The sequence below is a fragment of the Cognataquiflexum aquatile genome (genome assembly GCF_003316845.1).
Lineage (GTDB): Bacteria > Bacteroidota > Bacteroidia > Cytophagales > Cyclobacteriaceae > Cognataquiflexum > Cognataquiflexum aquatile.
Genome location: NZ_QMIK01000004.1, coordinates 346030 through 403700 on the forward strand (window position 1 = coordinate 346030; position 57671 = coordinate 403700).

A 57671-nucleotide genomic window follows, 5' to 3' on the forward strand; every position below is an offset into this window, starting at 1 on the left:
CAAGCAGGACATTGAAATTGCCGGTTTTTTTGCGGCGACGCTTGCTTGGGGCCAACGAAAAACCATCATCAGCAAATGCCTGCAATTGTTGGAGATGATGGATAATGCTCCCTACCAATTCATGTTGCACCATTCCGAATCTGATTTGAAACCGTTCTTGAATTTCAAACACCGAACTTTCAATGATCTGGATACGCTTTATTTTATTCAGTTTTTCTCCACGTTTTACAGGGAGCATCAATCTTTAGAAAGTGCATTTGTTATTGGTTGGAATGAGGAGGAAGACATCATGGCCGTACTCCTGAAAAATTTTCACCACTATTTTTTTCAATTCCCCTTTGCTCCAAACAGAACCAAAAAGCATGTCGCCACTCCTGACCGAAATTCTGCCTGTAAGCGGTTGAATATGTTTTTGAGGTGGATGGTGAGAAAAGATGACAAAGGAGTGGATTTCGGTATTTGGGAGACCATTAAGCCCTATCAGCTGATTTGTCCCTGTGACTTGCATGTGGACAGGGTTGCGAGAAAATTGGGACTGATTACCAGAAAGCAGACAGATTGGGGTACTGCTATGGAATTGACCCAAAGACTACGGGAATTTGACCCTGCAGATCCTGTCAAATATGACTTTGCTTTGTTTGGGTTAGGAGTTGAGGAGAAGTTTTAAATCACTTCTCCTAACAGACATCCTTATTTCGGCCATTCTGACGGATTTTTTCGCCACTCTACAAGGGATGCCAGGGTATAATCGTCAATGAAATCATCCGCAAGCGCCTGTGGAAGCATGGAGGAATAATCACTCAGACAAATCAATTTGACACCGGCTTCTTCAAAATTTTGATTGGCAATCTCAAATCCGTAAGTGAAAATAGCTACCATTCCCAACACTTCGAAACCTGATGCCCTGAGGTCTGCCACTGCCTTCAGGGAACTTCCTCCGGTGGAAACCAAATCTTCAATAACTACGACTTTTTGGCCGGGGGTGACTTTTCCCTCGATCATATTTTCCATGCCGTGTCCTTTGGCTTTGGATCTGACATATAAAAAAGGCAATTCCATCTGATCAGCGATAAGTGCCCCTTGGGGAATGCCCGCGGTAGCAACTCCGGCTATTGCTTCCACATCATGGAAGTTATTTTGGATGGCCTCAATGAGTTTCTTTTTGATGAATTTTCTAACCTTGGGATAGGATAAGGAAAGTCTGTTGTCACAATAGATTGGGGATTTCCAGCCTGATGCCCAAGTAAATGGATTGTTGGGCTGAAGCCTGATCGCCTCAATTTCCAAAAGCTTTGCAGCCACCTCAGAGGCAGTTTTTTTGTCGAATATTTCCATGGTCTAAAATTAAGGTATAAAATCCAAGCGGGGATTGTGCAGGCTTAAAAATTTTATGCATTTTTGACCATCTTACTATCAAAACCACGGAATAGAATTTTCATCCAATGAAGATTTTTATCAACGACAAACCTCTTGAGCTCTTTACGCCCGAGGAACTGCCGAAAGACAGAACTTTTGAAGTGGTCTATGACCATCCCGTAGATATTCCGGCGACCGGTGAATTTCATGATGATGTCCTGATCATCGAGCCTTCAAAGGATGTGATCATCAAATTACTCTATTTGCTAAGGACCCGAAAGCTTAAAAACCTTGACTCCGTAAGTATTGTTTGCAAAGAAAAAGCTGACCTTAAATCCTTTATTAAAAGTAGGTTTACTGTCATCAAAGCAGCCGGTGGTATTGTGGTCAAAGATGAAAAGGTACTTTTTATATACAGGTTGGGAAAATGGGATTTACCTAAAGGTAAATTTGATAAGGGAGAAACGCCCGCCCAATGTGCATTAAGGGAAGTGGAGGAGGAGTGTGGTATCAAAGTCAAAATTGGACCAAAAATCACCAATACTTGGCATACTTATACCCAAGACAGAAAAAGTATCCTCAAAAAGACATATTGGTATGTCATGGAAAGCACCAATGATGCCGGGATGAAGCCACAAAAGGAAGAAGGAATCGTGGATATCAGGTGGATGGGGCATCAGGAAGCCAAAATAGCCTTGGTCAATTCCTATCCTTCTATGCGGTATTTATACAAGCAATTTTTAAAAATTATCCCTAAAATTCACAATTGATACGGCAGGTATTCTGATACATCACCGTTGTACCGGTGTACTTCACGGATGATGGTCGAACTCACCGCCGCATACTTTGATGAAGTAATCAGAAAAACCGTCTCCAAATCAGGATTGAGGTTACGGTTCATTTGGCTGATGGTATTTTCATATTCGAAATCAATAATATTCCTCAACCCCCTTACTAAAAAATTTGCTCCCTGTGTTTTTGCAAGAGAAGAGGTCAATTCATTATATACCAAAACTTTGACCCTGTCATCCCCAAGATAAAGGTTGCTGATTTTTTCAACCATCATTTCAATTTCGAAATACCGGTTTTTTTTGGCTGAATTATATCCAATAGCTACTATCACTTCATCAAAAAGTTTTAGACTTCGAAGCACGATGTCATGATGGCCTTTGGTAAAAGGATCAAAAGAACCGGGAAACAGCGCAATTTTTTTCATCTTGATTATTTTTAGGGAAGTACCCAAAAGGATTCAAATATCTCTGGTTTTTGAAATACCTCAGTACCTTCCTGATATTGAATGTTCGAAAAAGGAATGGAAATTCTGAAATTTTTAAAATAAAGATTTCCCCATTCTTCTTCGACTCGGTAAAAAGAAGTATCGCCAAATACTGAAACCCGGCAAAACATCCTATTGAAATTGAGTTGATGGACTACGCCAAGGGTATATTTCAAAAAATCTTCTTTATTGTCTATTTCAAATTTATTGAACAGCGTCAATTCCTGATTGGTAAATGCGACCAAATAGAAAAACCCCCTTTGAATCAAAATTATGACCTCTTGGTTGAGCAGGTTAAATTTTTCTTTCAATACGAATGAAAGGAAAGAAGAAGCCCCATGGTGGAAAGTGATGTCAGATTTATCTTCAGACAATAAATCAGCAAGTTCTTTCCGTATGCTGCCCACAAGGTGCAGGTTGTTACTAGCTAAAGTTGTATCGAAAACATGCATGTTTTCTTTTGGTTTCTCTGCAAAAAACAGAAAAATCGGAGACAACGGACTTTCAAACAACATGCCCGGAACCAATGAAAATGGGGAAACATGGTTGAAAACCCGGGTTGGGATATCGAGTTTCAGAAGTTTTTCATCCTTAAGTTTGAAAGCCAACAATCTTGGGCTTTCATAGGATTGGCTGTAAATGGCTAAGATTTTCCCGTTTTGGTCTTTTGCATAATAAAAATAAAAACCATCAAATAAGAAAAGCGATAAATTTGACACCGCCTGGATGTCAAATTTATCGCATTGAATTTTTTGTAGGGTATTATTTTCTGTCTGGCTAGCCAAAATTACTCCCAGTTACCTGAAGTAGAAGAATCGGTTCTTGATCCAACCCTAAGAGCTTTCTCTTTGTTGTTTAGTCTTCTTTTAGGATTTATCGGATCTGGATCTCTGATTTCGAATACCGGAATCTCTCTTTGGGTTCTTTCAACTTTGTCAGCAAAAAACTCAAACTGCTTGCCACCTGAACCTGGGACAACGTGCATGTTGTCAAGATTGAAATTCGGATATTTTCTTTCGTTAAACAGGGAATCAATCACATTGACTGAACCGAGTGTATCGTATTGTACTGAAATCTCTTCTTTACCATATTCAAGGAGTTTGGTAGTTTCTGTTCTTTGAACTAACCAAATTTTACCTTCTTGGATAAATTTCTTTAAATCATTCCAATTGCCGGCATAAACTCCGTTGGTAGCAAGATATGCACCTTGGGCATCTCTAAGCATTTGAAGTTTTTCGATAATCCTAGCCTCTGTAGCTATGATTAATTTTTCCTGCTGCATTACATCGTCCACACTCTTGTAAAGAAAATACCCTAAGGTAAATGCGGAAATAAGGAAGACAATCGATAAAATTCTTGTTAGTGTCATTTTTTGGATTGATTAGAACTTTTAATTTGGTTGATGGTAAATAATCAAGATGCTATTTTATAGAATTATTTTCAAAATTAAAATAACCTTTCCATAATCTCGCATCATTCACGGATTTTATTCCCCAAAAAAGGCGGTGTTTCTCCTCATTTTTGATGGATGACAATATATCGATGTCGAGAAACTGTATTTCGGTGATCAGCTGTTTGTCATTAGGCAATTCTGGATCCTGTCCCATGGTCATATTCCCTCCAATTTGCCTTACTTCAAAGTAAAGCTCAACAGCATGAAGGGGCGGATTCAAATATTCATAATTGCAGAGGAATTTTTCTACCTCAATTTCTAATCCTGTCTCTTCCATGAACTCACGCTTGAGGTTTTCTGAACTTGAGCTTCCGTATTTCATTCTCCCACCGGGCACATTCCAAAAGTATTTGCCGTTTCCCATGTTGTGCTTGATCATGAGGATTTTTTCATCCTGAATCAAAACCCCATTTACTCTTGTCCTCAGCCTTCCCCCGAATTTCTCATGAAGTTCCTTTTCCGAAATTGTCATATTAGCCTTAGCTTCGTCAAGATGATTGGTAAAGATAGTCAAGACAGCTTAAAGCCTTCCGCCTTATTGAAAAGAAATTTCCCTTTTGAACCTACTTCGGGACAAATGGATTTTTTTTTGCACATGGATGGATTTTTAACCCGAAAATCAACGGGAAGCAAGGCTTTTTTGCTCAGGGGTTATGCCGGTACCGGCAAGACATCCCTTATATCTGCCTTGGTCAAAACCCTTCCCAAGGTCAAATTCAAATCCCTTTTGCTGGCACCGACAGGACGTGCAGCAAAAGTCATGGGCAATTATAGCAATAAAGCTGCTTTTACCATCCATAAAATCATTTATAAGCCAAAAGGCGAAGCAGGGGATTTGGGTCAGGGTTTCGTGCTTCAAAAGAACTATTTCAAAGACACTTTATTCATAGTCGATGAAGCTTCGATGCTTTCTGATGATACTACATCTGGTAGAAGTTTACTTAAGGATTTGATCCAGTTTGTATTTCAAGAGTCGACCAACCAACTCATCTTGGTGGGTGATATGGCCCAATTGCCTCCTGTCGGGAGTTCATCCAGTCCGGGATTGGACAAAAATTATTTGATTCGGAATTTCAGGTTGGAGGTAGATGGCGTAGAATTGAAGGAAGTGATGAGGCAGCAGTTGGCTTCAGGCATTTTGTACAATGCCACACAACTGAGACAAACACTTACCAAAGAAACCCCAACTGTGGAGATGGTGACTTCCGGGTTTCGGGACTTTTTTAGAATGACAGGGGAAAGACTGGAAGATGGGCTGCGCTATGCCTATGAAAAATATGGTATCGAAAATACCACCATCATCACAAGATCAAATAAGTCCGCTGTCCAATACAACCAATACATAAGAAGAACAATCCACTTCTTCGAAGATGAGATCTCGGCAGGAGATATGCTGATGGTTGTCAAAAACAATTATGTATATATGGCCGAGTCAGAGAAAGTAAACTTTCTTGCAAACGGTGATTTTGCGGAAGTAATCAAGATCAGGTCATTTAAAGAAATGTATGGTCTGAGATTTGCAACCTTGGAACTCAGGCTGATCGACTATCCCGATGAACCTTATTTCGAAGCAAAAGTAATCTTGGATACACTCTACAGTCCTTTTCCGGCATTGAGTCCGGAACAATACAAGGATCTATACCGACAAGTATCGGAAGATTATGCCGATGTGGCAAACAAGACTGAAAGAATGGAATTGATAAAAAAAGATTCTTATCTTTCGGCTTTACAGGTCAAGTTTGCGTATGCATTGACGTGTCATAAAGCTCAGGGTGGACAATGGGACGCCGTATTTGTAGATCAGGGATACCTGACTGACGAAATGGTAAATCAAGATTATATCCGATGGCTTTATACCGCAATGACCAGGGCAAAGAAAGAACTCTTTATGGTGAACTTTCATCCCAAATTTTACCTTAAAGGAAATGATTTAGAAGTTTAACACCTAAATACAATTAAAAATGAAAAAAACCCTTTTATTCGTGGTAGCTGTCCTGATGGCATTTACCGTTTACTCGCAAGATCAAAAAGGACCGGTAATCGAGTTCCAAGTGAAAGAAAGAGACTTTGGCACCATTACCCAAGGTGAAAAAGTAGAACACGTTTTTACTTTCAAAAACACAGGTGATTCACCGCTCAAAATCCAAAATGTGGCAGTCACTTGTGGCTGTACTGCTCCCAATTGGCCAAAGGATGCAATCGCTCCGGGTGCAACAGGAGAGTTGAAAGTAGTGTATAACTCTGCAGGCAAAATGGGCACCCAAAACCCAATTATCCGCATCTACTCCAACGCTTCCGAACCAATTGAAAAAGTATCTTTGAAAGTCAATGTGGTGCCGAAAGGACAATAAATTGTACTGAGCTTAAAAAATCAAAGCCGATAGTATTTATTTCCTATCGGCTTTTTTATGTCAAATGGTCAATCCACTTTCAACAGAATCAATAACTCCTTTTCTTCTTGGTCCTTCAAAACAAGCCGTCTGTTTTCGAAGGTAAACTTTTTGACTTTTTGTAAAGCTTGGGTTACGGTCCTTTCCAATGTCATATCCATCTGTGGACAGGCCATCATTGTACTCATCAAATTTCCGAATTCAATTTCTGTTTCTGTCAGTTTTGTGATAGGACCTCTAAAGGTATTGCATCCCGAGAATCCGAAAACTCCTCTTTCTGCAGCATTGAATTCAACGGTCAATGATTTTCCCATCCCGACAGGATTTTCAATTTCGCCTACCTTTTCTATTTTGAAAATATCCGTGATGCGGAGGGTTCTGTCCTGTTGCTCGGAAATTACCTCTACCAAGGTGTATCTGAGGCTTGAAGCATCAGCCGGAATATGAGGAGGGAGTTGCTCCACATTGACTTTGATACGGTAAATGTTTCCGGGTTTGTAATCAAATCCTTCGATATTTCTGAAAAAATTCAACCATTTTCCTTCCTCGATTTCTTCACCTTCCTGGATCTGAAGGCAAGTCATCGGACCAACTCCCTGATAGGGAAGTTTGGTGCTGTTTATCCAAAATACTTTTTCTTCCATATTCTGGTTTTCAGATAATTTGGTTGATTTGCAGGAATACATTGTAATAAGAAATATTCCAAAAGAGAAGATCAGAAGACGTTTCATTTTTATGCTATTTGGTTTGTTCTTGATCCAAGACGAAGGTTACCACTCTTTTGATTGGAGATTTTACCCTTCAGAAAGTTAAAAAGTCCTAAATACGATTTTCTTTAGAAGGTCATATCAGTGATAATCACTTTTGCCAGTTTCTCCGCCCAGGATTTGTAAACCAAAGCACTTGGATGGAGTTTGTCTTCGACAACCATTTCAGGCAATGCGCCGATTTTCCTATACTCTTCCGTGATATCGATGTAATACACGCCCAATTCTTTGGAAATTCGTTCCTTGGCCATATTGTAAGCATCAATTTCCTTGGCTACTTTTTCCCTGTCTGTACCCCTGTCAGTTGCAAAAGGAGTAACTCCCCAATCGGGAATGGAAATAACCACGACATGCTTTGGGTTTCCTTTTGCAAATCGAATGGCTTTGGTCAGCATTTTCCTGAATTCAGTCTCGTAATCAGAGACCGGCCGCCCTCTGTATTGGTTGTTGACTCCAATCAAAAGCGTGACCAAATCATAGGTTTTTCCTTGAATCCCTGCTGATTCAATACCTTGATCCAATTCGTCGGTCGTCCACCCTGTTTTTGCTATGATGGTTGTTTTTTCAAAAATCAGACCTTTTGATTTCAGGATTTCTACAGCTTGGTTTGGGTATCTTCCTGATTCTTCGACTCCCTCACCGATTGTATAGGAATCCCCCAAAGCCAGATAGGTGTATGTTTTTTCTTCCATTATGTCTGTTTTTTCTTTTTCTATGCAGCCTAGATAAAGGCCTGAAATCATCAAAATGATGAGTGCGACTGGTTTCATGTAAAGATTATTTAGATTTAAAAATACCTTCAGTCAAGGTAAATGTCCCTGCATCAGCATCCATTTCTACATTTGCGCCGCAGGGAACAATAAACTGCTTGGCAACATGCCCGATCATCGCACCCCGGTAGGAAGGGATATTCAGCGGAAGAATGTAATCATCCATGATATCATCCAAAGTCAATGAGCCATATCCGCCGCCGGGATTGCAATCCGTACATTGCCCAAAAATAAATCCTTTGATCTTGGCCAATGTCCCGTTGAGTTTTAATGTGCTAAACATCCTGTCGATTTTGTAAGGATCTTCTCCGATATCTTCAACAAAGAGGATAGCATCTTTGAAATCAGGATAATAAGGTGTCCCGGACAAGGAACTCAACACCGTCAGGTTTCCTCCCAAGATCTTTCCTGAAGCTTTTCCACCGATTAAAGTCTGAATCCTGTTTTGCTTTACTATCAAATCATCTCCTTTGATTTGTTCATTTTGGAATACAGGCAATGTTTTGTCAAAGAACAGTTTTTGAAATTGGCTTACATTGAAATTGTTCCAGCTTCCGGTACCGTTAGGTCCGTGGAAAGTGACCAAACCTGTCTGTGAATGGATGGCACAATGTAAAGCGGTTATATCTGAATAACCCAAAATCGGTTTTGGGTTCTTTTTGATCACTTCATAATCGATCAGATCAAGAATCCTCGCAGCGCCTGAACCTCCCCGAATGCATATGACGGCTTTGACTTCCGGATCGGCAAACATTCCGTTGAGGTCATCCGCGCGCTCCTGATCTGAACCTGCAAGGTGTCCTCTCCGGTTTTTGAGGTTTTCACCCAGTTTGACCTGAAGACCCAAAGCTTCCAAAGACTCTTTTGCAAATTCAAACTGAATACGCTCTGAGGTAGCCGCAGAAGGACTGACCAAACCAACCATATCACCTTTTTCAAAAGGATTTGGAAAAAGTTTCTTTTTTGGGTCTTCTGATTTGGGTAGGAATGAAACAAGAGGTAAAGTACCGACACCAAGGAGGGCTGATTTTATAAAGTGACGTTTGTTCATTTATATTTCAATAGTTAATGGCTTATTTAATCACAAAAAAATAAAAAGGATTTGGACTTTTATTGAGGGAGTTGATTCAATTTTTCCAATTCTTCAATATCGAGTTGGTCTTTAGGTCTGTTTACTGCCTTTTTTGATGCAATTAAGTTATTGTAATCGAGGAAGAAAACAGGTATTTCTTCTACCATTACCACCGTAGCCAATTTCCAAAGTTCGTCAAATGGTATGTTTTCCAAACCTTTGACCTCTGTCATAATATCCAATCGCATTCCAGAATCCAAACTAAAATCCGTCCATCCAGGTACAAATTGTAAGATTTCAATTTGTTTAAAATCACCAATTCCGGCATCCTTCAAAGCTTTTCTTAGGTTATTTCGGTTTTCAACTGAATCCTTGATGTAAATATCAATGTCCCCTGTGTTGCGGTTGAATCCATAGATATTTACAGCGAATCCGCCTATTGTCAAGTACTTGACTTGGTTAATGTGGAATTGTCTCCAGATATCAACTATTTGACTGATCATTGTTTTTTATTTTTGTCCCATTTTTGACCAGGAAGGAAATCTCTAATATTGCCATCAAACGCTCAAGCCGTTCCAAATAGGAAAGTGACTTCACTTCTGCAATCCTTTTGGCTTCCTTTTCTTCAGGATTGGAGTAATTGAGCTTGCCGGATTCTTGATTTTTCATTTTGAAAACATTTGAGACCAAATCTCTTTATTCTAAGCTAAGGAATAGTGGCTTTTTTTCCAAGATAAGGTAAACCCTTGATCAGAAATGGATGGTGCCTATTTCAGAAATTCTCCTTGATGTACAGCATCACTTTTTCCATTTCCCTTCTCACTTCGGGTGCTTTGTTGAGGTAGTTGTTATTCATAAAGGCAAATGCATAAACCTTTCCCGAGTCAACTTTGATATAGCCCACAAGGCCGTGGTTGTTGGCCACGGTACCTGTTTTTGCAAAGATGTAAGGAGTTCGTGCTTTGTAATTGTTTTTTAAAGTGCCGCTGATGCCACCTTGCGGGAGGAGTTGCATTACTTGATTCCGGGGTATCTCTTTTTCTATTTTGACCAAAAGGGAAACCATCGACCGCGGCGTAATCAGGTTATGCCGGGAAAGTCCCGATCCATCTACCCATTTTGGTCTGTCAGCAAGATCCGACAAATAAGTTTTTTGAATGTATTCAATGATTCTCTCCGAATTGAGTTCCAAAAACTGTTTGTCAGACATCATCAAGAGCAGCTGCTCGGCAATGAAATTGTCACTTTCCTGAAGCATTTCTATCCAAAGCGGTTCAAGGGCTCCTCCATAAAAAACCTGATGATCCATTGGGAGACTTTCATCCACAACAGTGATGTTTTTTTTCAATTCTTCCCCAGCTAAAAGTGAGAATGTCTTAGCCGAAGTGATAAAAGGGATTTCAGACTTGGTTTCTGTATAGGTGTCGGGATTGAAATAAAAGGCATTCTCATGCAATTGCCTTTCTACGCCTTTGTTTGTTTTGTCCGGGTTGACGGAGATTTTCCCAAAAGAAGGGATATTGGCTTTGGGAACCTTCTTTTGGTTGGTGAAAGTGACAAAATTTCCATAGATGGGAAATGGGGATTTTTCGGCAGAATAGGAATAATAATAATCGTCCCATTGCCAACCGTAGCCAAAAGCTTCGTCTTTCCAGTTTTTGTCAGAGAATTGGATGGTTTCATATTTTTGAAGGGATCCATCGATATCAGGTTGTGGTAGTTTACTGTATTTCCATCCCGGATAGCCTGTTCCCCAAATGGTAATTTGCTTTCCGTTTTCTACATAGCGGAATGCAGGTAGGCTGTCATTCAGCATCATGATGCTTCCATAAAAAGTCAGGAGTTTTGTGGTGGAAGCCGGGATGAAATTCATGTGGCTGTTTTTTTCAAAAATGACCCTTTGGCTGTCCGGTTCAAAAAGAATGAATCCTGTCAGGTGGTTGCCAAAAAATGATTTCTCATTGAGAAGACTATCCAAGCCTGCATATTTAGCCCTGAAATCAGCTTCCTGTCCCCAAAGAGGGGAGAGGAAGAATAATGCGAGGAATAAGGGGAGGATGGTTTTTTTAATATCCATTGAAATCAGATTCCTTGTTTTTTTCCTGCCCAAAACAAAAACAACCAACCCACAATAAACGCAACTCCGCCCAAAGGCGTAATGGCTCCAATCCAAGTGATACCGGTCAGTGAAAGGACATACAGCGAACCTGAAAAAATTAGGATTCCTATTAGAAAGGACCACATGGCTTTCACTAATATTTTTCTTTCTGGTTGAAAATGATACCAAACAGCTACTGCCAACATGGCCAAGGTATGGTAAAAATGATATTTGACGGCCGTTTCAAAGGTATCCGACCTTCCATTGGATTCCAAAATCGGCTCCAAACCATGTGCCCCAAAAGCACCTACTCCCACTGCCGTCGCGCCAACAATCGCCGCTATCTGAATAAAATTAACTTTCATAATCTATTTGTATTCTCTTTCGCCAAAAATGGCAGTTCCGATCCTGACCATGGTACTCCCTTCTTCCTGCGCAATGATGTAATCCCCACTCATTCCCATAGAAATCTCTCTCAGGTCAAAGTTTGACGTAAGTTTTTTGGTTTTTAATTTATCGAAGATAGATTTCAAATTTCTGAATTCCTCCCTTACAGTATTCTCGTTGTCGGTAAAAGTTGCCATGCCCATCAAACCCACAATTTTCACATGGGAAAGAGATTTTACGGCTTCACTTTGGACAAGTTCCTCCAATTCCTTTTCGTCGAGACCAAATTTACTTTCTTCTTTGGCGATGTAAACCTGTAGTAAACAATTGATAACCCTTCCTGCTTTTTCGGCTTGTTTGTTGATTTCTGTTAGGAGCTTCAGAGAATCCACGCCATGGATCAGGTATATGAAGGGTGCGATATACTTTACTTTGTTGGTCTGTAGGTGTCCGATAAAATGCCACCGGATATCCTTTGGAAGCGCAGCCTGTTTTTCTTCCAATTCCTGTACTTTGTTTTCGCCAAAATCCCTGACCCCAAGTTCATAGGCTTCGAGGATGGTATCTGCCGGATGGGTCTTACTGACAGCCACCAATAGACAGTGGGGATTTACAAATGTATTTTTTAATGATAGGAGGTTTTCTTTGATACCCATTCTGTAAATTTGGCAAAATCAACGCAAACAAAGATATGGCGATATTGGGTACATTGCTAAAAAAAGGTATCAGATTAAGGGATTCTTTGGTTCAGGAATACAGTTCTCCATTGGACCTTCAAAAAGGGGAACTCAAAAAACTACTGATCAAAGCAAAGGATACTGAATTTGCCAAAAAGTATAATTTTGACCTGATTTTAAAGGAGTTCAAGAAAGGGGAACATGATTTTTATACAGCATTTACCAAACAGATTCCCATATACAATTACAATACGATCTACAGTGAATGGTGGTATAGGCTCAAAGGTGGAGAAGAAGACATCACATGGCCGGGAGCAATCCGGCATTTTGCATTGACTTCAGGGACCTCGGGTGCCGCTTCGAAATATATTCCCATTACCAAGGATATGGTAAAAGCCATCCGAAAAACCGGAGTCCGTCAGATTTTGACCTTATCCAAATATGACCTTCCTGACAAATTATTTACCAAAGGGATTTTGATGCTGGGGGGAAGTACAGATTTGGAATTCAATGGGACGTATTTTTCGGGGGACTTAAGCGGAATCACCACCGGAAGATTGCCGATATGGTTTCAGCGGTTCTATAAGCCGGGGAAAAAAATCTCCAAAAACAAAAACTGGGGAGAAAAGCTGGACCAAATTGTAGAAAAAGCCCCGGATTGGGATATTGGCATCATCGTCGGCGTTCCGGCTTGGCTTCAGATTTTATTGGAAAAAATCATTGAGCGGTATAACCTCAAAACCATCCATGACCTGTGGCCAAATCTTCAGATTTTTGTCCATGGTGGGGTTTCCTTTGAGCCTTACAAGCAGGGTTTTGAACGATTACTTGAAAAGCCTCTGATTTACATGGAAACCTACCTGGCATCGGAGGGATTTTTGGCATTTCAGGCGATACCGGACAGTAGGTCCATGCGGCTTGTTCTAAACAATGGGATTTTTCATGAATTCATCCCTTTCAATGAAGAGAACTTTGACAGTGAGGGCGAAATTCTTCCCCATGCCAAAACGCTTAAAATTGACGAAATAGAAGAAGAAACAGATTATGCCCTGCTCATCAGTACCTGTGCCGGGGCATGGCGGTACCTGATTGGGGACGTTATCCGGTTTACTTCCAAAGAAGAAAGTGAGATTTATATCACAGGCAGGACCAAGCATTTTTTGAGCCTTTGTGGCGAGCACCTTTCTATGGACAATATGAACAAAGCCGTGGAATTGGTTTCTGAAGAAATGAACCTCAATATCAGGGAATTTACCGTTCTCGGTTTGCCTCATGGGTCCTTGTTTATGCACCATTGGTTTGTCGGTTCTGATGACGAAGTGGATCATGCCGCACTGCTAAGTCAGATTGATGAGAAACTGAAGCAACTCAACGACGATTATGTCGTGGAGCGGAAGCACGCCCTGAAAGAAGTGAAGCTGACGGTGCTGTCTCCTTCTGTTTTTTACGATTGGCTCAGATCCAAAGGAAAAGAAGGAGGACAGAACAAATTTCCGAGGGTATTGAAAGGGGAGAAGGCGGAGCAGTGGCTCGGATTCTTAAAAGAAAACGGCATAAAAATATGAATCAGGCGCTTTGGGAAGGAATCAGCATGGGGCTGGTACTGTCGGCGATGATCGGACCGGTATTTTTTGCGCTGATCCAAAACAGCCTTGAACATGGATTTAGGTATGCCGCTATTCTTGCCTTGGGGATTTTGCTTTCCGACCTGATCTATGTCCTGATCACGTATTTTGGGGTGTCCCTCTTTGCTCAGAATCCCTACTTTGAGATCATCCTTGGGTATGTCGGTGGGGCGGTGTTGGTGGGATTTGGGATTTCTACCATTCTCAAAAAAAATAGGAACAGACCGAATACCGGCGGGATACCTTTGCCCAAAACCAAAAAAAGAACCGGGTTTATGAAAGGATTTGGGATCAACGGGGTCAACCCATTTGTCATGCTTTTTTGGATCTCCATCGCCGGATTGGTCAACCTCAAGCAAGAGTACCAAAGGATGGATATTTGGCTGTATTACACCGGGATCTTGCTGACGGTATTCTGCATCGACCTGCTCAAGGCATTTATTGCCAAGCAGCTTTCGGGTTTTGTTACCCCAAAACTGATGACCAAACTCAATATCCTGGTGGGATTTATCCTGATTTTCTTCGGAAGCAAACTGGTAAAGTTTGCTTGGGACAAGCAGGTTTTGATGGGGTAGGAGATTTAGAGTCAATTTTAAGAGGTGTTTTTCCAAGAATCCAAGTTAATCCCTCTTGGTGGAAAATTGTTTGATCCTGTTGGGGCCGTGGGTAATAAAAACCATTTTTTTCCATAGGTTTCACCTATGGCTATTGAGAGGTTTGACCCCTTTGGGGTCGTTAAGAATTAGCAGGATTTAAAACTTCCAAAGGAATTAGCCCATTGCAATGAAAGAATTGACCCATTTGGTGTCATTGTTTTTGGACAACTTTAATAATTCCCGACCATGAAGTGGTCGAACTTTTCAATAGCCCCCGGTGCAACCGGGGGTAAAAAGGACAAAAGTTAGATGGCAACAACCCTGAAAGGGTTGAACCCTTGATGGTAATTCTTAGATTTTTTCTTAAGCTCTATTCCACTTCCACATCAAAAGCCCCGTTGACGATTTTTCCATCGATTTTTACCTGTACCCAAATCCTGTAATTGCCGGGTTGGGGAAAGGCATAGGGGAAGCTGACCATGCTGTGTTCGATGTGATCGGGATCGGTTGGGTCGGGATGGACCATATTCCCCATCAGGAGACTGTCCCGTTCCTTTTCTGGCATTTGGTTCAAAACTTGGATCACACCATCGATGCTGTCAGGAAAGCTCAGCCCTGACGGCAAATTTTGCATGCCTATTTTGCCTGATTCAAATCTTTCGAGCAGCATCTGTTGCGAACCCATGGAATAATTGCCTGTAGGATGGAGGTGGATGTACACAGACCCGTCGTGTTTCAGGACTACCGCATGACCCATCATGCCGAGATAGGGTTCAAGCTTGGCAGCATTTCCTTCCGGATCAAAAAGCGCAAAATCAAGATTATAGAGGGTGCCAGTTTCAAAGTTTTCTCCATCAGTTTCCCAAACTGCTGAGTATCCTCCCGGCAAATCGGTTTTGATACCGGGTTTGCCACAGATCATGATATCCCCATCCAATGAGGTCTTTTTACCCGAAACAGGATTGGAAAAGGTATAGGTATCGTCCCGTCCCAATACGACATCTGTATTGGATATGAGCTGGAAATTTGAATTTTCTGGAATAGAAAAATCTGAAATGATGGTTTCTGAAAACCCTGTGAACCGGGTGATATCCGCATATACATGGTAATCGCCTGCCGGGATGGGAGGTAGCTTTACCTTGAAATTCAAGGAGTCCAACCGCTTAGGGTGCAGGTGTGCAAACACATCCAAATCTCCCTTTCTGATCAAAAACAAATGCATCAGCTTGCCGTGGTCGGGGACTATCAGACTGAGCTTTCTTGAGGTTTTGCCTTGCTTGAGGGTAGCGGTGTCTATTGCGAGGTGAAGGTAATTTTCCCCGGCTGCCGATTCAATTCGCGAATTGGCTTGGATGGGTTTGAAAAGGTAGTCGTTGTATTTTTCAGATTCTGAATCCCACCAGGTTTTTCCTCCCCAAAGTACCAAGAGCATGATGACTGACCCGATGGCAATGCCATATTTTCTTCTTTTGTCCACAGCAGGGTTTCTTTCTTTTCCCGGATCCCGGATGCTGTCACTCATCGCTGAGGAGATGATGGTCACCATCAGGATGACCAAAAATATCCCCAGAATTGTCAGCGGAATGCCCAACTCGGAGGTCATGGAATTCTTGGCTGTAGGCCAAGCCATGACCGGAACGATCGCTTCAAAAGTTTGCCCATTGGCCTGCATCATCACCTGAACACTCGAAGTTCCCGAATTCATAAACCACAATTCGCCTTCATATTTTCCCGGTTCTCCGGGCACCGCCACCATGGGGTCGGCTTTGGGAGTTCCTTTAAGGCCGGCAGACCAATAAACAGGACGAACCTCAAGGGTAATATTTTCAGGATTTTCGGGAATGATGATGGTCACCCTCGCGATTCCGGGGACAACTTCAGCCGGTTGGATATTGGCGAGGATGCGGTAAGGGCCGAGAAGACCCTCATAAATGACTCCTGGACTTCCGATATGGCTGCTCGACAAATACCAAAGCAAAATGAGAATAGGCAATACTGATTTTCTTTTCATAATCTATCTTTTCACCTGCTTCATCCAATTGCCCCAAGAAAGCCCGACTCTCGAAGTCAGGATTCCAATACCCACAGCGATTAAGAGACCTTTGATCAGATCCCAACCATAGGTAGAGAAATTGGGGTTGAACTGATACCTGAATTCATAGCTTGGATTGGCAAAATAAGGCCAGGAGAACCTGCCAAAGAACCAACCCCTGCCGATTTCAGAAATCAAAACTTCAGAAAAGTACCATTGTACCGGGGTAAAACAGACAACGAAGATCAGGGAAAGCAGGACTGCCAAAAGCCACTTGTTGGAATTTCTCCATTTTTCGATGGCATAGTCAATGGCAATCGCCGGCACAATCAGGAGAATGGGAAAATGAAAAGGCTGGAACCTTGTGATGTAATTGAAAACCGGACTGAGCTTGGGTTCGGCGGGAAACAAAGGCATAATCCACACCATTGCTGCCATGACAAAGGTATATATCAATGCCATTTTGGTCGCTGCAAATCTATATGGAGAGGCAAATGATATGGAAATCAAAAAAAGCGGAAACATCAAAGCGGCGATCTGATACGGCAAAACCCCATGCAGCATATTCAAAAAGAAATACTCAGACACCAAGGTATAGACCATCACCAACAAAAACCCTGCGGACAACGCGTACATCCATTGGAGGTGGGATTTGGTGCGGGCATCCATTTTTTCTCCCAATTTATTTTGGGCTGCAATCACCGAAATCATGGCGCCGAATTGGATCATCATCATCCCGAGCCCCAACAAAGCATGGGGTGGAGAGAGGATTTTTACATCAAGACCATAGGTATTGTGCCACCAATCGTCAAAAGGAGCGGAGGTCAACATCGCAAATGCGCCCCATACGCAAAACATCGCTCCCAAGGAACCATGGAAAATCCCCCAAAATCTGATGCTTTGGGACTTTTCTTCTTTGGAACCCCAAAAGCTGGTTTTCAACACCTTGATCCCCGAAAATACCCCCGCAATCACTGCACCCAAATAAATCAGAATATGGGGCGGAGAAAACAAGCCATCCCGGCCCACACTCATGTGCCATGAAATGTCCCATTGCAATCCCACCGCGATGCACAGGGAAGCAAAAACGGTCGCATAGACATAAGTCGGAATCACTCGGGTGACCGTGGCGGTGTCAAATGCTGCCGACTCAGTCAGGGTGGTGGAGGTGAAATTTTGGTTCATAAAAGTCTGATTTGGTTCTAAATATAGAAGTATTGATCCCTAGATAGAAATATTCCGATATTAAATTTTTCAGGCAAATTGATAAAACTGCCTCCTTTAGATACAGGTTTCCAGGAAATTGGTTTGGATGAAAATTTTGCCTATCAAAAGATCAATCATGCCTTGGTCGTAATTTGAAATTACGCCTTCCTATCATTTTGAGTTTTATTCCAATTTCTCAAAGTTAGATCAAGATTTATCCATGAATTCCAATTCAAATTGGAGAAATAAAAGGGTATAATTTCAAAATAAACCAAAGGTTTGGAAAAGCTTGGTAAATAAAAGGGTGAGTGAGTTCTTCTATGAAGTGGGGGGACTTGGGAAGTACCCCCTTAGGCTTTGGAAGTACCTCTTTTGACGGAATGAATTCAATTAAATTTCCAACCTAGAAATCATAAAATTCTTTAATAGTCAGCACTACAAATTTCAATAGGATCCAACCTAACAAAGGATACTTTCTGGCGTTTCACGAGCATGGACTTGCCGAACACCATTCTAAGAAGTAGGCTAAATTCAACACAAAGAAAAATGCAAAAAACGAAATTGATGGCGATTGTTATCCTGACAGGTCTGATAAGTGCTGCCTGCACCAAACCTGCAGAGAAAGTCGAGGAAGATACTCAAACTGCAACACTTACCAATCCTGAAGTACAAAGTGTGATCGATGAATTGGGTTTGGTCTATGTAGAGGAAGGTGCACAATATATCATTACCTATGATGAAGTAAATGCTGCCCAGCAGGCTTGGTGCGATGCTTTGGTCAAAATCGGTCAAACCAAAGAGGAGGGCGGAGATTACAGGAAAGTTGCAGAACAGGTTTTGTCAGAAGCATATAATTACGATTATGGGAAGGTATTTTTCAAACCGACCCTGGCATTTGGTGACCAGACTTTCAGAAATGATAAAAAAGGTGCCCTGTCTTATTTTGTCGGCGGAGATCCGGATTTTCCCAACGACAAAGGATTTGCCCTTACGCCTTGGGTAAAAGCCAGGTATGACAATGCCGGGTCCGACAACCAAGGTATCCAGATATATGGTTCTGTGGCGATTACAATGGGCAATGTTTGGGTGACTGATAAAGAAGGCAATGAAACGATGGTTGAAAAAACCTGGGTCTTCAAAAAAGGAATAGACGGAAAACTTAGAATTATCGTGCACAAATCTTCTCTTCCATTTAACCCTAGCTAATATATAGATTTCGGCTTCAGATGAAATAATCAAAAATCCATCGAGGTGCTAAAAGTCCAAATATCATCCAGAATAAAAAACCACATTCATGTAAATGAATGTGGTTTTTTTTTGATCCAAAGAGTATAGCAGTATGGTGAGTGATTTGGCCTTTGAAGTGGGGGATGCCTGGGAAGAACCTTTTTTAGTCAATTTGGACCGGACCGTTTGGGGTCTAAAATAATCGTGTTGATATTCTTTTTTCCATGATTTTCATCCCTTTGGTTCAACCGGGGAAACAGGACCGAAGAAAGGTCGCATCAACCATGAAAGGGTAAAATGTTTTGAGAATTTTGACAAATAACTTTCCCCTAACTTTCTACGAAGAAAATTCGCAACTGAAAACTACTCCCTCATTCCCGGCTTATACTTCTTCCTCGCATTTTTAAGCACATCTTCCCGATAGAAACTGACGTCTTTGAATTCGCCTTTGCTGTATCTTTCTGCCTGATCGACAAAGTGGGGAGAGAAGGGATTGCCGCTTTGACCGCCGGCAAGGAGGCTTTTTGCTTTGACTTTGTCTCCAAATTCGACTACTGCCACAAAGCTGTTGCCGACATTTCCGTACCATTTCTTTGTATTGGGATATGCCCTGCTGCCATACGCCGCCAATGAACCCCAAAGGGAAGAATTATAGCCGATGGGTAAGCTTGGGAGATGGTCATCGTACCTTCCCTGGATGTCATTGGTAACCCGCTGAAACCTGTTGATCTCTCCCCAAGGGGTATTCCATGTTCCAAAATCTTCCACCAATTTGTCCACGGCTTTTTCAAAAGCGGTGATCTTCATACTATCAGGTGCTTCTTTGGCAAGCAGATCAAAGACATAAGCATCCCAAGGTCTGTCCATATCTTTGGCTTCCATCAGGAGTTGGTTTCCCCAAAATACCGCCAAGGACGTTCCCACAGAACTCACTCCGGTATTTCTATCCCAATCGGAAAGTACTTCCATAGGCTTTTTTAGCTTTCCCTTTCGTGGATCTGTTTCGGGCAGATTCCCATAAGTCTTCTCCAAAGAAGGGATCAAAGGTTCAAATGCCATCAACTTAGGGTCGTAGGCAGTGGCTATCAACGATTCCAAAGTGAAATCTTTTTTGCCGGTCAAAACCCGCACAGCATTCAGTCCCCGTGCATTTTCCACATCCCAAGCCATGTAAGCAGGAAAGCTTTCCCTCTTTGGAGAAAAGGGTCCGGCCGCGGTAAAAGGATCTGAATTACAGTTTTGGATCCATCCGTTTTCAGGATTTTCGATCAAAAGCATTTCCTCGACTTCATGCAGCCCTTTCCAATCTGTGGCCGGATTGCTGCCGTCGACGGTATTTCTCCAATCAAATTTCGGGTCTCTTTTTGGAACAAAATTACCGTGGTAGTAGACAATATTTCCCTCCTTATCGGCATAGACGGTGTTGTTGGAGGAGTTGGTTTTGAGTGCCATGGTGGCTTTGAACTCCTGGTGGTTTTTGGTTTTTGTTCTTGAAAATGATTGGATCAGTGCTTTTTCTCTTTCTACCATCAGGGCGATGGCGATCCATTTTCCGTTTTCTACCTTGATTACCGGGCCGTGATGGCTGTAATAGGCTGTTATCGAGTGCTCTTTGACCTGATCTCCCTCTTTGTATTTGAGTTTGATCTCTTTTTCAGTCAGTGGCAGCCACTTTTTCCCAAACTGATAATGGTGTTTTCCTTTTCTATTTTCTACAATCAGTGCATAATGGTCTATCGCGTCGGCTTTGCTGGAAGTATGCATCCAACCGTTGTATTCATTGAATCCCTGGTAGATAAAAAACTGCCCCCAAGTCACCGCGCCGTAGGCATTGAGTCCTTCTTCGCTGACCATGTGTACTTCAGGACGGAAATAAAAGGAAGTGTGTGGATTGATCAAAAAAAGCGCATTTCCGCTTTTCGAAAGTTGGGGTGCGATGGCAAAACCATTGCTGCCTCTTGGTTCAGTATCCCAATCCCTTTCCTCCAACACAAGATCGGAAAGCATTTCTTTCCCATAAAATGACTTGAGTCCGTTGGTGGAAATGGTTTCAATATCTCCGCCGATGCTTCCTTCGCTGAAAGTCAAAGCCATCCAAGGTTCGAATTTTGTGAGTAACTTGGGTTTGACTTCAGGATGGGTATGCAGGTAATAATTGATCCCGTCGGCCCATGCGTTCATCAATTCTTTGAGCCAGTCAGGGGAGTTTTGGTATTCGCTTTTGACTACTTCTTCGTCGATATACAGCTTCATTCTGAAATCCTGGAAGAGCATATCACTTCCTTCCACCTCGGCCATTCTTCCCATGGCATTGATAAAGTTGACTTCGACCCGGTTGAAATCGTCTTCACACTGGGCATAGACCATCCCAAAAACCGCGTCGGCATCAGTTTTGCCATAGACATGGGGAATGCCCCATTGGTCTCTGATGATTTCAGTATTTTGGGCCCTTAGCTGCCATTTTGAAATATCGTTTTGGGAGAAGCAGAGTAAGCTAAGGAAATGTAGGGAAATCAGAAAAAACCATCCTTTTTTCATAATTGCGATTTTGGGAAATTAAGATAAATAAAATTGGAGTGTTTGCTTGGCATCAATCTACATTGGCTTTGGCAAATACACTGTTAATGAAAAGCATGTGGAATGGGAGAGCCTCCGTCCAATACTGCCAGGTATGGGCACCCGGTCTTTCGGTATATTCGTGGGGAGTTTGGTTTTGAAGAAGCAGTTGATGGATTTGTCTGTTTGTTTCTATTAAAAAGTCATCCACCCCACAATCTATGATCAGGGAAATCCCATTTTGTTTCATCCTATCGACAAGTCCCACCACCGTATAGTCAGTGAAGGGGGAATCATATGTGATTTCCCCCAACATTGCCTTTTGACTTTCATAACGAAGTTTTCTGAAATCTTCTGGTACTTTCCACATTCTGGTGTCGATGTTCATCAGACCACTCATACTTCCAGCCGCAATAAATAATTCCGGGTGCTTTGCACTCAGCATCAATGAACCATGTCCACCCATCGACAGGCCTGTGATGGCCCTTGAATTTCGGTCATTGATGGTCCTGAAGTTTTTATCTATAAAAGGGATCAGTTCTTGGATGAAATAAGTTTCGTACCGTACCGAGTCTAATAATGGGCTGTCATAGTAATAGGAGGACGGCCCCACACCCGGAGTGACGAAAATGACTCCGTATTGATTGGCTAGATTTGGTAAAAGATCGGGTTGGGTAGTTTTTTTGTGCCAATCCGAAAAACTTCCGGAACCACCATGGAGCAGATAGACAGTTGGATAGGAATTATTGCCACGGCTATAACCTTCAGGTGTCACGACAGCAGCTTTTAAGGTTTTGTTCATGGCCTTACTGAATACCTCGATTGTATCCACTTGGGCAAAGATCGGGATTTGGAAAAGAAGCCATATCCCAACAGCCACAGAAATTCTTTTGATCATCATGATGGTAGGTTTTTTTAAAAGTACTTTGTAAAAAAACCAAATCAAATAATTTTTACCTGACAAGCACCATAAAAAATGTAAGAGGGTCAAAGAAAAAAAGCGTCAGAAATGTTTTTTGCATTGCTGACGCTTCAATGAAACTACTAATGGAATTTTTTGACTTTCTCCTGTTCGCCAACAGATGATACACCTTGGCTTAGCCTTTCTGCATAATCATCCAACAATACCCGCACTCTTGCATGTTTATCGGATTTGACGATTAGACCTGCATGGTAATCCAGGGGTACTCTGAAACAAACTTCCGGGTCATTGAAGGAAGAAAGATCAGGATCTTGGAATTTTGATAATGTCAAGACAATTCCTGCATAGCCTTTCTTCACTTTGGGAAGCTTATATTTTTTCCCTTTTACGATAGTATCTTCAATTTTGGCCCATTCTGTCCAAAGGTTGATATCAGTTGCACCCTCGACCATCTCAGCGAGATGGGCACCACCGACTCTGGAGGATGTTTCCAAAAAGTAGACTTCACCGTCTTCTTTTCCTTTGATGAATTCGGTATGACTGGCGCCGTTTTTCATCCCAAAGGCTTTCATCACTTCTTCATTTGCTTTCCGCATGGATTTATCATCCTCAGAACCATAGGGGACATTGGCGCTTCTGAATATTCCGCCACCCTGTGAGATTTCCATCGGTGTAGCAAGGTATTTGGAAACTGTGCAGAAAATGTTTTTTCCGTCCAGATTGAGCCCATCAGCGTGGTAGACATCTCCGGGTTTAAACTGCTCCACCAAATATCGTAGACGGTTATCGCCCATTTCATGGATATTCTGCCAAAGGCTGTCTTTGTCATATACTTTAATAATGCCATGGGCAGAGGCTTCGGACCTTGGTTTCAAGACCCAGGGTGGCGGTACATTGTCTGCAAAATGGTTGATTTCGGCATCATTGAATAAGGCAGAAAATGCAGGTACCAAAACTCCGGCTTCCTTTGCCCGCATTCTCATGGCGAGTTTGTCTCTAAAATACCTTCCGGTGGTCTGACCCATGCCGGGGATTCGGAGGTTTTCCCTTAAGAAAGTAGCTTTCTCCACATCGTAATCATCCAATGCTGCAATTGCGTCGATTTTTACGCCTTTCATCAAACCCGCTACTCCTATCAACAAGGTTTCAAGGTCCCAATCTAAGTCTTGGCCAGGCATGTAGAAAATCTCATCTATGAATTCTCTTGGCCAATTGTTTTCGCGTAGTTTTTCAGAGGTGATCAAATAAACTTTGTTGCCGGCTTTTTTCAGGGCAATCAAAAATGCACTTCCTTTGAAATAATTGGATATGCATAAAAATGTCTTAGGGCTATCTTCCATGGTCTAAAGATTTTCTAACAATTTAATCAATAAATGTACTCCATACGCAGTGGCATGCTTTGTTTTTGCAAATTCAGAATCACCGAAAGCTGTACCGGCAATGTCTATATGGGCCCATGAGGTATGGTTTTCTGTAAAAAACTCCAGAAATTTTGCTGCTGTGATGGCACCCGCGTAAGGTTTGCCATGAAAGTTTTTGATGTCGGCGATTTCCGAATCCATCTCGGTTTTGTATTCATCCCACATAGGCAAAGACCACAGCCTTTCGCCTATTTTTTCTCCGGACTGCTTGAGGTTATTGGATAATTCTTCGTTTTTGGAAAATAAAGCGGCACATTCATAACCAAAGGTTCCTATCGCGCTTCCGGTCAGCGTTGCAAAATCAATGACTGTATCAGGTTTGTAATTTTGGATCAGGTAAGAAAGTCCATCTGCCAAAATCAATCTTCCTTCCGCATCTGTATCGATGATTTCAATGGTTTTGCCGCTATAGCTTCCAATCACATCTGATGGCAAAAAAGAATGGCTATCAATGGCGTTTTCGACACAGGGAACCACAGCTGATACGTTCACATTGAGTTGGAGGTCAGCGATCAGCTGCATGGCTCCGAGAACTGCGGCGGCGCCACCCATGTCACATTTCATATGGACCATGCCTTGGGTTTTGATATTCAGTCCACCTGTATCAAAGGTGACACCTTTGCCTACGAGTCCTATATGCTTGGAAGCCGATTTGGACCGGTATTTCATGACAATGAATTGGGGTTCCCGATGACTTCCCTGACCGACAGCTAAAAATGCCTTTAGGTTTTCTTTTTCTGCCTTCTTTTTATCGAGAACCTTAACGTCAAAACCGAATTTTTTCCCTGCATTTGCAGCCCAATCCGCCAAATATTTCGGGGTGATTTTATTTGGAGGCAAATCCACCAAATGGAATGTTTCGATTTGGGCATCAGCAATTTTCAGCCCTTTTTCGATTATTTTCTTTGGTTCAGGTATTGCTGATAAAATTGAAATATTGACTTTTGACCAATTTTTTGGACCCTTTTCGGATTGCTTGTAATGGCCAAGCCTATAAGTGCCAAGAACCAATCCTGAAACAGCAGCTTCAAGAAAATCGGTATCCATCTTATCCTCCAAAATGACCAAAACCTTTTTTTCAAAAAGATTTTCTTGTTTGGAGGTCAATCTCCTGAAGGCCGTTTTGATGGTTTTGTAAGAAGGTTCCTTGCCCAGTCCAAGCAATAAAAACATCCGATCGGAAACTTTGTCTTCAATGATAAATTGACTGTCCTTTTTCCCCAAGAATAGATTTTTGGAAATGGAAAATGATTCAAAGGAAATAGCTTGTCCGCTTTCATCCATTTCAAAAAATGGAATGATGACCAATCCTTTGAAATTTTCAGAAGATTTTATGGGGGATATTTTCATTATATTTTGGGACAGGTGTATTTATAAAAAGGCGGAAATTATTTTTCAAAACAGATTAATGGAAGGGATTTTAACTATAACGACAAGATAAAGTGATTTTCGAATTTTCAAAAGGCAAAAGAGAATTCTTTGAAGTCGGTGATCAGGAGACTGACCTGTTTTTGACTTTTTTTGCTACAAATCACCTTTTCGGTTGCTGAAGAAAAGCCATTCTATTGCTTTTGGAAATTCATCACTCCAATAAGTTTCATTGTGTTTGCCTTGCTCATTAATACTAAGCTGTATTTCCATCTTTTCCCTGAGAGTGTCTCTTTTGAGGAGTCTTTTTTTGAATTTTTTGATATGGCTGACCATTGTGGCACTTTCTTTTCCTCCTGCATAGAGATATATTTTGGTTTCCAGGGGGTCGAAAAAGTCCAAAAAGGAAAATTTGATCTTTGGGATCACCCAAAGAGAAGGGGAGAAGATCATGAGTTTGCCGTAGACCTCAGGATAGATCAGGCCACTGAATAAACTCACCAATCCACCCATGGAACTGCCTCCGATACCTGTAAATTCCCTTTCAGGTTTGGTACGGAAATTTTTGTCGACGAATGGTTTTAGTGTGTCTGTCAGGAATCTGATGTACTGCTTTCCCTGGCCTTTCCCCAGTAATGTTTTTCCCACATTATATTCCAAAACCCTTTCTTTTTCGGCGTGTTCTATGGCGATAATGATGATTTTCCCGATCCCATAATCTGACATGACAGCGAGTTTTTTATCTATTTGCCAGTTGCCAAAAGGCGAGTTTTCATTGAAAAGATTTTGGGCATCCTGCAAATAGAGCACAGGATAAAGTTCTTCTGAAGTATTGTAGTCATGGGGCAGCAATGCCCATACTTTACGGGTTTTGTTGAGTTGGGGAATCTCAAATTCTTCAGAAATCAGGTGTACTTGAGGCAATTGACTGGGTCGATACGGAAGCCAGTTTTGACGCCATTTAGGTACATGTTCTTTTTGAACACCTGTTTTTTTCTTACAAAATCGGTTCGGGGTTTTATTCTCGAATTTGTCAATTTCTACTTCCGACCAGTCACCTTTGGTAAATTTATAAATCAGTTCTGCGGGGTATGCAAATTCAGGCGGGAAAGTAAATGAGTATTTTCCGGATGCAGTTTTTTGCATCAGGTACTTTTTGTCCTGGGTAATCCATTGATTAAAATTTCCTGACAAATATACAGGGCGATCATCGTCCTGATCGGTTGAGAGTAGAATGGTCAGTCCATCTTCAGCATTTTTGGCTTCCTCCTGACTCACTATCGCATTTTCATCACATTCCATCCTCGTTGTTTCCAATTTGTTAATATCAATTCTATATGAGTAAAATTAGGTTTTTGTGTCGGGCAATTAAAGAAGAATTTTTAATTTTTTGTTCATCTTTTTCCTGTTCGACATATTTATTTGAAAAAAATCTTCACTGTATTTTTCATTCTGTTTTTGTCAAGTTATTGACCAACTGGAAGGTATGGACAGCTGCAATTCCTGCTGTTTCTGTCCGCAGTCTACTTTTCCCCAATGAGCAGGGGAGAAAAAAATTCTTGAATGCAAGATCCAGCTCTTGGGTAGAAAAATCTCCTTCAGGTCCGATCAGGATTAGGTATTCTCTGTTTGGTATTACTTTTTCAAATAGGTGTTGGGTATTGTTTTGGTCGACATAAGCTATGAACCTTTGGTAAGTATCAAACTTTTTGTTTGCCACAAATTCCCCCATTTTACAGATTGGATTTAATTTTGGAACCCTCGTCTTTATACTTTGCTTACAGGCTGAGATAATCTTTTTTTCCAACCTGTCAGGTTTAAGAAAGGACCGCTCTGAATGTTCGGATTCTATCAGGGTGATTTCGTGAACACCGATTTCTGTGATTTTTTCAATCATCCACTCCATTCGGTCAGGATTTTTTGTCGGGCAAATGGCAAGGTGTATATAATAATCGTCCTCAGGTTCATAAAATCTCTCAACCACTTTCAATCCTGCTTTTTTTGGATTTGGGTCTAATATTACGCATTGGTATAAGTATCCATGACCGTCAGTAAAATCTACTTTATTACCCTGGTCTTTTCTCAAAACTTTGATCAGGTGTTTTGATTCTTCAGGGTCAAGAAAGAAAATGTTTTCGGTGATATTTTCGTGGAAGAAAAGCTGCATTGTTCTCTAATAATTAATTGTAAAAATACATATTGATTTTGGAGACTATGCCATGATTAAAAAAAAAGCGCAATCTCCGGGAGACTGCGCTTTCAATGATTGACTTATTGTTTTGTAACAATTAAGCCTTTGAAATTTCCATATTTACTGTAATTCCTTTGATGGTATTGTTTTTCATCACTTTGATTACATGTTCTGCATCTTTGGAAGGTACATCTACGAAAGAGAAGTTGTCAAAGATATCGATGCCGCCAATGCTTCTGCCCGGTACTCCGGTTTCACCTGCGATTGCTCCAACGATGTCATTTGGTCTGATTCTGTCTTTCTTGCCAAGGTTTAGGAACAAACGGGCCATTCCAGGCTCTCTAACTCCTTTTTCCCTTGCAGGACCACGATCAGAAGATCTTTCACTTCTTTCGAACCTGTCAGGTCGATCACTTCTTTCTGTTCTTTCAGGTCGATCACTTCTTTCTGTTCTTTCAGGTCTATCTCCTCTTTCTGCTCTTTCAGGTCTATCCCCTCTATCACTTCTTTCGAATCTTCCACCACGCTCTCTGCTTCCGCTACGTCCTGAATCTCTGTCTCTTTCTCTGCCTCTTCCAAAATCCCTTCCTTCAGACCTTCTTGCTCCTCTATCTCCACTTCTTTCTCCACCTCTTCCAAGGTCAAGGTCAAAGTTTTGATCTTCCATTTCGTGGACGGCGTCAGCCATTTGGATTTTTGCAAGACCTAAAACAATCTGCTCCATTGTCAAACCTTCGGTAAGCATTTGTCCGATTGTATCTTCGTAGAAGCTGTTGTCCTCAGTTTTGTTCAATTGTCTATAGACATCTTTGATCAATTGTGTTTTCTTCAACTCAACCAAATCAGCGACAGAAGGTGGGGCCATTTTAGTGATGGAAGTCTTGATGAATTTTTCCAAATCCTTCACCCTAAACATGTCTTTTCTTCCTGTAACAAAACTTATAGCTGCACCTGATTTACCGGCACGGCCTGTTCTTCCTATTCTGTGGACATAATTGTCCTCATCCAAAGGAAGGTCAAAGTTGAAAACAACCTCAACGTTGTCCACGTCAATTCCTCTTGCAGCGACGTCAGTTGCCACCAAGATAGCTACCTGTCCCTTTCTGAATTTATTCATCACCTTTGTCCTCTGACCCTGTGAAAGGTCACCGTGAAGGGCTTCAGCTGCGATGCCTCTGGCCAAGAGTTCTTCGGTAACTTCGTCGGTTACTCTTTTGGTATTACAGAACACGATACCCAAGGTAAATTGATTCAAGCTGATCAGCCTGGTCATCAATTCAATTTTAAGTGCAGGCTTTACCTCGTAATACACCTGAGATACATTCTCAACAGTGAGTTCTTTTCTGAGGACCTTGACAATCTCAGGATTTTTCTGATATTTTCTTGTCAAGTCCATGATTGGCTTAGGCATAGTCGCAGAGAAGAAGATGGTTTGTCTTTCCTCAGGACATTCGCTTAGGATGTTTTCGATATCATCTCTGAAGCCCATGTCAAGCATCTCATCAGCCTCATCCAATACGATGATACCGACGTTTTCTAATTTTAATGTACCACGGTCCATATGGTCCATGATTCTACCCGGAGTACCGACCACGATTTGAACACCTCTTTTGAGGTCTCTTACCTGTCTGTCCATCGAATCACCACCATAGATACAAGTTGAGGAAATCCCTCTTTTGTACTTGGCAAGTTTTACGATTTCGCCTTCCACCTGAACAGCAAGTTCACGTGTAGGGCAAAGGATCAAAGCTTGTGGTTTTTTGATGCTCGCATCAACCTTGTCGATTATCGGAATACCAAAAGATGCAGTCTTGCCGGTTCCCGTCTGGGCTTGTCCGATGACGTCTTTTCCATCCAATAAGAAAGGGATAGATTGTGATTGAATGGTAGAAGGTTGGGTATAACCCATATCTTCCACCGCCTTGAGGATTTCTTCTGAAATCCCAAGGTCTGAGAATGTTAATTCTTTTTCCATGAAATGTTTCCTTACTTCTTCTAGACCATGATTTTCTTTGAAGCAACCCAAGTCAAGCGACAGTAAGGAAACCCACGGTTAGAAAAATGTTATATAATTAATTCGGGTGCAAAGGTAAGATAAAATTTATTGTCTTGCAAGGTTGTCTTGAAAGTTTTTAGAATATCTTTAAAAAAAATGGGAGTTTTTTAATTTTTTATTCTGTTTTGGGCGTTTTCTATGCCCATTACATATACTTTGTTGCAAGGTGATTGACTAAATTAATGTATTCTGAGGAGGCATCTTCTTTTGATTTTCCTTTTATTGCCAACCAGGAATTATATTTTGCAGCTGCTACAAAATCAAATCCACCGGGTCTTTCTTCATTATTGTCGCCTTCCGTTGCTTGCTTATAAAGGCTGTAAAGTTTTAATAACTCTTCATTTGAAGGCTTGCTTGTAAATTTTTTTGTCAATGCGACAGCTGATTCTAGGGTATTTGCTTCCATATGTAAACTTGATTTTGATTTTCAGTTTCCAAATATATAAAAGAATCGTGATTGGTTTTTGGTTTTGGGAATCAATCCAATTTTAAATATGGATATGTAATAATAAAAAAAGCTCCAAACCCAAGTTTTTATTCTTGAAGTTGGAGCTTAAAATATTCGATAAATTTTACTTAGCCTCTTTTGTTCATAGAAACATAATGCCTATCCACAGCACCGGTGTAGATTTGACGTGGTCTTCCGATTGGTTCGCCGTTGTGTCTCATTTCTTTCCACTGCGCAATCCATCCCGGTAGACGTCCCATGGCAAACAGCACTGTAAACATATCTGTAGGGATACCCAAAGCTCTGTATATAATGCCTGAGTAAAAATCCACATTTGGATACAGGTTTCTTTCTACGAAATACTGATCGTTAAGGGCTGCATATTCAAGTTCTTTGGCGATTTCCAAAACAGGATCTTTAACTCCTAATTTTGCAAGGACGTCATCAGCTGCTTTTTTGATGATTTTTGCTCTTGGATCAAAGTTTTTATAAACCCTGTGACCAAATCCCATCAATCTGAAAGGATCGTTTTTGTCTTTTGCTTTGTCGAGGAATTTTTTGGTATCTCCACCATCTGCTTTGATTGCTTCCAGCATTTCAATGACAGCTTGATTGGCACCACCGTGAAGCGGGCCCCAAAGTGCATTGATACCTGCAGAGATGGAAGCGTAGATACTAGCCTGTGAAGAACCAACAATTCTGACAGTTGATGTAGAGCAGTTTTGCTCATGGTCAGCGTGGAGTATCAGAAGCTGATCAAGTGCTTTGGAAACAATTGGATCAACATCATATTTTTCAGCCGGCAATGCGAACATCATTTTCAAGAAGTTGGAGCAATAATCTAAGCTGTTATCAGGATAGTTTACCGGATGTCCCACTTCATTTTTAAAAGCCCAAGCTGCAAAGGTTGGCATTTTGGCCAATAACCTAATGATGCTCAGATTTACTGCATCTTCGTTTCTAGTTGGATCCAAGGATTCCGGATAGAATGCTGTCAAAGAGCAGATTAAAGAAGAAAGAACGCCCATTGGGTGAGAGTTGGACGGGAACCCATCAAGGATTTTCTTGATGTCTTCATGGACCAAAGTGTGGGTAGTAATCTCCCTTGTAAACTTTTCGTATTGGCTTTGTGTAGGAAGATCGCCATATATCAATAGGTAGGCTACTTCCAGGAAGGTTGACTTTTCGGCAAGTTCTTCAATATTATATCCTCTATACCTTAGGACACCAAGTTCACCGTCCAAAAAGGTGATTGAACTTGTGGTTGAACCTGTGTTTTTGAATCCTGGGTCTATTGTTATCAATCCGGTCTGAGCCCTCAGTTTGGCTATGTCTATAGCTTTTTCATTCTCAGTTCCTTCAATAATTGGGAGTTCAAAATCTTTTCCTCCATATGAAAACTTAACGGTTTCGGACATAAGTATTGTTTTTATTTTTTCTGTTTATCGTATCAAAGTGTTTAACTTCTTTAGCTGCGCTTAAGTTAGTAAAAACGTGTATTTTTTACATGTTTAATTACATTAGTAGCGGATTAAAGATTATGAAATTATTTTATTGTTTCTATTATGAAAATCAAAAATTAAAAATGATTCTTGATTTATTTCATTCAAATACATAATTATTATTGTTCAAATATCGTATTTCCAAATTAATATTTTTCCCTAAGCTAAAGAAGCTTCTGTTTTTTTTGCAAAAAAAAAGCCCCGAAGGGCTAATTTTATTTACAGAAGTGTTCGAAAACCTCAACAAGGTGTTCACCGATCATTTTTGCGTTTCTTCCTTCGATGTGGTGTCTTTCAATGAAGTGCACCAATTCACCATCTTTGAACAATGCCATGGCAGGTGAGGAGGGAGGATATGGTAAATGATGTTGACGGACTTTTGCGACCGCAGCGGCATCATTTCCGGCAAAAACAGTTGCAAGAACGTCCGGTTTGATGTCACTTTGATCCAAAGCCAACCTAACTCCGGGTCTTGCAGCACCGGCTGCACATCCGCAAACAGAGTTGATGACAATGAAAGTGGTTCCTTTGTGGTCTTTCAAATGGTTTTCCACTTCTTCGGCTGTTCTGAATTCCTGAAAACCAGCATTGGTCAGTTCAGAACGCATGGGAGCAATTAATTCCTCTGGGTACATATTTTTTTAATTTTTTATTTTTAAAGAAAACCTAATTCAAGTTTTGCAGCTTCAGACATCATGTCCTGTGAATAAGGAGGGTCAAAAGTCAATTCCAACTCGACGTGGTTGATACCCTGTATCTGTTGGATTTTATTTTTCACCTCTGAAGGAATAAATTCGGCGGATGGGCAATTGGGAGATGTAAGTGTCATCATGATGTATACATTGTTGACAGGGTACACGCTGATTTCATAAATCAAACCCAATTCGTACACATCTACAGGAATCTCAGGATCATACACTTGCTTGATGGCATTGATAACTTTTTCCTTAAGTTCTTGCGAAGGTATTTCCTTTATCTCTTCTGTGGTTTCTGACATATCATTTATACATTTTGCTTGGCCTGATAAGCCAATGCGTATAATTTCATTTGCTTGATCATCGCGGAAAGGCCATTTGACCTTTGGGAACCGATGATATTTCCCATGCCGATTTTATCAATAAAGTTAAGATCTGCTTTGAGGATTTCCTGAGGAGTTCTTCCTGAGAGTACCCTGATCAATAAGCTGATGAGTCCTTTGGTAATATCTGTGTTGGAATCTGCCAAGTACTGAATCCTTTCTCCTTCCTCTCTGGTTGTGAGCCATACTTTAGATTGGCATCCTTTGATGATGTTTTCTTCTACTCGTTCTTCTTCTGGAAATTGGGGTAATTGACCGCCCAATTCCATAATATAATAGATGGTAGATTCTTTGTCATCTCCGAGAATCGAGAATTCTTCGATAATTTCGTCCTGTATGTCCTGAATGCTACTCATTTATTTTTGATTTTGGCTATTTTGGCTAAGCTTACCGCCATTTGGTCAATTTCTGATTTGGTATTGTAAACAGAAAATGATGCCCTGACAGTTCCTTCCAGGCCCAATCTCTGCATCAGGGGTTGGGTACAATGATGCCCGGTCCTGACTGCGATTCCATTTGCATCGAGCATCACCCCGACATCAAAAGGATGCATCCCGTTAATGTTAAATGATACCACACTTACTTTTTCTGCTGCTGTACCTACGGGGACGAATCCTTTGATCTGTCCAAAAGTTTCGTTTGCATGGTCTAGCAATTCATCTTCATGCTTTTTGATGTTTGATTTTCCAATAATGGAAATAAAATCAAGCGCCTTCTGGAACGCAATTACATCGGCAATATTTGGCGTTCCCGCCTCGAATTTGAATGGGATTTCATTGTAGGTTGTTTTGGCAAAAGTGACTTCTTTGATCATTTCTCCCCCTCCTTGATATGGAGGCATTATTTCAAGCAGACTTCTTTTACCATATAAAATCCCAAGCCCTGTCGGTCCGTAAAGTTTGTGTGCTGAAAAGGCCAGGAAATCACAATCCAAATCCTGAACATCTATATCCAGGTGATTGGTAGATTGGGCACCGTCCAAAAGTACTTTTGCTCCAACTTGATGCGCTTTTTTAATGATTTCTTTTACGGGATTTATTGTGCCCAATGCATTGGAGACATGGACGATACTTACAAATTTCGTCTTGTCCGAAAGCATGTTTTCAAATTCATCCAAAAGAATTTCCCCTTTGTCATTGATGGGAATGACTTTAAGGACAGCTTCTTTTTCTTCGCAGAGCATTTGCCAAGGCACGATGTTGGAGTGATGCTCAAGGGTAGAAATAATGATTTCATCACCTTTGGTGATAAATTTTCTACCGTAAGAAGAAGCAACCAAATTGATGCTTTCTGTAGTGCCTTTTGTAAAAATTACTTCCGCACTTTCATTGGCATTTATAAAATTCTTTACCCCTTCTCTTGTCTCTTCATAATGTCTTGTCGCGCGGTCTGCCAGGGTATGAGCACCTCTGTGGATATTGGAGTTGTCATTCTGATAATAACCTGTAAGCGCATCAAGCACCGATTGTGGTTTTTGGGTAGTCGCGGCATTGTCAAAATAAATCAAAGGTTTGCCATTAACCTCCTGATGGAGGACAGGAAAAGTCGCTCTGATTTCTTCAATGTTCAATGGCATGACTTTTTCTTAAAAGTTACTACCTAGGCGGTTTTGGACGATATTTACAATATGATTTTGAAATGCCTCATCGGAGATATGGTCCATCACTTCGCCTGTAAAAGCATACAACAACATTCCTCTTGCTTGTTCTTTTCCCAAACCTCTGGCTCGTAAATAGAATAAAGCTTCTTCATCCAATTGGCCCGTAGTGCAGCCATGGGAGCATTTGACATCATCCGCCCAGATTTCCAATTGCGGCTTGGTATTGACAATCGCGTCTTCGGACAATAGGATATTGTTATTTTGCTGGAAGGCATTTGTCTTTTGGGCATCTTGCCTTACGAAAATTTTACCATTGAAAACCCCTCTTGAACTATCAGCCAAAACCCCTTTGTACAATTCATTGGATTGGGCATGTGGCTTGGTGTGGTCCACATTGGTGTGGTTATCTACGTGGGTTTTACCATTCAAAAGATACAGACCATACATGTTTCCTTCGCATCCCGAATCAAGAAGATTCAAGCTCAGGTTATTCCTAACCATATCTCCTGAAAGTGAAATTACCACAGAAGTGAAGACAGCATCTCTGTGAATATCTGTTTCAGTGTTATTGACTGTAATGGCGTTTTTACTTTCGTTTTGAAGTCTGTTGTAGTGAACTTGGGAATTTTGTCCGACTTTGATTTCAGTCACCATGTTGCTGAAATAGGTTTTGCCATCCAAAGAGACACTGTCCTCCAAAAAGGTAACCTCTGCATTGTCTTCAACTTCAATCAAAATTCTAGAATTGATTACCTGTCCGTCATTCGATTGATTAAGGAAAAGGAAAAGGATCGGTTTTTCAACTTTTTGGTTTTTTGAAACTTTCAGATAAATTCCATCCCCAAAAGAAATATTGTTTAACGCCACAAATGGGTCTTTTTCAGTAGCTGCGATTTTCCCTAACAACTCGGGTTTGGCATCGCTTATCAATGAAAGTGTATACCCATTGTTTGATATGGTGGATAATTCTTTTTCAAAAAAGCCATTGTTAAAAACCAGAAGGTCACCCTCGAATCCTCCGAACATATGGGATTGGATGATTTCATTATTTAAACTTGCTTTTTTGGCAAAGGAAAAATCAGAAATTGAATTCTCAAGTTTTTTGGTAATGGCGGTGAATTTGTATTCTTCTTCTTTTATAGCCGGAAGGCCGTTTTTTTCAAGAAAATCCCTGCTTGATTTTCTCAGATCTGAGAAAGAAGATCCGCTTGAAACCTGACTTAATATCGAGTCAAGTGTGTTATTTTTTGTAGTTGTCGTCATTGATTTTAAAAGATTTTTGGTAAAAACCGGAATTATACGGAAGCGGCATTCACTTCTTCTTTGATCCAATCGTACCCTTTTTCTTCTAATTCCATTGCCAATTCCTTGGTTCCTGATTTTACGATTCTTCCATTATACAGAACATGGACATAATCAGGGACTATGTAATCCAACAGTCTCTGGTAGTGGGTGACTACAATAGTGGCTGTTTTATCAGATTTCAATTTGTTTACCCCATTGGAAACTATTCTCAAGGCATCGATATCGAGACCTGAGTCCGTCTCATCCAAAATGGAAAGCGTTGGTTCCAACATTGCCATTTGGAATATTTCATTTCTCTTTTTTTCTCCTCCCGAAAATCCTTCATTCAATGAACGGCTCAAAAGTTTTTGATCTATTTCAACCAATTTCATTTTTTCTTTCATCACAGAAAGAAACTTGACGGCATCCAAGGCAGGCAAGCCTCTGTACTCACGAACCTGATTGACAGCAGTTCTCAAAAAATTTGTTGTGCTCACACCGGGGATTTCTACTGGATATTGGAACGCCAAGAAAACACCTTCTCTAGCCCTGTCTTCAGGTGCCAATTCCAAAAGGTCTTTTCCCTGAAATACAACTTCACCTTCAGTCACCTCATATTCTTCTCTGCCTGCCAAAACGGAGGCCAAAGTTGACTTTCCTGAGCCATTTGGCCCCATGATGGCGTGAACTTCACCTGCTTTTACTTCTAGGTTGATACCTCTTAATATAGGAGTGCCTTCGATGGAGGCATGTAAATTCTTAATTGATAACATAATTGATTTGATATTAGAAATTAGAAATTCGAAATCTTTTACCCAACACTTCCTTCCAACGTTAAGGCCAAAAGCTTTTGTGCTTCCACCGCAAATTCCATCGGAAGTTGGTTCAGTACCTCTTTTGCATAGCCGTTTACGATAAGGGCAACTGCATCTTCAGTACTGATTCCCCTTTGGTTACAGTAAAACAATTGGTCCTCACCGATTTTGGAAGTAGTGGCTTCGTGCTCGACTTTGGCTGTAGGATTTTGGATGTCTATATAGGGGAAAGTGTGTGCGCCACACCGGTCACCCATTAATAAAGAGTCACACTGGGAAAAATTCCTTGCATTGGAAGCCCTTTTCATTACCTGAACCTGACCTCTGTAAGAATTTTGTGATCTTCCTGCAGAAATACCTTTTGAAACAATCCTTGACCTTGTGTTTTTACCGATATGGATCATTTTGGTTCCCGTATCAGCCTGTTGGTAATTATTGGTGACAGCTACGGAATAGAATTCACCGATCGAGTAGTCACCTTTTAAGATGCAGGAAGGATATTTCCATGTCACTGCGGAACCGGTCTCGACTTGCGTCCATGATATCTTAGAATGGTCGCCTGCGCAGATTCCTCTTTTGGTTACAAAATTGTAGATACCACCTTTTCCTGATTTGTCACCGGGATACCAGTTTTGGACTGTGGAATATTTCACTTCTGCATTTTTGGCAGCATATATTTCTACAACGGCGGCGTGAAGTTGATTCTCATCTCTTTGTGGGGCAGTACATCCTTCCAAATAAGAGACGTAAGAACCCTCATCTGCAATGATCAAAGTTCTTTCAAATTGTCCTGTATTGGCAGCATTGATTCTAAAATAAGTAGAAAGCTCCATCGGGCATCTGACACCGGTAGGGATGTAACAAAAGGATCCATCAGAAAAAACCGCGGAATTGAGTGCTGCATAATAATTGTCAGTCATTGGGACTACTGATCCCAAATATTTTTTGACCAGTTCGGGATGTTCATGGACAGCTTCGCTGAATGAACAAAAAATAATTCCCAATTTGGATAACGTTTCTTTAAAAGTCGTTCCCACCGAAACCGAATCCAATACCGCATCTACAGCAATTCCCTGAAGTCTTTTTTGTTCGTTGAGATTGATTCCGAGCCTTTCATAGATTTGAAGAAGTTCAGGATCAATTTCATCCAGGCTTTTTGGCTTGTTACTTTTTTTAGGTGCAGAATAATATCTGAGTCCCTGAAGATCGATTTTGGGATAATGCACATTGGCCCATACCGGTTCGGTCATTGTCAACCAATTATTAAAAGCTTTTAACCTCCATTCGAGAAGCCATTCCGGTTCTTCCTTTTTTGCAGAAATCCAACGAATGATATCTTCATTTAAACCAATTGGAGCTTCATCTGCTTCTAGATTGACCGACCAGCCGTGTTCGTAGTCTTTGGAGGTTAATTCTTCTAATATCTTATTGTCCTTGCTCATTTGTTTGAGTAATTTAGACTAATTATAGTTTGTAAGGCGAAGATACAACATTAAACCAAAATATAATGTTCAAATCAATAGGAAAAATTGATCATTCAAGCTGAATAGTGAGCTTATTTCTCAGAAATTCAACTATTTAAAAATGAATATAGCTGAGATTTACCTTCTCAGCTATATGATAAAAAGCAAAGTATATCTTGTTTAAGTTATAATTTTTATTAAAATGGATTTAATCTAAATAATCAATTTATATGAGGAATATCATTTTTTTGGGTGTTTTAGCACTTATTTTTCAAAAAACTGAATGGGCCTATTGATACTTTCTTCCAAGACAATCAAGGTTTCTGTTCTGTCTATCCCATCGACTTTTTGGATTTTATCCAAAACTGTTCTGAGGTGATTGGTGTCTTTGCAGATAATTTTTGCAAAAATGCTGTAGTTTCCTGTGGTGTAATAAGCGTTGATTACTTCTGAAATTTCCTTTAATCTTCCGATTACAGTATCGTAGAGAGAACTTTTTTCAAGGTAAATTCCAAGAAAGGCTGAAATGTCATACCCTAGTTTTGAAAAATCAATATTGAGTGTGGCACTTTTCACGATTCCCATGTCTTCGAGTTTTCTCATCCTTACGTGTACAGTACCGGAAGAAACATAAACTTTTTTGGCAATTTCTGTATATGGGGTCTTGGCATCGTCATTCAACAATGAAATAATCTTAAGATCAACATTGTCAATATCTAAAATTTTGTCCATTTTTTTTGGGTTAATTTGAGGCTATGTTAATATATGTGCCCACAAATTATGAAATAGTTAAAAAATTGCAAAATAAATTTTTCAATTTGTAAAATTCGGTAAAATGAAGTTACTTTGGTGCGTTCGACTTGAAGTTATATAATATTTGGTATTTGCTTCTTTTGGTCAAATAAATGTTTGAAAATTTAAGTTTTACTTTGTTTCAGGCATTTTTTAAATGGAAACTTTTAATCTCTAAAGTTATATTTGGGTTTATATTCTGAAAAGGGTCTTGCTAATGGCAAGACTTTTTTGTGCCCTTTAAAAAATTTAAAATGCAAAAATTTGCATATGAAAAATATTTTACTGTATATTTGAAAAAAATATCTCGCATATGTACAGACTTTCATTCATCCTCGCATTATTCGTAAGTGTTTCACTTGTTGGATCACGTGTTCAGGCCAAATCGGTTTTTTCTGAAATAGAAAATGAAAAAGAAATTAAAAACGCTACCAAAGAGAACGAAAAGGCGCTCGTTTCTTTGAAACCTTTTGTAGGCGTTTCTTCAGGAGATCAAAATTCTGGTTTAACGAGTGATTTGATAATTGATGTTCTTGATCCGGTAGATGGATTTGGTTCGGACTATGCACCGTGGTTTTGGTCAGAAGAGACATTTGCCTTGCTTGATGGATATGCTCCATTCATTTTTAGGACAAAGAAAAGCGCCTCTGCAATAGATGAATTGAGGGTTGTGATTTCAATAAATGAATTTGGAAAAGTGATAGGTTATAAAATCCTGAATGAATCAGCCGATAAAGGTTTGAAGGAAAGACTTGCCCATGTGATAAGAAAAATGCCTGATGCAATACCTGTTCCCGGATTCAATTCTTATGAATCCATGGATTTTGAATTGATAATGGCTTATTGATATTTGTTTTGATTAACTCTTCAGAATGATTTTCCCTGCCAAAGAATTGGCAGGGATTTTTTTTGAGCGGTTAGGAAGGGGGGTCGTCATATCCTAATTTTATCCTAATCATCAACTCAAACAGAAATGAAAAAAAACATACTCATGGTAGCTATTGGCCTGCTTGCTTTCACAAGCTTTGCCATAGCACAGGAAGTATCTCTGTCTCCGGATAAGAAATGGCCTGAGCAAGATAAAAAGTCAAAATTTTATACAGTTTCCGGGGAAAGACACGGTCAATCTTTTTTCAAGAAACATGAGTTTCCCGAAGTGCAATATGCCCCGGGAGAAAAACTGACTTTTGATATTTACCATACACCTGATGTGATGTATCACTGGTATAAATTATGGGCAGAAAAGTATCCTGAAATCACCGAACTCTACGAGGTGGCAAAATCCTACGAAGGGAGGCCGATTCTCCAAATGACCATTACCAACAAAAAAACTGGAAAACATACAGATAAGCCTGCTGCTTACTTTGAAGGAGGCAGACACGGCGGAGAAGTTACAGCAAGTGAAGCAGTTTTTTGGTTGACCCAGCAATTATTGGAAAACTATGGCAAAGATCCTGAAATCACCAAACTGATTGACACCAAAACAGTCTATGTCAGGCCTCAAAATAATCCTGATGGGACCAGCATGTACCTTTTTACTGAACAACAAAACAGAAGTACTGTCCGCCCGCATGATACGGATAGAGATGGTTTACTTGATGAAGATCCAAATGAGGACCTTAACGGAGATGGCATCATTCACATGATTAGAAAAAAAGCAGTTACCGATAAGGAAAAGGAAGAAGCAAACCTCATCATTGATCCTAGGGATCCAAAAGGGCGTTTGATGAAGAGGGTGTTTGAAGGTAAAGGTGACTACCTGATGTATTCAGAAGGCATTGATAATGATGGTGATGGCAAATACAATGAAGATGGAATCGGTGGATTGGACCTCCATCGAAACTATCCCGAAAACTGGAGACCTGATACAGGTGGTGATGAAACAGGGAGAGGGTATACCCAATTTGGCGCGGGTGAATATCCGCTAAGCGAAATCGAAACCCGCTCAACAGTACTTTGGTTGCTTTCGCATCCGAATATTTCGGTTGTCAATTCATTGGATACCAGAGTTCCTATGCACTTGAGGCCGCCTTCCACTTCTTCTAGTGCGGAGTCCATGTTTTTGAAAGACAGGTTGATCTATGAATATTATGACAGCCTCGGAATGACAATTACAGGATATCCTTGGGCAGGTGATGTATATGAGACATATAGTACAAGGGGAAAAGTCAATAGGCTTACAGGAGATCCTTTGAAGCCAAGCCCATTATTTGGACATGGACCTGACTTTGGATATTTCTATTATGGTGCAGTTTGGTATGGTGATGAGCTATGGAATAACGGTGCCATGAAGGATTATGACGGTGATGGACAGCGGGATGATTACGATGGCATGCGATGGGATGATGAAGAGAATGGTTCAAAAGGTTTTAAGAATTGGGAAAAATTCAACCACCCGCAGCTTGGTGAAGTCGAAATTGGTGGATCGCATCCGAAATTTTTTGGCCAAAACGGGCCTCCTTGGCAGTTAGAAAGCTGGATCAAAAAACAGTCTTTATTTAACCTTGCCATGGCAAAGGACTTGCCTCAGATCGAAATCAAAAATGTCAATATCACCAAATCCGGTGATCAGTATGAAATCAAAGTTACTTGGACTAATTCCGGGAAACTTCCTGTGGCATTGGATCAGGCAAAAAGGGTAAAAATCGTACAAGAGGATCGTTTGATGTTGGAGTTTGACAAAGAACTTACCAAAGGTTTTGAAAATGCGAAAGTACAGATCACTACACCGGAATTGTATGAAAAAACCATTTACACAGGTTATACTGAGGTAGGAGAGACCAAAGAAGCAGTCTTCAAGGTAAAAGTGAACCAAAAGGAACCTGTCAAAGGGAAGCTAAAATTTCTTTCTACAAGGGGAGGTTATATCGAGAGGGAATTCACCTTAGGAAACTAGGAGGTAATATTATTTCTTTTGTTTGCCACAAATCATTGGTATTAAAGGGGGTTTTTCCTCTTTACCATGTGATTTGTGGCTTTTTTTATAACATCAAAAATCCGTTAAAATAAAACTTAAAGAATCCTTACTTGTTCTTGATTTTATTTGAAGCAAATCAAAAGTCAGATTAAAATGAAAAACCTAATCAAACTTCACCTCATAATACTTTTATTCTGCATAAGCACTTTTGCGGCAGCCCAAGAAAAAAGAGCCTTGACCCATCAGGATTATGATGGATGGGAAACTGTTTCTTCAGAAAAAATCTCAAAATCCGGACAATGGATTGGTTATACAGTCAATCCCCAAGAAGGCGACGGTAGACTCGAAATTGCCTCCCATCAAAATCCGGATCAGCGATTTCTTATTCCCAGAGTCAGTCAATGGACATTTTCAAACAACAGCCAATTTGCCATAGGAAAAATCATTCCACAGGCTGACACGGTCCGTTCTCTCAAGTTGAAAAAGAAAAAAGCGGACGATATGCCAAAGGACAGTGTTTTTATCATGAACCTGACTACCGGAGAATTGGAGAAATTAGCGAGGGTGAAGTCCTATTCTCTTCCAGGAAAGGAAGGAAATTGGATGGCAGTTCATTTTGAGAAGGATTTGCCAAAAAAAGGGGAGAAGAAGGAAAACGGTGATTCTACAAAAGTCAACGAACCAAAACCTGAAAAACCAAAGAAAACCGACGGTTCCAAGCTTATGGTCAAAGAGCTGACAGGAACCCAAATTTTTGAATTTGATAGGGTAAAATCATTTGGCTTTTCTGAGAAGGGAGACTTTTTGTACTATACAAAAGCAACCGAAGACACTTTGAAGAATGCAGGTATTTTCCTTTTAAATCTCAAAACAGGAGAAACAAAAACCATTGATGAAGGAAAGACCGACTATATTTCTATGGTTTTTTCTCCTGAAAATAAGCTGTTGGCTTTTTTGGCCACAGAGGATTCTGCCAAATCCAAAAAGCCCTATTTTGACCTTTTCCTATTTGATATCAACAAAGGAAAAAACCAGAAGGTAGCCTCCAAAGGCACTGCAGGGATCAATGGCATGGTAAGTAAAAATGGACGTTTGTTTTTTTCAAATGACGAAAACCGGTTGTTTTTTGGGACCTCTCCGGATTATATCGCATATCAATATGAAGACGATTCGACCATTTTGGATGAGGAAAGGGTAAGTCTTGACATTTGGGGATGGCAGGATGCAGAGATTCAGCCCATGCAATTGAAGAATAAAAGCAGGGAAGAGAATAAATCTTTTCTCACTGTTTTCAATTTGAAATCCAAGGTCATCACCCAGATTGGAGATGAATCAGTATCCCAGATCGATGTGGACAAAAAAGTCAAAAATCAATTCGGGCTTGGTTTTGACGCAAGTCCTTACCGTAGAAATTACAGTTGGGATATTCAGATAGGAAGAGATTTGTATTTGGTAGACTTGACAACGGGTTCAAAAAACCTCATTCGAAAAGATGTCCCTGACAATCCACAATTATCTCCTGAAGGGAAATATGTCTTTTGGTATGACGAGCGGGACAGTTCTTGGGTTTCCTATGATATCAAATCAAAAACCTTCAAGAACCTGACACAGGATATTGAGAGCATTTTTTATGATGAGCTGCATGATTCACCTGCACTTCCTTCAAGCAATGGTGCCGCAGGATGGACCAAAGGGGATTTGGCCTTTTTGGTATATGACAGGTATGATATCTGGAAAATAGATCCCACAGGAAAGTCAGCTCCGGTGAATGTGACAAAAGGCGAAGGAAAGAAGCAGCAAATTGTATTTAGGAGGGAAAAGCTGGACAATGAAGAAGAAAGTATAGACCCATCACAGCCCTTGATATTGAATGCTTTTAATGAATTGAATAAGAAGAATGGGTTTTTCATAGGAGAAATTTCCGGTGCAACTATTCCACAATCCATTGTTTTTACAGACCACCGGTATTCAGGCTTGACCAAGGCAGAGAATTCAGACAAAATGCTTGTTAGAAGATCTACATTTCAGGAATATTCTGACATCTACGCCACGGATTTGAATCTCAAGTCGATGGAAAGGGTATCCATAGCAAATCCACAGCAAAGTCAGGTAAAATGGGGATCGGTTGAATTGGTCAATTACCTCGCAAATGACGGTGTTCCGTTACAGGGCCTTCTTTTCAAACCGGAAAACTTTGATCCGAATAAAAAGTATCCCATGTTGGTTTATTTCTATGAAAGGAATTCTGACGGATTGCACTCCTATAGAGCCCCCGCTCCAAGTGCGTCGACGATCAACATCCCTTATTTTGTGAGTAATGATTACTTGGTTTTTGTGCCGGATATCAAGTATGACTTGGGCTTACCGGGACCAAGCGCTTATAATTGCATCATACCGGGCGTTCAGGCTTTGGTGTCAAGAGGATTCGTGGATGCCTCGAATATGGCTATACAAGGCCAATCTTGGGGAGGTTACCAAGTTGCCTATTTGATCACAAGGACCAATATGTTCAAAGCCGCAGGCGCGGGAGCTCCTGTTGTGAACATGACTTCGGCATATGGTGGCATCAGGTGGGGTACCGGAATGAGCAGGATGTTTCAATACGAGCAAACCCAATCAAGAATAGGAGGGACACTTTGGGACAAGCCTCTTTATTATATTGAGAATTCACCGCTATTTACGATGGATAGGGTAAATACGCCAGTCCTGATTATGCACAACGATGATGACGGTTCTGTTCCATGGTATCAGGGAATAGAAATGTTTATGGCATTGAAAAGACTGAATAAGCCGGCTTGGTTGCTTCAATACAACGGGGAAGACCATAACCTGAGGTTGAGGAAAAACAGGAAAGACCTTTCCATCCGTATGGCCCAATTCTTTGACTACTATCTGAAAGGAGCCCCGGCACCGCTTTGGATGACAGAAGGTTTGCCTGCTGTCGAAAAAGGAAAAACCCTCAAGTATGAGCTTTCAGGAAATTGAATAAAATAGTAAGCAAAAAAGCCATTGGGTAGAAATTCCCAATGGCTTTTATTGTTTTAGACTTTTTAGGACTACCTGTTGATATACCTTCTTATGAAGAATTGAAAATTACCCATGACATCAGGATAGATTAGCTTGTTTTGCATGTTGTTTCCGTCTATTTCAGAACTCATGAGAAACATGGCCGATAATTCCAGACCGATATCCCACTCATATTCGAAATTAGAAACCATTCCAAATTTTACCGGAACATAGGCGACGGTGGTGGATTGGTTTGATCTTTCGACAAAACCCTGAATATAAATCCCGTTTTCGAGAACGCCGTCGCGCATGACTCTTTGCGCCCTTTCTGAATACATGGCGCCGAGACCAAGGCCTACATAGAAGTTAACCGGTTCGCCGACTCCAGAGGTGTTTGGGTTCAGGTTTAACACCGGCATCACATCAAAAAAGTAACTCATCCCTTTGAAATAGTAGGCCTGTCCGTTATCTCCCCATTCGATGATGATAGGGTTATTTAAGGGTCTAAATTCACCGCTATTCAAAACCTGGCCACCAACCGAGGCTTTGATATCAAACTTGTCTGAGATTTCTTTGCTGTACGCAACCGTAAATGCCGGTTCTAATTTGAACTCCATAAACTTATAAATACCGGCGTTTTCGGCATATATCATTCCCCAACCAAATCCACCGGATATATGGTCTCGAGAGCCTTGGGCACTGAGAAGTCCTATAAAAGAAACGTTTAATAAAAGAGTAAAAAGAATTCTAAGCATAAATTACTTAAGGTTGATTGCGACCACGAATATACAAGATTTGGATTTCATAATCCAAAGTAGTTGCCTAACGGCAATTTTATCAGAGTCTGGACAAGTCCAAAATTCCGGATTAACTTGCAAAAGAGTTTTTCTGAAATGCAAAAAAACACTTTTTTAAAATTTCAAAAAAAACACTGCAACTCATTCATTTTAAGTCAATTTGCTTGAATTAGTCAGTTTTTTTATGTGAAAATCGTGCCAATGGTGCCATCTTGGCTTTTTGGAATGAAAGGGTGCCGTCAGTCACACTGTAATTGTCCACCTGTCTCAAAATCTCCAAAAACGCCATTTCCGGTTCCATATCAGGGCAGGCCATCATCGTAGAGGCGGTATTCCCAAAAGATATCCGGCTCCCTTCCTTTAGTTCATATGGTCCAAAGATATTATTGCAAGAACCATTTCCATGAAATGCGCTGGTCTCCATATCAAATTGTATATAAGCCTCTTTCAATCCATCTTTCTTCTCGACAGGTTTTCCTTTGAGTTCTGTCAAGACCCATTTTTTATCTTCCAGTCGTGGATCTGTCGGGTTTTTGGGAAGTTTATATTTTTCTTCCAATTCACCCGAAATCCTGTTTCCGTCTTTGTCCAAATGGAACAACACATTTTCTCCTACCAGATACATCTGACTTTCACCCTGTTCACTTGATATAGTGATTTTTGAACCGTCTTCTTTCCATTGAAATGTCCCCTCATCAGAGAAAAAGCCATCTTCTTTACCAAGGTATTTTAAGGTTCTTGTGAACTTGCCGTCTGATTTTAGGTTAATGGTTGTTTCTATTCCTTCGCAATCAGCACAAGGCAAAACCCCTTTATAGACCCCTTTCCAATCCAGACTGTTTTGACTGTTGTCACCGATTGCAACAGAAGAAGATGAGATTTCAACTGAGTCTCCCTGTTCTAAGGATTTTTCAGAACTGCAGGAAATCGAAGTTGCCATAAAGATGGCGGCAGAAAACATAACCAAAAGCTTTTTCATAAAATCCGATTTTATTTGCTTATAAATTTCCAAAAAACCAAGTTTAAAACAAACCGGTAATGTTGCCTTCTGCGTCAATATCAATACTTTCTGCGGCAGGTTTGGAAGGAAGTCCGGGCATCCTCATGATGGTTCCAGCAATTGGAATGATAAAGCCGGCACCCGCCGCAATGTCAAATTCCCGTATTTTTATCGTAAACCCTGAAGGCCTGTTGGTAAGCTTGGGATCATCTGAAAGTGAATATTGTGTTTTGGCAATGCAAACCGGCAACTTATCCAGGCCAATCTTTTTGAATAGCTTGATTTGCTGTTTTGCTTTGACGCTATACTCCACTTCTGCCGCTCCGTATATTTTCCGGGCGATGATTTCTATTTTTTGTTCTATACTCCAATCGAATCGGTATAGCGGCGTGAAGTTGCTTTTTCCTGATTCAGCAGCTTCTTTGACGACCATGGCAAGTTCGGTGGCACCTTCTCCGCCTTTTTCCCAAGCTTCGCAAATGGCAACTTTTACTCCTAATTTTTCACAATGGTCAATGACCACCTGTATTTCTTCCTCAGAATCAGTTGCAAACTTGTTGATTGCCACTACCGGCACCAACATGAAATGCCGCATGTTTTCAATGTGTTTTTCGAGATTAGGCAGGCCAAAGGCGACAGCTTCTTTGTTTGGAATTTTCAAATCAGGAAATGGTATTCCCGAATGGCTCTTTAAAGCCCTTATTGTTGCCACTATGACCACCGCATCAGGTTTGAGGTTTCCGTATTGGCATTTGAGATCAAGAAACTTTTCCCCACCCAGGTCGGATGCAAAACCGGCTTCGGTTACGACATAGTCGGCAAGAGAAAGCCCCATTTTGGTTGCAATGATCGAATTGGATCCTTGGGCGATATTGGCAAATGGCCCGCCGTGGATGATGGCTGGATTGCCTTCAATGGTCTGGACAAGATTTGGCATGATGGCATGCTTCATCAATGCCGTCATTGCGCCCTGTGCTTTGAGCTGATGTGCCCGGACAGGTTCATCGTCATACGTATATCCGATGATGATATTTCCCAGTTTTTCTTTTAGGTCCATCAGTCCATTGGAAAGGCACAAAGCAGCCATTACCTCTGACGCGGCGGTAATATCAAAGCCTGATTCTCTTGGTATCCCTTGTGCCGACCCGCCGAGTCCGATCACAATATCTCTCAGCGCACGTTCATTCATGTCCATAACCCTTTTCCAGATGATCTTTCGGGGATCAATGTTGAGCGAGTTATTTTGGTTGTGGATATGGTTATCTACCAAAGCAGACAATAGATTATGGGCTTTTTCTATGGCGGCAAAGTCTCCGGTGAAGTGGAGGTTGATGTATTCCATAGGCAAAACCTGGGCATAGCCCCCGCCTGCAGCCCCGCCTTTCATCCCAAATACAGGACCTAAAGATGGTTCTCTGAGAACCACCGCTGTTTTTACACCGATCTTATTGAGGCCTTCTGCCAATCCGATGCTTGCAGTAGTTTTGCCCTCGCCGGCCAGAGTAGGCGTAATGGCCGTTACCAGGATCAATTTTTTTCCTTTTATTTTTGATTCGTCGATCAGCCTGAGTGGGAGTTTGGCTACATATTTTCCGTATGGCCGAAGATCGTCTTCTTGGATGCCAAGTTTGGCTGCAATCTGGGAAATAGGACGCATCTTGGATGCATGGGCAATTTCAAGGTCGGATAAGTGCATGGTTTGATATTTGGGTTGGTCTAAAAATAGGGATTTTCTGCTTACCTGAAAGTGATTTTTGGCAGGTTGGAAAAAAAATCTGAAACAATATCTGTTCAAGGACTTTTAGCGGGACCCATCACCATAACTTGGATTTCTTTCCAATAGACTTGTCAAAATCACCGGTTTCCGGAAATTCATAATCCACTCCCTCGGAAGGTTTTATTGGTTCTATTTCATTAAGATAGGTAGGCGGGAGATCATATAAAAAACATTCCTGAAAGCATCTTTTTGGTGAATTTGAATCCGTTCAAAACCAGCCACCATTTGGAATTATTTGAAATTCTGAATCCACTCAGGATAACTCATGGAGTTGTCGGAGTCTAATAAAAATGAAGGTCTTTTTCTTTCAGAAATGAAAAAATGGATTGAATCGGTCAAATTTTCCTTCATATTTTGAAAAGAACCTCCGAAAGCCTCGAAACCAAAACTTGTCCATTTTTGCAAATCATTCTCTGCCCAAATCTGGGTTAATTCGATTTGACATCCTGACTCGGGCCATTCTTCAGGTGAAATTTCAATGATATCATCTTTTAATTGGGAAAATTTCAATAAGTACCTGACCTTAAATATTTTAAGCCATTCACCCGACAACCTCAAATCGTCTTCCATGATCGATGTATTTGATTCCGAAGGTTGGAAAGACCATTTTGACCAATAGTTTATTTCTCCGGAAATTGAGTCGTGAATATATTTTTCCGGTAACCCAATCTGTGATTTCACCTCTAATTTGCCCTGCCGTTTTTTTACCCCAACCGAGGTGCAACTCGGAATGATCAGATATTCATCTGTCCTTAATTCCTCTCTTTTTATATTATTGGGAAATATTTCCCCTAAAGTATTATCGGCGAACTGATCGTTTTTTTTGTAATCCTTACCCATAAACCATTCCAAAACAAATTCCCATTCTGTATCGGGAGGAAGGAACCACCTTATCTCCGCACTTTGAAAAAGGTATGGTCTGATAGTATGTTGATTAATCATGTTTTAACCATTTTTTCGATTGCACTGATTAAAAATCTATCTGAAAACCCCGAAACAATCGCAAGTGCCAAGATAAATGCATAGTTTTTCGGTTGAAAATTCAGTATTTCCGCGGTCAGGAAAACCGTAATTACAATAGCGGATAAAGCCCCTACCATCAGCCTGGCGAAAGCAAGAACATTGCTAGAAAGCTCAGATGGAATACTTGTTCCTTTTTCATATCCAATAGCCGAGGTAAAGGAACTGAGGATAGACCCTAAAATGCCGGCAAAAACAATGGCTAGCCAAAATTTGATTGGGTTGTTGGCAAAGGCTATCCCAAAAGGATCATTTCCTTCCGCTTGGATAATAGGAACAGGTAGATACAATATCATCCAAAGAACAATGGCTAAAAATCCAATTCCCGAAAGCCAGATTAACCTGTTTTTTATAATCGATTGTTTCTGATAAACATTGTCATAATGTTCGTCAAGTAGCCTTTTGGCTTCAATAGTTCTATAAACTCCGATTAGCTTTTTTTTACTCTCCTCTATTTCTTTATTTATCTCACCTGATTCACCCTCACTTGGTTCTATTTCTTCTTTGAAATCAAGTAATTCAATGATGGAATCTCTCCTCCATTTGGATAATCCCTTTTTTTCATCCTTGGCCTCTATGAGATAAGATTTTTATTTGGAAATCAGAAGTTCAGGGGCATGTTCGGCCAATCCAAAATGCATAAAGCGATCTGCTGCTTTTAGACATCTCCAGCCTTTTTCGGTGTTATGATTTTTGGCAGCTTGTTTTGCATTCTTCAAAAGTCCTTCTGCAGGTGATTTCCATTCTACATTTTTTGAAATTCCCGAAATATCATCAGCATTGTTTTTCAGTGATTCCAATTCTTTTTCAAAGACTATTAAAGCAATCTTCAAGCGTTTTAAGGAGAAAGAATCAAAAATTCTATTCATCATTTCTGAATCATCTTTTGGCTTCGCTTCACTGTTCATATCACATCAATTAAGTGTAAACAATTGGTATTATCTCAAAGGACCACAGTTGAAACCAAACATCCAATGAAAAACCGTTAAGAATTAATCTCTCTGAGGTAATGGAGTAGTTGGATTTTCAAGAGAAAAATGCTTTCGGAATTAAAGATCAATAAGCAAAAGTCGTCAAATGAGTGGCTGAAAATGTCTTGAAAACTTTGGCCATATACTCACATTGTTGCGCATACATGCCGGGATTGTTGCAGTCAAGACCTCCCAAAGTGGCTGTGAGAACGATAAATTCAGCAGGAATCGGGATTGTAGCCACAGACATAAAAGTTTTTTCACTTGACATTAACACAGTCATATAGACATAGACCACATAGGTAAGACCATCCTGCCCCGTAATCCCTTCATTGGCTGCAGAAAGCACCCACGCGATTTTCCGGTCAGGACCAAAATCCAAGGTATAGGAATATTCTTCATCTATGGTGAATCCGCTTAGACCATACCTTTCCGCAAAATTTGTGTTGATCAGCTCTCCTACGGTTACGAGCAATTCATCAAAATCAGTTTCTGAAAAATCATCTTTCAAGCCGATATGGTAGATATTCATACCGTCATCTACTTCGGAAACCACCTGAAAAGCCTCTTCTTCATTGCTGTAAATCAATTCCTGCTCTACAGGTACAGCCAATACCACTCCGTTGTTGATGTCTTCAAAAATATTGAAACGCATCCCTTCATAATCGAGGGTTATTTTGATGTCCCCTTCCAATTCTTCTGCAAATTTCATCAGGTTTTCAGGGTCATCAGAGGTTTCGACCATTTCCATCAAAGACCTGTTTTTGGTAGGATAAAATTCAAATTCATCCGTCTCCACAGGATCAGCATAGGTTTGCTTAAACAATTCCTCCCCTAAAATTTCTGAATTCTCAGCCGTTGTCTCGATCCGTACATCCGCTGAGAAGAGCTGTGATAAGGTTTCAAAATTTGCTGGAAGTGCAGTTACAGTCGAATTTTCGAGTTCGGTGAGGTATTTTGCAGGAATGATCCAACTGACGTTACTGGCACCTTTTTCCAAACCTCCATCCCCAACACCTATGAGTCTTCCCTGCGAATCAAAAACAGGAGCACCGGAAAACCCGGGCAGAAGGCTTCCTTCAAGGTAAAGGATATTTAAATCCAAAGCAGGAAAACCTATTTTCGCTAAGGCGGCCTTGTCTTTACTTGGAATAAGGCTGTTCAGCGTTTCGGGGCTGACATCCCCTTTCCGGAGGATTCTCGAGGAGCTTCCCGGTGCTCCGCTGTTGAATCCAAAAGCATACACATCAGCTCCAAACTTAATAGGACCCACATGGAAATTGTTGATAGGAGCGACGCCAATCGGCACTGGGTCCTGTCCCGGTAGCACCTCCAACAGCACCAAATCTGCCTTTTGATATACTTTTTTTATTTTGACTTTTCTCCAGGCATTATTCAGGTACAACACTTTGATCGTTCCCGTCTTGCTCATCCCGTGAAGGGAAGTCACAACCTGGTTTGGATTTTTCCATACAAATCCGGTCAATACTTTTGACTCTTTGTCATTGATGGTCACCACAACGCGGACGAGGGAGTTTTTGATCTGATTTGGATCAAACTGTTGGCCTTGTGAATAAAAGATGGCCGACAAAACAAATAGTGAAATAAGAACTGTTCTTTTCATCATTTAAAAACTTTAATAATGGCTCCGTAGATTATTGCTCTTTCAGCTTCTGAAAACTGGCTTTGTGCATTCGAAACAAGGCTTTTCCAGTTTTCGCCCGCAGCCGAAATCTGGTTTTCTATTTCTCCAATAGCATTATTGGGATCAATGGCTTTGATCTGTTCTGTATTCGAAATTTTGTACGGCTCGGAAGAGGATGAATTACAGAAACTGTCCCGTACCATCAACAGAGACTTTCCTGTGAGTTCTTCCGGAAGGTCGGATTGAAAAGTATCTGCAAATTTTCGCCAAATGCCTTCTGTGGACCTGAATGTATTGACCATTTCAGATACAGGAGTCTCAGCAGTCATGTAATATAGGATGTCACAATCTGATGAATTGACAACGGTGGAATACAACAAACTCGCCTCTCTTTGGGCCTTGGAAGTATCGGATTTGATAAAACCCATAATCAGATTCCTAGCTTCCTCATCTGAAAACCCTATGGATTTATACTCTTCCATTTTGTCCTTGAGGGTAGGGGCAAAGGGGTTGTTGGCCCGAAGGTAAAGTCCGGCAATAATCCCAACTACCGTGAAAAGTCCAAAAGAACCTATCCTGAGACTTTTGACCGGGTCTAAATATTTCTCATTTAACCCAATTAAGACAGCAAGAAGGGAAGATACGGTGGCGATTACCCCGCTGACTACCGGGGACAAGGTGGTAGACAATAATATTCCCAACAAAAGCCCGATACCAAGCCCATTAAAAACCGCAGAAAAGGCATTCATAAAAGTCATTTTTTTGGGCTCAGCACTTTCGCCTCCTGTGACGAGTTGTGTTCCTGACTGGATGGTTTCGATGATCGAACCTACTTTTGAGTCATTTTCTTCCATAAATTTTTAATAGAAAAGGTTGGTGAAAAAAATCGATTGAAGCTTTGTCGATGAAAGACCATCTAGAATCTTTCATTTTTTTGAACGGATTTAAATCTTTGCTTGAGTTCATAATTCTAAATAGTTGGCTATGCTATTCGAATCAGATTTAAAGTTCCTTATGGTAAAGAGTTACTTTACTGAAAAAATCAGAATAAAATTTGATTATTCCTAGTCTTTAAAAAGGTATTGTTTTGTTTAATCTTTAATAGATTACATAAAAAAAGGGGATTGGCAAAATTTGTTTTGCCAATCCCCTTCTTAAAATTTGTACCTAATCTGAAATCTTCCAATAGGAGAATTATTAACAGGCTATCAGCGGACTGACCTACTATCTAGGATTTCCTTGATCACATCAGATTTTTCATCATAATTTCTATCAAAAGGCAAGGGATAGGCGGTTCTTCCTCTCATTGGCCAGTTGTTTAGCCAACTTCCTCCATCATGGATTCCCCAAAAGGTAATCCTTGTGATTTTGTCTCGATGCTTGAAAAAAAGCGCAAACAATTCCCCATATCGTTTTGCTAATTTTTCTTGGATTTCAATAGGAAGACCTTCTTTGAATGGATTGAATTTTTCATCCGACTCAAAAGTGGCATCTATGTCCGCCCCGTGCCTATTGACAGGGTTTGGAAGTACATCGATATCCAATTCGGTGAACATCACCTTAAAACCTGCTTCAGATATGGCTACGATTGAAGCTTCAATCTGTTCGATAGAAGGAGACTCAAGTCCATAATGTCCCTGCATCCCAATACCGTCTATTCTGATTCCATCGGCGCGGAGCTCTTTTGCCAATAATATTGCAGTGTTCCTTTTTTCTGGTTTCCACATGTTGTAGTCATTGTAATACAATTCTGCCTCAGGATCCATTTGGTTGGCTTTAATAAAAGCCCTTTTTATAAAGTCCTTTCCTGCCGCATTGTACCATTTGGAAGTTCTCATTTTGCCATCATCAAAAATGGCCTCATTGACGACATCCCAACCATGCACTTTTCCTTTGTACCTGCCCACCACCGCTTCAATGTGGTCTTCCATTCTTTTTAGCAATGCATCTTTCCCTAGGAGGTTTTTATCGGCATCTTCAAAAACCCAATTAGGGGTTTGGTTGTGCCATACCAAGGTGTGGCCCACTATGAAAGCGTCTAATTTTTCTCCCAATGCCACAAACTTGTCTACCGGGTCAAAATTATACTTATCAGGCTCAGGGTGAATCGGTCCCCATTTCATCATGTTTTCCCCTGTGATGCTGTTGAAATGCTTTTCTAAGACCGCAATGGCTTTAGGTTCCTGACCGTTGACTTGCCGGTTGTTCAAAGCAGCTCCGATTTTGAAGGAATCTCCAAACGCATCTTTCATTCCCACTTGGGCTTGAGATGAAAGCGAGAGGAGAAATAGACAGATTGAAAATAGGAGTATAGGTTTCATGGGTATATGCATTAAATGCCGGGCACAAAATTTCTTTTAAAGTTTACATAGTAATTCAAATCATATTTAGGTTTTTCAACCCCGGCAGGAAGTGGCATTTTTGAAAATTGCTGAAAGTAAAGCAGGCAGGAGTCTCTCCACCATTCCGCTTCAGCTACCTGGATTTTTAAAAAAGAACTGATATGCTCAAATCTTTCTCTGTCTATTTTTCCCTCCAGACCGGACCATTGTGTTTGCATCCATCTTGCTCCTTCAACCCCCTTTTGATAACGCAAAGCCATTTCTGTCCATAAGGTATTTCCTGTATTCAGTTTTTTATCCCAAGAGACCCTATGAAACCAAAGCAAATGCTCCAAAGGAATTTTGTCCGCATTTCCCCAAGTTTTTTTCCATTCAGGGGAATATTGCGCCAAGGCGTTGCTTCCTTTATCTGTGCGGTCAAACCCAATGCCGTCTACAGATGCTTTGTGATAGTAAGTAGCTGTCCAATCTTCCCTACCGCCGCCGGTCACCCAAGGCCCGGGTCCCCAATGATGGCTTCTAGCCATAATATGGTGCAATCCCAATGGGGTCATATAATTGACCAAAATTTCATAGGATTGGAGCATGATATCCTTGGAGGTATTGACAAACTCAGCATCATTAGTAAATGTCATTTTCAGCCAATCCTCGGCGATATCGTCAATATTGCTGTCAGGATTCCAAGCGAGTTTTCCAAATGCATACCAATCCGCTTGGGCCGTAGGATGCCCGGTCCAGTTTCTGTCTGTTCCTATATTCGCAACACCCGCAATACCCGTAAGCGGGTAGCCATGAAGGCTTCCGTCTATAACTTTGCTGACAGTACTCCCTTTTCCTTTGGCATAGGTATCAGATTGTATCACTTCTTGCCACATGGTAGCTAGATTTACCCAATGTGTTTCTTGGCCTAGGTATTCCTTTGTAATCTGGAATTCCATCATCAAAGGGGTTTTTGGCATGGCGCCAAAAAGCGGATGAAATGGTTCCCTAGGCTGAAAGTCAAGCGGTCCGTTTTTGACCTGCACGATCACATTATCCCTGAATTTCCCATCCAAAGGTTTGAATTCATCAAAAGCCTGCTTGATTCTGTCGGTTGGTGTCTTTTCATTGTAGACAAATGCCCGCCACATCACAATCCCGCCAAACGGCTTGACAGCATCCGCAAGCATGTTCGCCCCGTCGGCTTGGGTTCGTCCATAATTGTGCGGACCGGGCTGTCCTTCGGAATCAGCTTTGACCAAAAAGCCTCCAAAATCAGGTATGTAGGAATATATCTCTTCGGTTTTCTTTTTCCACCAAGCCTGCACCGCCGGATCCAAAGGGTCGGCAGTGGGCAAACTGTCCAATATCATCGGAGCATTGAACCTTGCCGTGAGGTAAATTTTGATACCGTATGGTCTGAATGCATCTGCAATCGCAGCTGACTTTTCCAGATATTCAGGTGTCAGGACCAAGGCATTGGCATTGACATTGGTAATCGAGGTTCCGTTGATGCCGATTGAAGCATTGGCCCGGGCATAGTCGATGTATTGCTGATCGATATGCATCGGAAGCCGGTGCCAATTCCAAATACTGAAGCCGGCATATCCTCTTTCTACTGTCCTGTTGAGGTTATCCCAATGGTTGAGAAGTCTTTTTTGGATTTTCGGATTTTCTAGAAGGTCAAGGTTTTCCAGTTTTTCCCTTGTCTGTATGGCTTTCAAAAAAGCAAAAGTGCCATACAATAGGCCAATATCTGTTTTTGCGGTGATGATGATTTTTCCCTGATAGGATTTCAGCCAATAGCCTTCTTCTTTGATTTCATCGAGTTTTGGCCCCAGTTTGCTTTTGGTGTCAGCAGGTAAGTCATCAGTTTTGAGCACCCAAGTCAAATTTGATCCGGTAGTTTTTGAAAAAACAGGATGGATATGGTGACCAAAAAAACCTTCCGAGGCGATTTCAAATTCTTTTTGGATGACCGTTTGGGTGGCAGAAGCTCCGGATAGGGTGATGTGTTCGAGATAATCCCTGTAATAATCGCTTACTGCTTTGTTTTCAAAGGGTAGATATTGTAGCCAAAGCTTATAGCCATCGTTGGCAAAGGTGTTATTTACCAAGATCAGTAGCAAAAAGAAGATTGCTGCTTTTTTGATTTTCATGGTGGATAAAATAGGTTTGATTGACTGATGAAAGGTCAAGCTAAATAATTTCGAATGAAAGAATCCTGCATTCTTGATAAGCGGAGTTCAAATTGTGCAGGATGTTTACAAAAGTTGGATTTCTTATCCTTTCGATCCTGTTTCAAATATTTTTTCTTCCGATTTGCAGATTTGTTGGATGGCATCTCTGCCCGAAAAGGCTGCCGGTGGCAATCCTCCTCCTGTGGCCACCCAATGACCTGCCATATAAAATCCCTTCAGTTGGTCAAAATGGCTTGAGATTTTGGTCTTGGTAGACCTCGGAGTGGGCAACCAGCCTTTAAAGCTACCGTTGTGATTTCCGGTCCAGTTTTCAAATGTGATAGGGGTACTGATATCCATGAAATCTACCTGATCGGAAATTCCGGGAAATTCTCGCTCCAGATTTTTGAGCAATTCTTTTTCGATCCTTGATTTTTCTTCGAGATAAGCTTCTTCTCCTTTTTGATGAAGTTTTTCCCAAAATTCAAAATCCGTGTCAATCATGGCTGTGACCAGAGTTTTTCCCTTTGGAGCAATGGTGGGATCAAAGTTGTAGATTTGAAAGGATATCCTGTCATGAAGCCAATTTCCTACCCTGAGTTTTTTGTCCAAAGGGATATTGAGCCCGATGATGGAAGAAGTGACTTTTTCAAATGTGCGGTTGAGGCCGGCAGAAAAATACAGGAGAGAGGGAAAAGTTTTTAAAGTCCTGTAGGCATCCAGTGTACTTTCATCCACATAACCCGGTTCCAGTAACTTGAACAATACCGTGTAGCCATCACAGGCAGAAACCACATAGTCAGAAAAGTGGGATACTAAATCTTCAGTTTTGATTCCAACTGCCTTATTGTTTTCAATGATGATTTTGGTGACTCTTTGTCCCAACTTCAATTTGCCCCCAAGGTCCGTATACCTTTTGGTCAGCATCTCGGTAAATTTCCCTGACCCCCCGATAGGATAACCTGCTATTTTATTTGCAGCATAACTCAATTGCAGAAGCATAAAACTCATGGACATGTCCGGTGACCATAAATTTTCAAAAGCCTTTTTCAGAATTTTCGACTGGAATTTTTTTGCAAATTCCTTGACTGTCATTTCGTTATATTTTCCCAGGGCACTTACGGCAGGCATATTATCCATAAAGATCTTGCTCCAATCCCAAGCCTGCATCAAACCAAAAGCCCGGTCCATGGTAAAATTGGCATCCGACAGAATCTTGATATTGTGGATCAATTCTCCAATCAATCTTGAATCTACCGGAGAAATAGCCAATAAATGTTGCTGAAGTTTATTGGGGTCACTATAAAAATGGATATCCTTTCCATTGATGTTTTTGCACTCCAAGAAACTTTCATGGTAATGAAAATCCATGTTTTGCAAAACTCCAAGATCAGACCACATCTTATAAAAATCTATTCCGGGTGCAGAACCGACGAGCCAATGAATGGAACCGTTGACATTGTAACCTGCTTTTTCCCAAGAAGTACAGGCTCCACCCGTCTTCTTTCCCATTTCAAAAATGGTGACATCAAATCCGTTGAGCCTTCCGTAAATTCCTGCAGCAAGACCTGCAACACCACCACCGATAATGTTGATTTTTTTTGAATCT

53 protein-coding genes (2 of these 53 only partly in view) are annotated in these 57671 nt (G+C 40.9%); 10 read left to right on the forward strand and 43 right to left on the reverse strand.

Annotation, left to right across the window (positions count from 1 at the left end):
- Positions 1 to 667 carry the 3' portion of a TIGR02757 family protein gene (locus tag DQW11_RS13050; RefSeq protein ID WP_113924512.1) on the forward strand. 98 nt of this gene lie to the left of the window's left edge, so 667 of the gene's 765 nt are visible here — the last part of the coding sequence; its start codon lies off the left edge, out of view; the stop codon is at positions 665 to 667.
- Between the two features lie 23 nt (positions 668 to 690).
- Here the strand turns inward: DQW11_RS13050 and pyrE are convergent, their stop codons facing one another.
- Complete coding sequence (pyrE, locus tag DQW11_RS13055) at positions 691 to 1335, reverse strand: orotate phosphoribosyltransferase (RefSeq protein ID WP_113924513.1); 645 nt, start codon at positions 1333 to 1335, stop codon at positions 691 to 693.
- A gap of 107 nt (positions 1336 to 1442) precedes the next feature.
- Between pyrE and DQW11_RS13060 the strand changes: the two genes are divergently transcribed.
- Complete coding sequence (locus DQW11_RS13060; RefSeq protein WP_113924514.1) at positions 1443 to 2126, forward strand: NUDIX hydrolase; 684 nt, start codon at positions 1443 to 1445, stop codon at positions 2124 to 2126.
- On the opposite strand, the gene coaD is transcribed toward DQW11_RS13060, so the two are convergent.
- From coaD to DQW11_RS13080, 4 genes are all read right to left on the reverse strand, one after another.
- Positions 2117 to 2572, reverse strand: coding sequence for a pantetheine-phosphate adenylyltransferase (gene coaD, locus DQW11_RS13065; protein WP_113924515.1), 456 nt, complete (start codon positions 2570 to 2572; stop codon positions 2117 to 2119). The two genes, DQW11_RS13060 and coaD, sit on opposite strands and share 10 nt — an antisense overlap.
- An 11-nt stretch (positions 2573 to 2583) precedes the next feature.
- The gene (locus DQW11_RS13070) at positions 2584 to 3351 is read right to left on the reverse strand and encodes a DUF3822 family protein (RefSeq protein WP_157966111.1); all 768 of its coding nucleotides are present in this window, start codon (positions 3349 to 3351) and stop codon (positions 2584 to 2586) included.
- A 68-nt stretch (positions 3352 to 3419) separates the two neighbouring features.
- Entirely contained in the window at positions 3420 to 4001 is a 582-nt protein-coding gene (locus DQW11_RS13075; protein ID WP_113924517.1) for a hypothetical protein, read from the reverse strand.
- A 52-nt stretch (positions 4002 to 4053) separates the two neighbouring features.
- Positions 4054 to 4557, reverse strand: coding sequence for an NUDIX domain-containing protein (locus DQW11_RS13080; RefSeq protein ID WP_113924518.1), 504 nt, complete (start codon positions 4555 to 4557; stop codon positions 4054 to 4056).
- Between the two features lie 21 nt (positions 4558 to 4578).
- Here DQW11_RS13080 and DQW11_RS13085 point away from each other — a divergent pair, with 21 nt between their 5' ends.
- Complete coding sequence (locus DQW11_RS13085; protein ID WP_113924519.1) at positions 4579 to 6027, forward strand: ATP-dependent DNA helicase; 1449 nt, start codon at positions 4579 to 4581, stop codon at positions 6025 to 6027.
- A gap of 19 nt (positions 6028 to 6046) precedes the next feature.
- Complete coding sequence (locus DQW11_RS13090; protein ID WP_113924520.1) at positions 6047 to 6436, forward strand: DUF1573 domain-containing protein; 390 nt, start codon at positions 6047 to 6049, stop codon at positions 6434 to 6436.
- Between the two features lie 68 nt (positions 6437 to 6504).
- On the opposite strand, the gene DQW11_RS13095 is transcribed toward DQW11_RS13090, so the two are convergent.
- The 8 genes from DQW11_RS13095 to DQW11_RS13130 all read right to left on the reverse strand — a co-directional run bounded on the left by DQW11_RS13095 (position 6505) and on the right by DQW11_RS13130 (position 12225).
- The gene (locus DQW11_RS13095; protein ID WP_113924521.1) at positions 6505 to 7206 is read right to left on the reverse strand and encodes a DUF4377 domain-containing protein; all 702 of its coding nucleotides are present in this window, start codon (positions 7204 to 7206) and stop codon (positions 6505 to 6507) included.
- Positions 7207 to 7310: 104 nt separating this feature from the next.
- Positions 7311 to 8012: an SGNH/GDSL hydrolase family protein gene (locus DQW11_RS13100; protein ID WP_113924522.1), complete on the reverse strand. Its 702-nt coding sequence runs from the start codon at positions 8010 to 8012 to the stop codon at positions 7311 to 7313.
- Between the two features lie 7 nt (positions 8013 to 8019).
- Positions 8020 to 9063, reverse strand: a complete 1044-nt coding sequence (locus tag DQW11_RS13105) for a S66 peptidase family protein (RefSeq protein WP_113924523.1) — start codon at positions 9061 to 9063, stop codon at positions 8020 to 8022.
- A 59-nt stretch (positions 9064 to 9122) separates the two neighbouring features.
- A complete protein-coding gene (locus tag DQW11_RS13110) occupies positions 9123 to 9587 on the reverse strand; it encodes a DUF6036 family nucleotidyltransferase (protein WP_113924524.1) in 465 nt (154 codons plus the stop codon).
- Positions 9568 to 9753, reverse strand: a complete 186-nt coding sequence (locus DQW11_RS13115) for a hypothetical protein (protein ID WP_113924525.1) — start codon at positions 9751 to 9753, stop codon at positions 9568 to 9570. Before DQW11_RS13115 ends, DQW11_RS13110 begins: the two co-directional genes overlap by 20 nt.
- Before the next feature lie 103 nt (positions 9754 to 9856).
- On the reverse strand, positions 9857 to 11161 hold the full coding sequence (locus tag DQW11_RS13120) for a D-alanyl-D-alanine carboxypeptidase (RefSeq protein ID WP_113924526.1): 1305 nt from the start codon (positions 11159 to 11161) through the stop codon (positions 9857 to 9859).
- Positions 11162 to 11166: 5 nt separating this feature from the next.
- Positions 11167 to 11547: a DUF423 domain-containing protein gene (locus DQW11_RS13125; protein WP_113924527.1), complete on the reverse strand. Its 381-nt coding sequence runs from the start codon at positions 11545 to 11547 to the stop codon at positions 11167 to 11169.
- A gap of 3 nt (positions 11548 to 11550) precedes the next feature.
- The gene (locus DQW11_RS13130; RefSeq protein ID WP_113924528.1) at positions 11551 to 12225 is read right to left on the reverse strand and encodes a YggS family pyridoxal phosphate-dependent enzyme; all 675 of its coding nucleotides are present in this window, start codon (positions 12223 to 12225) and stop codon (positions 11551 to 11553) included.
- A gap of 35 nt (positions 12226 to 12260) precedes the next feature.
- Between DQW11_RS13130 and DQW11_RS13135 the strand changes: the two genes are divergently transcribed.
- Positions 12261 to 13811 (forward strand): GH3 family domain-containing protein, encoded by a 1551-nt coding sequence (locus DQW11_RS13135; RefSeq protein WP_113924529.1) that lies wholly within the window; start codon positions 12261 to 12263, stop codon positions 13809 to 13811.
- Positions 13808 to 14446: a LysE family translocator gene (locus tag DQW11_RS13140; RefSeq protein WP_113924530.1), complete on the forward strand. Its 639-nt coding sequence runs from the start codon at positions 13808 to 13810 to the stop codon at positions 14444 to 14446. The genes DQW11_RS13135 and DQW11_RS13140 overlap by 4 nt, the downstream gene beginning before the upstream one ends.
- A 391-nt stretch (positions 14447 to 14837) precedes the next feature.
- Here the strand turns inward: DQW11_RS13140 and DQW11_RS13145 are convergent, their stop codons facing one another.
- A complete protein-coding gene (locus tag DQW11_RS13145; protein WP_232826742.1) occupies positions 14838 to 16478 on the reverse strand; it encodes a hypothetical protein in 1641 nt (546 codons plus the stop codon).
- 3 nt (positions 16479 to 16481) lie between these two features.
- On the reverse strand, positions 16482 to 17684 hold the full coding sequence (locus DQW11_RS13150) for a hypothetical protein (RefSeq protein ID WP_113924531.1): 1203 nt from the start codon (positions 17682 to 17684) through the stop codon (positions 16482 to 16484).
- A gap of 567 nt (positions 17685 to 18251) precedes the next feature.
- On the opposite strand from DQW11_RS13150, the gene DQW11_RS13155 reads away from it, so the two are divergent.
- Positions 18252 to 18911, forward strand: coding sequence for a hypothetical protein (locus DQW11_RS13155; RefSeq protein WP_198669896.1), 660 nt, complete (start codon positions 18252 to 18254; stop codon positions 18909 to 18911).
- 384 nt (positions 18912 to 19295) lie between these two features.
- Here DQW11_RS13155 and DQW11_RS13160 read toward each other — a convergent pair whose 3' ends face one another.
- From DQW11_RS13160 to DQW11_RS13240, 17 genes are all read right to left on the reverse strand, one after another.
- The gene (locus tag DQW11_RS13160) at positions 19296 to 21470 is read right to left on the reverse strand and encodes a penicillin acylase family protein (protein WP_113924532.1); all 2175 of its coding nucleotides are present in this window, start codon (positions 21468 to 21470) and stop codon (positions 19296 to 19298) included.
- A 52-nt stretch (positions 21471 to 21522) separates the two neighbouring features.
- Positions 21523 to 22386: an alpha/beta hydrolase gene (locus tag DQW11_RS13165; protein WP_113924921.1), complete on the reverse strand. Its 864-nt coding sequence runs from the start codon at positions 22384 to 22386 to the stop codon at positions 21523 to 21525.
- A 146-nt stretch (positions 22387 to 22532) separates the two neighbouring features.
- Positions 22533 to 23750, reverse strand: coding sequence for an ATP-grasp domain-containing protein (locus DQW11_RS13170; RefSeq protein WP_113924533.1), 1218 nt, complete (start codon positions 23748 to 23750; stop codon positions 22533 to 22535).
- 3 nt (positions 23751 to 23753) lie between these two features.
- Entirely contained in the window at positions 23754 to 25181 is a 1428-nt protein-coding gene (locus DQW11_RS13175; RefSeq protein WP_113924534.1) for a leucyl aminopeptidase family protein, read from the reverse strand.
- Positions 25182 to 25355: 174 nt separating this feature from the next.
- A complete protein-coding gene (locus tag DQW11_RS13180; protein WP_317047885.1) occupies positions 25356 to 26516 on the reverse strand; it encodes an alpha/beta hydrolase in 1161 nt (386 codons plus the stop codon).
- Between the two features lie 130 nt (positions 26517 to 26646).
- The gene (locus DQW11_RS13185; RefSeq protein WP_113924536.1) at positions 26647 to 27366 is read right to left on the reverse strand and encodes a 16S rRNA (uracil(1498)-N(3))-methyltransferase; all 720 of its coding nucleotides are present in this window, start codon (positions 27364 to 27366) and stop codon (positions 26647 to 26649) included.
- A gap of 121 nt (positions 27367 to 27487) precedes the next feature.
- Positions 27488 to 29365, reverse strand: coding sequence for a DEAD/DEAH box helicase (locus DQW11_RS13190; protein WP_113924922.1), 1878 nt, complete (start codon positions 29363 to 29365; stop codon positions 27488 to 27490).
- Positions 29366 to 29591: 226 nt separating this feature from the next.
- Positions 29592 to 29852: an acyl-CoA-binding protein gene (locus tag DQW11_RS13195; RefSeq protein ID WP_113924537.1), complete on the reverse strand. Its 261-nt coding sequence runs from the start codon at positions 29850 to 29852 to the stop codon at positions 29592 to 29594.
- Positions 29853 to 30022: 170 nt separating this feature from the next.
- Entirely contained in the window at positions 30023 to 31312 is a 1290-nt protein-coding gene (locus DQW11_RS13200; protein WP_113924538.1) for a citrate synthase, read from the reverse strand.
- A 299-nt stretch (positions 31313 to 31611) separates the two neighbouring features.
- Positions 31612 to 32031 carry a BrxA/BrxB family bacilliredoxin gene (locus DQW11_RS13205; protein WP_113924539.1) on the reverse strand — a complete coding sequence of 140 codons (420 nt, stop codon included), beginning with the start codon at positions 32029 to 32031 and terminating at the stop codon, positions 31612 to 31614.
- Positions 32032 to 32051: 20 nt separating this feature from the next.
- Positions 32052 to 32393, reverse strand: coding sequence for a DUF59 domain-containing protein (locus DQW11_RS13210; RefSeq protein ID WP_113924540.1), 342 nt, complete (start codon positions 32391 to 32393; stop codon positions 32052 to 32054).
- 5 nt (positions 32394 to 32398) lie between these two features.
- Complete coding sequence (locus DQW11_RS13215; RefSeq protein WP_113924541.1) at positions 32399 to 32830, reverse strand: SufE family protein; 432 nt, start codon at positions 32828 to 32830, stop codon at positions 32399 to 32401.
- Positions 32827 to 34050 carry a SufS family cysteine desulfurase gene (locus DQW11_RS13220; protein WP_113924542.1) on the reverse strand — a complete coding sequence of 408 codons (1224 nt, stop codon included), beginning with the start codon at positions 34048 to 34050 and terminating at the stop codon, positions 32827 to 32829. Before DQW11_RS13220 ends, DQW11_RS13215 begins: the two co-directional genes overlap by 4 nt.
- Before the next feature lie 9 nt (positions 34051 to 34059).
- Positions 34060 to 35337 (reverse strand): Fe-S cluster assembly protein SufD, encoded by a 1278-nt coding sequence (gene sufD / locus DQW11_RS13225; protein WP_113924543.1) that lies wholly within the window; start codon positions 35335 to 35337, stop codon positions 34060 to 34062.
- A gap of 32 nt (positions 35338 to 35369) precedes the next feature.
- Positions 35370 to 36131: a Fe-S cluster assembly ATPase SufC gene (gene sufC / locus DQW11_RS13230; RefSeq protein ID WP_113924544.1), complete on the reverse strand. Its 762-nt coding sequence runs from the start codon at positions 36129 to 36131 to the stop codon at positions 35370 to 35372.
- Between the two features lie 38 nt (positions 36132 to 36169).
- Entirely contained in the window at positions 36170 to 37615 is a 1446-nt protein-coding gene (gene sufB / locus DQW11_RS13235) for a Fe-S cluster assembly protein SufB (protein ID WP_113924545.1), read from the reverse strand.
- A 285-nt stretch (positions 37616 to 37900) separates the two neighbouring features.
- A complete protein-coding gene (locus tag DQW11_RS13240) occupies positions 37901 to 38368 on the reverse strand; it encodes an Lrp/AsnC ligand binding domain-containing protein (RefSeq protein WP_113924546.1) in 468 nt (155 codons plus the stop codon).
- A gap of 373 nt (positions 38369 to 38741) precedes the next feature.
- Here DQW11_RS13240 and DQW11_RS13245 point away from each other — a divergent pair, with 373 nt between their 5' ends.
- From DQW11_RS13245 to DQW11_RS13255, 3 genes are all read left to right on the forward strand, one after another.
- Positions 38742 to 39275: a hypothetical protein gene (locus DQW11_RS13245; RefSeq protein ID WP_113924547.1), complete on the forward strand. Its 534-nt coding sequence runs from the start codon at positions 38742 to 38744 to the stop codon at positions 39273 to 39275.
- A gap of 126 nt (positions 39276 to 39401) precedes the next feature.
- A complete protein-coding gene (locus tag DQW11_RS13250; RefSeq protein ID WP_113924548.1) occupies positions 39402 to 41324 on the forward strand; it encodes a M14 family metallopeptidase in 1923 nt (640 codons plus the stop codon).
- Between the two features lie 174 nt (positions 41325 to 41498).
- Positions 41499 to 44330, forward strand: coding sequence for a S9 family peptidase (locus tag DQW11_RS13255; protein ID WP_113924549.1), 2832 nt, complete (start codon positions 41499 to 41501; stop codon positions 44328 to 44330).
- Positions 44331 to 44401: 71 nt separating this feature from the next.
- Here DQW11_RS13255 and DQW11_RS13260 read toward each other — a convergent pair whose 3' ends face one another.
- From DQW11_RS13260 to DQW11_RS13310, 11 genes are all read right to left on the reverse strand, one after another.
- Positions 44402 to 45106, reverse strand: coding sequence for a hypothetical protein (locus DQW11_RS13260; protein WP_157966112.1), 705 nt, complete (start codon positions 45104 to 45106; stop codon positions 44402 to 44404).
- A 211-nt stretch (positions 45107 to 45317) separates the two neighbouring features.
- Positions 45318 to 46127, reverse strand: a complete 810-nt coding sequence (locus DQW11_RS13265) for a copper resistance protein NlpE N-terminal domain-containing protein (RefSeq protein WP_113924551.1) — start codon at positions 46125 to 46127, stop codon at positions 45318 to 45320.
- A 43-nt stretch (positions 46128 to 46170) separates the two neighbouring features.
- Positions 46171 to 47844 (reverse strand): formate--tetrahydrofolate ligase, encoded by a 1674-nt coding sequence (locus tag DQW11_RS13270; RefSeq protein ID WP_113924552.1) that lies wholly within the window; start codon positions 47842 to 47844, stop codon positions 46171 to 46173.
- Positions 47845 to 48156: 312 nt separating this feature from the next.
- Complete coding sequence (locus DQW11_RS13275) at positions 48157 to 48867, reverse strand: hypothetical protein (RefSeq protein ID WP_113924553.1); 711 nt, start codon at positions 48865 to 48867, stop codon at positions 48157 to 48159.
- Positions 48864 to 49241, reverse strand: coding sequence for a hypothetical protein (locus tag DQW11_RS13280; RefSeq protein WP_113924554.1), 378 nt, complete (start codon positions 49239 to 49241; stop codon positions 48864 to 48866). The genes DQW11_RS13275 and DQW11_RS13280 overlap by 4 nt, the downstream gene beginning before the upstream one ends.
- Before the next feature lie 294 nt (positions 49242 to 49535).
- Positions 49536 to 49853 carry a hypothetical protein gene (locus DQW11_RS13285; RefSeq protein WP_113924555.1) on the reverse strand — a complete coding sequence of 106 codons (318 nt, stop codon included), beginning with the start codon at positions 49851 to 49853 and terminating at the stop codon, positions 49536 to 49538.
- A 148-nt stretch (positions 49854 to 50001) separates the two neighbouring features.
- Entirely contained in the window at positions 50002 to 51543 is a 1542-nt protein-coding gene (locus DQW11_RS13290) for a S1 family peptidase (RefSeq protein ID WP_113924556.1), read from the reverse strand.
- Positions 51540 to 52415: a hypothetical protein gene (locus DQW11_RS13295; protein ID WP_113924557.1), complete on the reverse strand. Its 876-nt coding sequence runs from the start codon at positions 52413 to 52415 to the stop codon at positions 51540 to 51542. The genes DQW11_RS13290 and DQW11_RS13295 overlap by 4 nt, the downstream gene beginning before the upstream one ends.
- 354 nt (positions 52416 to 52769) lie before the next feature.
- On the reverse strand, positions 52770 to 53882 hold the full coding sequence (locus DQW11_RS13300) for an endo-1,4-beta-xylanase (RefSeq protein ID WP_113924558.1): 1113 nt from the start codon (positions 53880 to 53882) through the stop codon (positions 52770 to 52772).
- 11 nt (positions 53883 to 53893) lie between these two features.
- On the reverse strand, positions 53894 to 56041 hold the full coding sequence (locus DQW11_RS13305; RefSeq protein WP_113924559.1) for an alpha-glucuronidase family glycosyl hydrolase: 2148 nt from the start codon (positions 56039 to 56041) through the stop codon (positions 53894 to 53896).
- 123 nt (positions 56042 to 56164) lie between these two features.
- On the reverse strand, positions 56165 to 57671 hold the 3' portion of the coding sequence (locus tag DQW11_RS13310; RefSeq protein WP_113924560.1) for a phytoene desaturase family protein. 5 nt of this gene lie beyond the right edge of the window; only the last 1507 of its 1512 coding nucleotides appear in the window; its start codon lies beyond the right edge, outside the window — the gene reads right to left on this strand; it ends in the stop codon at positions 56165 to 56167.

What these genes read in the sequence shown, in the direction of transcription:
- DQW11_RS13305 (WP_113924559.1), bottom strand. Translation starts at nt 56,041, where the DNA reads ATGAAAATCAAAAAAGCAGCAATCTTCTTTTTGCTACTGATCTTGGTA.
- DQW11_RS13125 (WP_113924527.1), bottom strand. Translation starts at nt 11,547, where the DNA reads ATGAAAGTTAATTTTATTCAGATAGCGGCGATTGTTGGCGCGACGGCA.
- DQW11_RS13270 (WP_113924552.1), bottom strand. Translation starts at nt 47,844, where the DNA reads ATGCACTTATCCGACCTTGAAATTGCCCATGCATCCAAGATGCGTCCT.
- DQW11_RS13120 (WP_113924526.1), bottom strand. Translation starts at nt 11,161, where the DNA reads ATGGATATTAAAAAAACCATCCTCCCCTTATTCCTCGCATTATTCTTC.
- sufB (WP_113924545.1), bottom strand. Translation starts at nt 37,615, where the DNA reads ATGAGCAAGGACAATAAGATATTAGAAGAATTAACCTCCAAAGACTAC.
- DQW11_RS13275 (WP_113924553.1), bottom strand. Translation starts at nt 48,867, where the DNA reads ATGATTAATCAACATACTATCAGACCATACCTTTTTCAAAGTGCGGAG.
- DQW11_RS13185 (WP_113924536.1), bottom strand. Translation starts at nt 27,366, where the DNA reads ATGCAGCTTTTCTTCCACGAAAATATCACCGAAAACATTTTCTTTCTT.
- DQW11_RS13155 (WP_198669896.1), top strand. Translation starts at nt 18,252, where the DNA reads ATGCAAAAAACGAAATTGATGGCGATTGTTATCCTGACAGGTCTGATA.
- DQW11_RS13255 (WP_113924549.1), top strand. Translation starts at nt 41,499, where the DNA reads ATGAAAAACCTAATCAAACTTCACCTCATAATACTTTTATTCTGCATA.
- DQW11_RS13190 (WP_113924922.1), bottom strand. Translation starts at nt 29,365, where the DNA reads ATGGAAAAAGAATTAACATTCTCAGACCTTGGGATTTCAGAAGAAATC.
- DQW11_RS13090 (WP_113924520.1), top strand. Translation starts at nt 6,047, where the DNA reads ATGAAAAAAACCCTTTTATTCGTGGTAGCTGTCCTGATGGCATTTACC.
- DQW11_RS13110 (WP_113924524.1), bottom strand. Translation starts at nt 9,587, where the DNA reads ATGATCAGTCAAATAGTTGATATCTGGAGACAATTCCACATTAACCAA.
- pyrE (WP_113924513.1), bottom strand. Translation starts at nt 1,335, where the DNA reads ATGGAAATATTCGACAAAAAAACTGCCTCTGAGGTGGCTGCAAAGCTT.
- DQW11_RS13060 (WP_113924514.1), top strand. Translation starts at nt 1,443, where the DNA reads ATGAAGATTTTTATCAACGACAAACCTCTTGAGCTCTTTACGCCCGAG.
- sufC (WP_113924544.1), bottom strand. Translation starts at nt 36,131, where the DNA reads ATGTTATCAATTAAGAATTTACATGCCTCCATCGAAGGCACTCCTATA.
- DQW11_RS13165 (WP_113924921.1), bottom strand. Translation starts at nt 22,386, where the DNA reads ATGATCAAAAGAATTTCTGTGGCTGTTGGGATATGGCTTCTTTTCCAA.
- DQW11_RS13240 (WP_113924546.1), bottom strand. Translation starts at nt 38,368, where the DNA reads ATGGACAAAATTTTAGATATTGACAATGTTGATCTTAAGATTATTTCA.
- sufD (WP_113924543.1), bottom strand. Translation starts at nt 35,337, where the DNA reads ATGACGACAACTACAAAAAATAACACACTTGACTCGATATTAAGTCAG.
- DQW11_RS13170 (WP_113924533.1), bottom strand. Translation starts at nt 23,750, where the DNA reads ATGGAAGATAGCCCTAAGACATTTTTATGCATATCCAATTATTTCAAA.
- DQW11_RS13250 (WP_113924548.1), top strand. Translation starts at nt 39,402, where the DNA reads ATGAAAAAAAACATACTCATGGTAGCTATTGGCCTGCTTGCTTTCACA.
- DQW11_RS13265 (WP_113924551.1), bottom strand. Translation starts at nt 46,127, where the DNA reads ATGAAAAAGCTTTTGGTTATGTTTTCTGCCGCCATCTTTATGGCAACT.
- DQW11_RS13195 (WP_113924537.1), bottom strand. Translation starts at nt 29,852, where the DNA reads ATGGAAGCAAATACCCTAGAATCAGCTGTCGCATTGACAAAAAAATTT.
- DQW11_RS13290 (WP_113924556.1), bottom strand. Translation starts at nt 51,543, where the DNA reads ATGATGAAAAGAACAGTTCTTATTTCACTATTTGTTTTGTCGGCCATC.
- DQW11_RS13140 (WP_113924530.1), top strand. Translation starts at nt 13,808, where the DNA reads ATGAATCAGGCGCTTTGGGAAGGAATCAGCATGGGGCTGGTACTGTCG.
- DQW11_RS13085 (WP_113924519.1), top strand. Translation starts at nt 4,579, where the DNA reads ATGATTGGTAAAGATAGTCAAGACAGCTTAAAGCCTTCCGCCTTATTG.
- DQW11_RS13205 (WP_113924539.1), bottom strand. Translation starts at nt 32,031, where the DNA reads ATGTACCCAGAGGAATTAATTGCTCCCATGCGTTCTGAACTGACCAAT.
- DQW11_RS13130 (WP_113924528.1), bottom strand. Translation starts at nt 12,225, where the DNA reads ATGGGTATCAAAGAAAACCTCCTATCATTAAAAAATACATTTGTAAAT.
- DQW11_RS13260 (WP_157966112.1), bottom strand. Translation starts at nt 45,106, where the DNA reads ATGCTTAGAATTCTTTTTACTCTTTTATTAAACGTTTCTTTTATAGGA.
- DQW11_RS13100 (WP_113924522.1), bottom strand. Translation starts at nt 8,012, where the DNA reads ATGAAACCAGTCGCACTCATCATTTTGATGATTTCAGGCCTTTATCTA.
- DQW11_RS13080 (WP_113924518.1), bottom strand. Translation starts at nt 4,557, where the DNA reads ATGACAATTTCGGAAAAGGAACTTCATGAGAAATTCGGGGGAAGGCTG.
- DQW11_RS13075 (WP_113924517.1), bottom strand. Translation starts at nt 4,001, where the DNA reads ATGACACTAACAAGAATTTTATCGATTGTCTTCCTTATTTCCGCATTT.
- DQW11_RS13245 (WP_113924547.1), top strand. Translation starts at nt 38,742, where the DNA reads ATGTACAGACTTTCATTCATCCTCGCATTATTCGTAAGTGTTTCACTT.
- DQW11_RS13215 (WP_113924541.1), bottom strand. Translation starts at nt 32,830, where the DNA reads ATGAGTAGCATTCAGGACATACAGGACGAAATTATCGAAGAATTCTCG.
- DQW11_RS13105 (WP_113924523.1), bottom strand. Translation starts at nt 9,063, where the DNA reads ATGAACAAACGTCACTTTATAAAATCAGCCCTCCTTGGTGTCGGTACT.
- DQW11_RS13220 (WP_113924542.1), bottom strand. Translation starts at nt 34,050, where the DNA reads ATGCCATTGAACATTGAAGAAATCAGAGCGACTTTTCCTGTCCTCCAT.
- DQW11_RS13280 (WP_113924554.1), bottom strand. Translation starts at nt 49,241, where the DNA reads ATGATATTGTATCTACCTGTTCCTATTATCCAAGCGGAAGGAAATGAT.
- DQW11_RS13200 (WP_113924538.1), bottom strand. Translation starts at nt 31,312, where the DNA reads ATGTCCGAAACCGTTAAGTTTTCATATGGAGGAAAAGATTTTGAACTC.
- DQW11_RS13150 (WP_113924531.1), bottom strand. Translation starts at nt 17,684, where the DNA reads ATGAACCAAAATTTCACCTCCACCACCCTGACTGAGTCGGCAGCATTT.
- DQW11_RS13295 (WP_113924557.1), bottom strand. Translation starts at nt 52,415, where the DNA reads ATGGAAGAAAATGACTCAAAAGTAGGTTCGATCATCGAAACCATCCAG.
- DQW11_RS13135 (WP_113924529.1), top strand. Translation starts at nt 12,261, where the DNA reads ATGGCGATATTGGGTACATTGCTAAAAAAAGGTATCAGATTAAGGGAT.
- DQW11_RS13115 (WP_113924525.1), bottom strand. Translation starts at nt 9,753, where the DNA reads ATGAAAAATCAAGAATCCGGCAAGCTCAATTACTCCAATCCTGAAGAA.
- DQW11_RS13175 (WP_113924534.1), bottom strand. Translation starts at nt 25,181, where the DNA reads ATGAAAATATCCCCCATAAAATCTTCTGAAAATTTCAAAGGATTGGTC.
- DQW11_RS13210 (WP_113924540.1), bottom strand. Translation starts at nt 32,393, where the DNA reads ATGTCAGAAACCACAGAAGAGATAAAGGAAATACCTTCGCAAGAACTT.
- DQW11_RS13285 (WP_113924555.1), bottom strand. Translation starts at nt 49,853, where the DNA reads ATGAACAGTGAAGCGAAGCCAAAAGATGATTCAGAAATGATGAATAGA.
- DQW11_RS13145 (WP_232826742.1), bottom strand. Translation starts at nt 16,478, where the DNA reads ATGAAAAGAAAATCAGTATTGCCTATTCTCATTTTGCTTTGGTATTTG.
- coaD (WP_113924515.1), bottom strand. Translation starts at nt 2,572, where the DNA reads ATGAAAAAAATTGCGCTGTTTCCCGGTTCTTTTGATCCTTTTACCAAA.
- DQW11_RS13300 (WP_113924558.1), bottom strand. Translation starts at nt 53,882, where the DNA reads ATGAAACCTATACTCCTATTTTCAATCTGTCTATTTCTCCTCTCGCTT.
- DQW11_RS13095 (WP_113924521.1), bottom strand. Translation starts at nt 7,206, where the DNA reads ATGAAACGTCTTCTGATCTTCTCTTTTGGAATATTTCTTATTACAATG.
- DQW11_RS13160 (WP_113924532.1), bottom strand. Translation starts at nt 21,470, where the DNA reads ATGAAAAAAGGATGGTTTTTTCTGATTTCCCTACATTTCCTTAGCTTA.